General features: G+C 68.0%; 38 protein-coding genes and 1 pseudogene. 30 read left to right on the top strand and 9 right to left on the bottom strand.

From position 1 onward, the window contains the following. The 4 genes from AC1D1T_RS07715 to AC1D1T_RS07700 all read left to right on the top strand — a co-directional run. The coding region (locus AC1D1T_RS07715; RefSeq protein ID WP_477991715.1) for a hypothetical protein at positions 1-257 on the top strand (257 nt) is incomplete at its 5' end. 17 nt (positions 258-274) lie between these two features. Next, positions 275-4,051: an RHS repeat-associated core domain-containing protein gene (locus AC1D1T_RS07710; protein ID WP_477991714.1), complete on the top strand. Its 3,777-nt coding sequence runs from the start codon at positions 275-277 to the stop codon at positions 4,049-4,051. Positions 4,052-4,063: 12 nt separating this feature from the next. Then, positions 4,064-4,498: a barstar family protein gene (locus tag AC1D1T_RS07705; protein ID WP_477825717.1), complete on the top strand. Its 435-nt coding sequence runs from the start codon at positions 4,064-4,066 to the stop codon at positions 4,496-4,498. Beyond that, positions 4,495-4,854, top strand: a complete 360-nt coding sequence (locus AC1D1T_RS07700) for an immunity protein Imm33 domain-containing protein (protein WP_477825716.1) — start codon at positions 4,495-4,497, stop codon at positions 4,852-4,854. The genes AC1D1T_RS07705 and AC1D1T_RS07700 overlap by 4 nt, the downstream gene beginning before the upstream one ends. 188 nt (positions 4,855-5,042) lie before the next feature. Here AC1D1T_RS07700 and AC1D1T_RS07695 read toward each other — a convergent pair whose 3' ends face one another. After that, positions 5,043-5,666, bottom strand: a complete 624-nt coding sequence (locus AC1D1T_RS07695; RefSeq protein WP_477825715.1) for a hypothetical protein — start codon at positions 5,664-5,666, stop codon at positions 5,043-5,045. Between the two features lie 195 nt (positions 5,667-5,861). Between AC1D1T_RS07695 and xylF the strand changes: the two genes are divergently transcribed. The 15 genes from xylF (at position 5,862) to AC1D1T_RS07620 (ending at position 21,540) form a co-directional block, all read left to right on the top strand. Beyond that, a complete protein-coding gene (gene xylF, locus AC1D1T_RS07690) occupies positions 5,862-6,896 on the top strand; it encodes a D-xylose ABC transporter substrate-binding protein (RefSeq protein WP_047501154.1) in 1,035 nt (344 codons plus the stop codon). Positions 6,897-6,949: 53 nt separating this feature from the next. Then, positions 6,950-8,080 (top strand): sugar ABC transporter permease, encoded by a 1,131-nt coding sequence (locus tag AC1D1T_RS07685; protein ID WP_477825719.1) that lies wholly within the window; start codon positions 6,950-6,952, stop codon positions 8,078-8,080. Next, positions 8,080-8,844 carry an ATP-binding cassette domain-containing protein gene (locus AC1D1T_RS07680; protein WP_047501158.1) on the top strand — a complete coding sequence of 255 codons (765 nt, stop codon included), beginning with the start codon at positions 8,080-8,082 and terminating at the stop codon, positions 8,842-8,844. The genes AC1D1T_RS07685 and AC1D1T_RS07680 overlap by 1 nt, the downstream gene beginning before the upstream one ends. A 133-nt stretch (positions 8,845-8,977) precedes the next feature. Continuing rightward, the gene (locus AC1D1T_RS07675; RefSeq protein ID WP_477825712.1) at positions 8,978-9,565 is read left to right on the top strand and encodes a DUF2889 domain-containing protein; all 588 of its coding nucleotides are present in this window, start codon (positions 8,978-8,980) and stop codon (positions 9,563-9,565) included. A gap of 32 nt (positions 9,566-9,597) precedes the next feature. Beyond that, a complete protein-coding gene (sucC, locus tag AC1D1T_RS07670; protein ID WP_047501160.1) occupies positions 9,598-10,773 on the top strand; it encodes an ADP-forming succinate--CoA ligase subunit beta in 1,176 nt (391 codons plus the stop codon). Between the two features lie 32 nt (positions 10,774-10,805). Then, positions 10,806-11,699, top strand: coding sequence for a succinate--CoA ligase subunit alpha (gene sucD, locus AC1D1T_RS07665; RefSeq protein WP_047501162.1), 894 nt, complete (start codon positions 10,806-10,808; stop codon positions 11,697-11,699). 164 nt (positions 11,700-11,863) lie between these two features. Continuing rightward, entirely contained in the window at positions 11,864-12,571 is a 708-nt protein-coding gene (locus AC1D1T_RS07660; RefSeq protein WP_047501164.1) for a TerC family protein, read from the top strand. Positions 12,572-12,615: 44 nt separating this feature from the next. Further along, complete coding sequence (locus AC1D1T_RS07655) at positions 12,616-14,025, top strand: serine/threonine-protein kinase (RefSeq protein WP_477824684.1); 1,410 nt, start codon at positions 12,616-12,618, stop codon at positions 14,023-14,025. Positions 14,026-14,073: 48 nt separating this feature from the next. Next, positions 14,074-14,856: a Stp1/IreP family PP2C-type Ser/Thr phosphatase gene (locus tag AC1D1T_RS07650; protein WP_047501166.1), complete on the top strand. Its 783-nt coding sequence runs from the start codon at positions 14,074-14,076 to the stop codon at positions 14,854-14,856. A gap of 67 nt (positions 14,857-14,923) precedes the next feature. Next, the gene (locus tag AC1D1T_RS07645; protein ID WP_047501168.1) at positions 14,924-15,592 is read left to right on the top strand and encodes an FHA domain-containing protein; all 669 of its coding nucleotides are present in this window, start codon (positions 14,924-14,926) and stop codon (positions 15,590-15,592) included. Between the two features lie 196 nt (positions 15,593-15,788). Then, positions 15,789-16,565, top strand: a complete 777-nt coding sequence (locus tag AC1D1T_RS07640; protein WP_477824685.1) for an MBL fold metallo-hydrolase — start codon at positions 15,789-15,791, stop codon at positions 16,563-16,565. 215 nt (positions 16,566-16,780) lie between these two features. Continuing rightward, positions 16,781-17,251 carry a pilin gene (locus tag AC1D1T_RS07635; RefSeq protein ID WP_477824686.1) on the top strand — a complete coding sequence of 157 codons (471 nt, stop codon included), beginning with the start codon at positions 16,781-16,783 and terminating at the stop codon, positions 17,249-17,251. A gap of 81 nt (positions 17,252-17,332) precedes the next feature. Then, positions 17,333-18,991 carry a PglL family O-oligosaccharyltransferase gene (locus AC1D1T_RS07630; RefSeq protein ID WP_477824687.1) on the top strand — a complete coding sequence of 553 codons (1,659 nt, stop codon included), beginning with the start codon at positions 17,333-17,335 and terminating at the stop codon, positions 18,989-18,991. Positions 18,992-18,997: 6 nt separating this feature from the next. After that, positions 18,998-19,768, top strand: coding sequence for a TfpX/TfpZ family type IV pilin accessory protein (tfpZ, locus tag AC1D1T_RS07625; RefSeq protein ID WP_477824688.1), 771 nt, complete (start codon positions 18,998-19,000; stop codon positions 19,766-19,768). Beyond that, positions 19,768-21,540, top strand: a complete 1,773-nt coding sequence (locus AC1D1T_RS07620; protein WP_477824689.1) for a PglL family O-oligosaccharyltransferase — start codon at positions 19,768-19,770, stop codon at positions 21,538-21,540. The genes tfpZ and AC1D1T_RS07620 overlap by 1 nt, the downstream gene beginning before the upstream one ends. On the opposite strand, the gene AC1D1T_RS07615 is transcribed toward AC1D1T_RS07620, so the two are convergent. Next, positions 21,522-22,259: a glycosyltransferase gene (locus AC1D1T_RS07615; protein WP_477824690.1), complete on the bottom strand. Its 738-nt coding sequence runs from the start codon at positions 22,257-22,259 to the stop codon at positions 21,522-21,524. The genes AC1D1T_RS07620 and AC1D1T_RS07615 overlap by 19 nt on opposite strands. A gap of 92 nt (positions 22,260-22,351) precedes the next feature. Between AC1D1T_RS07615 and AC1D1T_RS07610 the strand changes: the two genes are divergently transcribed. Both AC1D1T_RS07610 and AC1D1T_RS07605 read left to right on the top strand, forming a co-directional pair. Beyond that, positions 22,352-23,269 (top strand): glycosyltransferase family protein, encoded by a 918-nt coding sequence (locus tag AC1D1T_RS07610; RefSeq protein WP_477824691.1) that lies wholly within the window; start codon positions 22,352-22,354, stop codon positions 23,267-23,269. Next, entirely contained in the window at positions 23,266-24,195 is a 930-nt protein-coding gene (locus tag AC1D1T_RS07605) for a glycosyltransferase family 2 protein (RefSeq protein WP_477824692.1), read from the top strand. Before AC1D1T_RS07610 ends, AC1D1T_RS07605 begins: the two co-directional genes overlap by 4 nt. 9 nt (positions 24,196-24,204) lie before the next feature. On the opposite strand, the gene AC1D1T_RS07600 is transcribed toward AC1D1T_RS07605, so the two are convergent. The 3 genes from AC1D1T_RS07600 to AC1D1T_RS07590 are packed head-to-tail and all read right to left on the bottom strand — an operon-like array spanning position 24,205 to position 28,110. Next, positions 24,205-24,975: a glycosyltransferase domain-containing protein gene (locus AC1D1T_RS07600; protein ID WP_477824693.1), complete on the bottom strand. Its 771-nt coding sequence runs from the start codon at positions 24,973-24,975 to the stop codon at positions 24,205-24,207. Beyond that, the gene (asnB, locus tag AC1D1T_RS07595) at positions 24,966-26,870 is read right to left on the bottom strand and encodes an asparagine synthase (glutamine-hydrolyzing) (protein ID WP_477824694.1); all 1,905 of its coding nucleotides are present in this window, start codon (positions 26,868-26,870) and stop codon (positions 24,966-24,968) included. Before asnB ends, AC1D1T_RS07600 begins: the two co-directional genes overlap by 10 nt. Before the next feature lies 1 nt (position 26,871). Next, the gene (locus tag AC1D1T_RS07590) at positions 26,872-28,110 is read right to left on the bottom strand and encodes a lipopolysaccharide biosynthesis protein (RefSeq protein WP_477841063.1); all 1,239 of its coding nucleotides are present in this window, start codon (positions 28,108-28,110) and stop codon (positions 26,872-26,874) included. Between the two features lie 110 nt (positions 28,111-28,220). Here AC1D1T_RS07590 and AC1D1T_RS07585 point away from each other — a divergent pair, with 110 nt between their 5' ends. Further along, a complete protein-coding gene (locus tag AC1D1T_RS07585; protein ID WP_477824696.1) occupies positions 28,221-29,348 on the top strand; it encodes an MraY family glycosyltransferase in 1,128 nt (375 codons plus the stop codon). A 7-nt stretch (positions 29,349-29,355) separates the two neighbouring features. Here the strand turns inward: AC1D1T_RS07585 and moaC are convergent, their stop codons facing one another. Continuing rightward, positions 29,356-29,871, bottom strand: coding sequence for a cyclic pyranopterin monophosphate synthase MoaC (moaC, locus tag AC1D1T_RS07580; protein WP_465111258.1), 516 nt, complete (start codon positions 29,869-29,871; stop codon positions 29,356-29,358). A gap of 73 nt (positions 29,872-29,944) precedes the next feature. Here moaC and AC1D1T_RS07575 point away from each other — a divergent pair, with 73 nt between their 5' ends. From AC1D1T_RS07575 to AC1D1T_RS07550, 6 genes are all read left to right on the top strand, one after another. Continuing rightward, a complete protein-coding gene (locus tag AC1D1T_RS07575) occupies positions 29,945-31,534 on the top strand; it encodes a M48 family metalloprotease (RefSeq protein ID WP_477824697.1) in 1,590 nt (529 codons plus the stop codon). A gap of 69 nt (positions 31,535-31,603) precedes the next feature. Continuing rightward, positions 31,604-37,480 (top strand): alpha-2-macroglobulin family protein, encoded by a 5,877-nt coding sequence (locus AC1D1T_RS07570; RefSeq protein WP_477824698.1) that lies wholly within the window; start codon positions 31,604-31,606, stop codon positions 37,478-37,480. After that, the gene (pbpC, locus tag AC1D1T_RS07565) at positions 37,477-39,618 is read left to right on the top strand and encodes a penicillin-binding protein 1C (protein ID WP_477824699.1); all 2,142 of its coding nucleotides are present in this window, start codon (positions 37,477-37,479) and stop codon (positions 39,616-39,618) included. Before AC1D1T_RS07570 ends, pbpC begins: the two co-directional genes overlap by 4 nt. A gap of 216 nt (positions 39,619-39,834) precedes the next feature. Next, positions 39,835-40,218, top strand: a complete 384-nt coding sequence (locus tag AC1D1T_RS07560; protein ID WP_477824700.1) for a hypothetical protein — start codon at positions 39,835-39,837, stop codon at positions 40,216-40,218. A 109-nt stretch (positions 40,219-40,327) separates the two neighbouring features. Then, a complete protein-coding gene (gene alaC / locus AC1D1T_RS07555) occupies positions 40,328-41,545 on the top strand; it encodes an alanine transaminase (protein ID WP_477824701.1) in 1,218 nt (405 codons plus the stop codon). Between the two features lie 139 nt (positions 41,546-41,684). Continuing rightward, positions 41,685-42,554 carry a hypothetical protein gene (locus AC1D1T_RS07550; protein ID WP_477824702.1) on the top strand — a complete coding sequence of 290 codons (870 nt, stop codon included), beginning with the start codon at positions 41,685-41,687 and terminating at the stop codon, positions 42,552-42,554. A 13-nt stretch (positions 42,555-42,567) separates the two neighbouring features. Here the strand turns inward: AC1D1T_RS07550 and AC1D1T_RS07545 are convergent, their stop codons facing one another. Beyond that, positions 42,568-42,927 (bottom strand): phage holin family protein, encoded by a 360-nt coding sequence (locus AC1D1T_RS07545; protein WP_477824703.1) that lies wholly within the window; start codon positions 42,925-42,927, stop codon positions 42,568-42,570. A gap of 256 nt (positions 42,928-43,183) precedes the next feature. On the opposite strand from AC1D1T_RS07545, the gene AC1D1T_RS07540 reads away from it, so the two are divergent. Then, a complete protein-coding gene (locus tag AC1D1T_RS07540) occupies positions 43,184-46,354 on the top strand; it encodes a S8 family peptidase (protein ID WP_477991713.1) in 3,171 nt (1,056 codons plus the stop codon). Positions 46,355-46,426: 72 nt separating this feature from the next. Here the strand turns inward: AC1D1T_RS07540 and AC1D1T_RS07535 are convergent, their stop codons facing one another. Together AC1D1T_RS07535 and AC1D1T_RS07530 are read right to left on the bottom strand one after the other, a co-directional pair. Further along, positions 46,427-46,735: a hypothetical protein gene (locus tag AC1D1T_RS07535; protein WP_477827739.1), complete on the bottom strand. Its 309-nt coding sequence runs from the start codon at positions 46,733-46,735 to the stop codon at positions 46,427-46,429. Further along, entirely contained in the window at positions 46,723-47,325 is a 603-nt protein-coding gene (locus AC1D1T_RS07530) for an RHS repeat-associated core domain-containing protein (RefSeq protein ID WP_477827740.1), read from the bottom strand. Before AC1D1T_RS07530 ends, AC1D1T_RS07535 begins: the two co-directional genes overlap by 13 nt. A 219-nt stretch (positions 47,326-47,544) precedes the next feature. Here AC1D1T_RS07530 and AC1D1T_RS07525 point away from each other — a divergent pair. Beyond that, positions 47,545-47,854: pseudogene (locus AC1D1T_RS07525) on the top strand (energy transducer TonB); the annotation flags it as partial.

Genomic DNA, 47,854 nt, shown 5'->3' with positions numbered 1-47,854 from the left:
CCTACACGACGATCACGCTGACGGTGGCGAACCCGTACAGCGCGGCGCAGACGATCACGGCGGTGACCCAGAGCGATGCGGCCTCGGGCGGCACGAGCACCTGCACCGTGGGCGGCAGCGTGGCCGCGTCACCGGGGAGTTGCACCTTCCAGTGGGTGTACGACCGATGCACGGCGCGCACGGTGAACTTCAGCGTGAAGAACCCGTTTGGCACCGCGACGACGAGCAAGGCGATCGTGAAGGGGACCTGCCTGTGAAGTACACAAAGCAAGCAATGAAGCGGCTGGCTCAACTGGTGATGCTCGCGAGCGCCGCTGCGGTGCAAGCGATCGCGCAAGCGCAGGTTCAGCCACCCATTGACCCATTCCACTACACGAAGACGGTGAGTACCACTTACCGCGCCGACGGCCTGGTGGACACCGAGAAGGTCGAGCCCGACGATCCCAAGCTGTGCGTGCTGACAACCTACGGCTACGACCCGGCGGGCAACCGCATCAGCACGCGGAAGGAGAACTGCCCGGGCGCAAGCGGTGAAGCGCTCTTCACAGCCCGTACGAGCACGACGACCTTTGCAACGCAGACAGTGACGATCGCCGGCCAGAGCATCAAGGTGCCTGCAGGCAGCCTGCCGAGTGAGCGCAGGAATGCGTTGCTGCACGGTGAGACGCAGACGGTGGACCCGCGCTTCGGCACGGTGCTGAGCAAGACCGGGCCGAACGGGCTGACCACGCGCTGGGAATATGACGACCTGGGTCGCGCGACGCGAGAGATTCGTGCCGACGGCACGCGAGCGATCACGGCCTACTGCTACATCGCGGGCCGCGTCGACACTGCCACGAACAGCCCGACGTGCCCGAGCCCCGGCGCGGCCGAGATCCCGGCCGATGCGGTGAAGTTCACGCACGCGGAGCCGCGCGATGCAAGCGGCTCGGAGGGCGTCAAGAACGGCCCGTTCACCCGCAAGTACATCGACCGCGCGGGCCGGGTGCTTCGCCAGATCACCGAGGCGTTCGACGGCGCCACGCAACCCGGCGGCACGAACCGCCTGATCGCGACCGACACCGAGTACGGCGAYCTGGGCCAGGTGCTGCTGCAGACGCAGYCGTACTTCCTGGACAGCGGCTCGTCGACCAGCGGCGGCRGCRCCGACGTGGGKYTSTCGCGCTCGGAGTACGACGCGCTGGGTCGGGTCGTTCGCACCTACACGGCCGACCCCCAGGGCAACCAGCCGAGCGTGGGCTTCGGCAACCGGGGCAGCCGCCGGGCGCGGTTGTCGGCCGTGGTCTACGGCGCGCTGCAAACGACTGCCATCGACGACCAGGGTCACACCCGGCTCGAAGAGCGCAACGTGGAGGGCCGCCCGATCCGCATCACCGAYGCRCAAGGYGCGCAACTCGTYCACCAGCACGACGCATTCGGCAACCTCGTCACGACGAAGGACGCGTTGCAGAACACCGTGCAGATCGCGTACGACATCCGGGGCCGCAAGCTCAGGCTGACGGACCCGGACGCCGGGATGCTCGAGTACCACTACGACGCCCTCGGCCAGGCGGTGTGGCAGCAGAACCCGCTGCAGAAGCAGCGCGGCAGCCAGACGACGATGGCGTACGACGCGCTGGGCCGGATGACGCTGCGCACCGAGCCGGAGTACGCGAGCACCTGGACCTACGACAACTGCGCGATGGGCATCGGCAAGCTGTGCGCGACAAGTGCCAACACGGACCTCAGCCGGCAGTGGGTGTACGACAGCCTGGGACGGCTGATCAACACCCGCACGAGCATTGCCAACGGGCCGAGCTTTGCGAGCGCGCTGAGCTATGACGCCAACGGCCGGCAATCGACACAGACCTGGCCGACCGGGCTGATGGTGAACTACGGCTACACGCCGAAGGGATTCCTCGGCACGGTGTCGCTCGCGACGGCGGTCACGGTGAACCCGTTGCCCGCCACCCCAGGTGGCACGCCGGGAGCGAGCGTCACGCTGCCGGCCGGCACCGTGCTGTGGCAGGGGCTGGCCTACAACGCGTGGGACGGCCTGGAGCAGCAGAAGTACAGCAACGCGGTCGTGAGCAGGTCCGGCTATGAGGCATCGACGGGCCGCACCAGCAGCCTGACGACCGGCAAGGGCAACGCGACCGACGTGCTGAACCACGGCTACGTGTGGGACAGCCTGGGGCGCCTGACGAACCGCAATGATGCGAACGGGGATGGCGCGACCGGCGCGGTGACGGAGAACTTCGAGCACGACGCGCTCGGGCGGCTGCAGCGCTACACGGTGGCCGCGCCTGCGATCAGCGGCCTGGTGCGCACGGTGAGCCTGCAATACAACGCGCTGGGCAGCATCCTCTACAAGAGCGATGTCGGCATCTACAACTACGGCGCGCAGGGGGCGACCTCGGTTCGACCRCACGCCGTTCAAAGCATCGAGGGAGCCGCAGCCAACAGCTATGGCTTCGATGCGAACGGGAACATCGCGAGCGCGACGGCGGGCAAGTACCGYGGGATCRCSTWCACSGGCTTCAACCTGCCGGACAGCCAGAGCGGCGTGCAAGGGCCGTCAGGCGGACCGAGCTACGTGTGGAACTACGACGAGGACCATGCGCGCATTCGCGAGGTGCGGACGATTCCGAGTGGCACGAACGCCGGTACTCGAACGACGTGGTACCTGCACCCGGACAACACGGGTGGCCTGGCCTTCGAGAGCGAAGTCAATACGCCGACAAGTCCGAGCGCAGCGAACCCTGCGGTCACGAGCAACCGCCACTACCTGAGCGCAGGCGGCCAGAGCCTCGGCGTGCTGGTCACCACCGGAGCGCTGCCGTCACTCGGATCCACGCAGACCGCACCACCCGTGCAGTCGAGCCTGAGCGCGGTGAAGCTGGAGTATTGGCACAAGGATCACCTGGGCAGCATCGCGGCGACGACGGACCACAACGGCGACGTGACGGCCCGCGACGCGTACGACCCGTTCGGCAAGCGGCGCTTCGCCAACGGCAACTACGACGCGACAGGCGCTCTCGTCGTCGATTGGAGTCCCGCCGTCAACAGCGGCACGGACCGCGGCTTCACCGGCCATGAGCAGCTCGACGACATCGGGCTCACGCACATGAACGGGCGGATGTACGACGCGACGATCGGGCGCTTCCTATCAGTGGACCGCGCGGTGACGCAACCCTATGAGCTACAGAGCTACAACCGCTACAGCTATGTCGAGAACAGGCCACTGAACAGCACGGACCTGAGCGGGTGGAATCCAAATGAGCTGACACCGAGCAAGGCGCCAGAAATCACTGTAAGCGACGCGCCGCCGATCTTGACGATGGCCACGGTGGAGGTAACGGCCGGTGCTACGACCCATACGGTGTCAAACGGCCCCGACAACAGCTGCACGTCATCGTGCGCCGGTAGCGTCTTTGGTGGACCACCGAAGGTCCAGATGCTCGGAACTCAGAGTGCGCTCGGTGGTGGGCTTCGCTGGAATACGGCGGAGAGGCGCCGTCAAATGATTGACCCGACGCTGGATCCGATGTGGCGTACCGCAGGCACGGGCTTGGCAAGTCTGGCTGCCGTGACGTGGGGAAGCATCACGGGCAATGAAGCATTGGTTGAGGCAGGCTTTGACGGTCCCAGAGATCTAGGAATCTCCAGCGGAGAAGGCGTCGCAATGGCCGTTTTCCTGGGCTTTGGAGGAAGGCAGGGGGGCGGCCCCAAAGGAGTTACCGCAAAGGGGGCTGCTGGCGAGACGCCCTTCATCAACGGCGTGAAGGTGACTGACCGTGCGACAGGAAACGTCCTCCAAGGCACGGTCGATCTGACACCGACACTCGATCGCATATCTGCCGGCAAGAGCTTTCCGAGCCGAAACGATGGTTCCGTGTTCGCGAACAAAGAGGGACTGCTACCGCAGCAGCCAAGCGGCTACTATAAGGAGTACGTGCATCCGACTCCTGGCGTAAACGGCCCGGGCCCCCAGCGGATCGTGAAGGGACAAGGCGGGGAAACCTTCTACACGCCGGACCACTACCGCACGTTCATTCGAGTGAATCCATAGGCGGAGCAAACGATGGCAGCTGTCAAAACGACATTCGAGTACTCCGACTCCCCGGACCCCATGTTCGAGCAGGACGACTTCGTGCTGAAGGTTCCTGCTGGGATTCGCTTCAAGGGCGAACTACTGGCAGCCTTGGCGCGCACTGGCAAATTTCCTGACTACTTCGGTGGAAATTGGGATGCATTGCAAGACTGCCTCCGTGATCTAAGTTGGATAAGTAATAGGAAGGTTGTGGTTCTACACAGCGACCTTCCGTTGCATAACAATCCGGCAGAGTGCCGCACCTATCTGGAGATACTTCAAACGACGCTTTCTGATTGGGCAAAGAGCTTCGAGTCGGATACTGTCGAGCCTCCGCTTGCGTGGTCATATGTCGACCACGAACTTCGAGTTGTCTTCCCTGCCCGATCCAAGGGAGTTGTTGCTCGTTTCATTGCTGGGGCATGAAGTGTGACGTGGCCCAAATGCTCGTCAAAGCACAGCAAGCGATTTGCAATCGGTACGGCGCACCTTATGTCGCCTGCGACTTGACCCTGAAGGTTGGGGTATCAAGGAATCTAAGAAGCGGTGCTATGCCAGTCAACGGACTGCGCGTAGCGCCGCAACACGATACGTGTGGGTGGTATATCTGGGCGGGCGAAGATTGGTCTGATGACAAGAATTTCTTTCTTCCCTTGCACGCCTTGCATCTGGAGGAGTGGGCGCCCATCGTTCTCCCATATCTGGGGCTCGCTCCAGGTTGGCGCTTCCTCGCTACGAGTACGCATGAGGACGTATGGCTAGATGAAAAGTTGGTCTTGTGATCGGTGCTTGGAAGCTGAAGAGCCTAGGTGTTAACCGAGTCCGAAGAGTTCGCCTCGGCCGCTGTATCCGACGCGCTGAGGCTCGATCGCTCATGGGCAAGTGACGGAACAAAGATGCAAGCATCGATCCAATCCCTTCTAAATCTTGGCCCTCTTCCGAGTTCATCCACTGCAACTGTCTCAGAGGTTCAAGCCATTGAGGCGCAATTATCGACAGTTAAAAAACCAATCTCGGACGAGGAGGCCCAGGCACTGCCCAAGCTCTTTGGGCCGGATGACTGCTTTGGGCTTGCTTGGACCTTGCTCCATTTAATTGAGAGCGCGCCGAACTGGCCGATCAACGATGCAATGAATGGCTTGGGTGGTGAGTGGATTGATCGACTTCGAGAAAGATCCGTGTAGTAGATGCCGATGTTTTCCGCCCATGGGGATGGTATATGGCCCTGATGATGTCCGAGCGGATTAAAGTTGCGGTCGAATCTATCGGCGCTTGCGGGACAGCGTTTCATCGAGTGAACTGACGGATTGCGCGCTGGAAGATCGTGGAACACAAGCCTGCCGATGCGGAACTCACGATCCGCATTCCCATGTCGGGAGTCAGCCGATATGTGGCGGAGCTGGCCGCTCGCCATCACGTGACGTACTCGCGATGCCGGGTTGACGAGTGGGCCCACGTCGTCACCCGACTTTCCGGTGACGAGGTCCGGTCTGACGAAACCTGTGACCTGCTGGTCGCGCTCAGGCGAGCACACAAGTTGACCGACCTCGAGATGGCGGCACTGCTCATCAGCCATCTGCGAGAGAGAAAGCACGTCCGAGTCTCCGAGGATTCCGAACCCCGTGCGGTCTCTGAGGACGCGACTCAGGGCTTGTCCCGATGACGCCGAAACGGATTGCAGCAACATTTCGTTCGTCACTCAAACTATGTCGGCGCGGCCCAACTTGCGCCCGCCGGCGGCCGAAGTGATGCTCCCACAAGACAGACCCCCACAAGACAGGAGAGAGACATGCAGTTCAAGCACACCCTGGGCGCCGTCGCGTTCGCGCTCGCTTTCGGATCCCTCAGCACCGCCGCCCAGGCGCAGCTCACCGTCGGCGTCAGCTGGTCGAACTTCCAGGAAGAACGCTGGAAGACCGACGAGGCGGCCATCAAGGCCCAGCTCGAGAAGCTGGGCGCCAAGTACGTGAGCGCCGATGCCGGCGGCTCGCCCGAGAAGCAGCTGGCCGACATCGAGGGCCTGATGTCCAAGGGCGCCAAGGTGCTGATCGTGCTCGCGATGGACAAGGACGCGATCCTGCCGGCCGTCAACAAGGCCGCGAAGCAGAAGGTGCCGGTGGTGGCCTACGACCGCCTGATCGAGGCGCCCGGCGTCTTCTACATCACCTTCGACAACAAGGAGGTCGGCCGCCTGCAGGCGCGCGCCGTCTTCAAGGCCCAGCCCAAGGGCAACTACGTGATGATCAAGGGCTCGCCGACCGACCCGAACGCGAACTTCCTGCGCGAAGGCCAGCAGGAGGTGATCGACGCCGCCGTCAAGAAGGGCGACATCAAGATCGTCGGCGAGGAGTACACCGACGGCTGGAAGCCCGAGGTCGCGCAGAAGAACATGGAGCAGATCATCACGAAGAACGGCGGCAAGATCGACGCGGTCGTCGCGTCGAACGACGGCACCGCCGGCGGCGTGGTGGCCGCGCTCACCAGCAAGGGCATCAAGGGCATCCCGGTGTCCGGCCAGGACGGCGACTTCGCCGCGTTGAACCGCGTGGCCGCCGGCTCGCAGACGGTGTCAGTCTGGAAGGATGCGCGCGACCTGGGCCGCGAGGCCGCCAGCGCGGCGGTGGCACTCGGCGGCGGCAAGTCGCCCGAGAAGGCCGTCAGCTGGAACGGCGGCGAGAAGAAGATCGCGCTGCAGTCGCGTTTCCTGGCGCCGGTGGCGATCACGCGTGACAACCTCGACCTCGTCGTCAAGGCCGGCTGGATCAAGAAGGACGAGCTGTGCAAGGGCGTGACGGGCGACAAGGTGCCCGCAGCCTGCAAGTGAGTCCATTGATCGAACAGTTGCGTCGCGCCGCCGTCGACTGGCGGCTGGTGCTGATGGGCCTGGTGCTCGCCGTGATGTCGCTGGTGTTCCACGCGATGTCCGGCGGCATCTTCCTGTCGCCGGAGAACCTCTACAACATCGCGCAGCAGACGGCGGTGGTCGGCATCGTCTCGACGGTGATGGTGCTGGTGATCGTCGCGCGCCACATCGACCTGTCGGTCGGCTCGACGATGGGCTTCGTCGGTGTGCTGATCGCCTACCTGCAGTACACCGCCGGCTGGTCGTGGCAGGCCGCTTGCCTGGCCGGCCTCGCGGTGGCGCTGCTGGTGTCGGTGTACCAGGGCGGGCTGACGGCGGTGCTCGGCGTGCCGTCGTTCGTCGTGACGCTGGGCGGGCTGATGTCGTTCCGCGGCGCGGCCTTCCTGGTCGCCGACGGCAAGACCCAGCCGGTCAGCGACGACTTCTTCGTCAACCTCGGCGGCGGCTACGACGGCGCGATCGGCGTCGGCCCGAGCTGGGTGCTGGGCGGGCTGCTCGGCGCGGCGCTGGTCGTGCGCATGCTGCTGCGCCGGCGCGCGAAGCAGCGCCACGGCATGGCGCTGGAGCCGCTGTGGGTCGATGCGCTGCTGACCGGGTTGACGATCGCGCTGCTGCTCGGCTTCGTCGCGTTGATGTCGGCCTACCGGATCTCGTCGAAGACCGAGGCGCAGGGCATCCCGGTGCCGGTGCTGATCTGGGGCGTGGTGGCCGGCGGGCTGTCGTTCATCGTGCACCGCACCCGCTTCGGCCGCTATGTGTTCGCGATGGGCGGCAACCCCGATGCCGCGGCGCTGGTCGGCATCCCGGTGCGGCGCGTCACGCTGATGCTGTTCGCGCTGCTGGGCGTGCTGATCACGGTGGCGGCGATCGTCTCGGTGGCGCGCCTGAACGCCGGCACCAACTCGCTGGGCAGCGGCATGGAGCTCTACGTGATCGCCGCCGCGGTGATCGGCGGCACCGCCTTGTCCGGCGGCAGCGGCTCGATCCTCGGCTCGGTGCTGGGCGCGCTGATCATGCAGTCGCTCGACAGCGGCATGCTGCTGCTCGACGTGCCGATCGGCAAGCGCATGGTGATCATCGGGCAGGTGCTGATCGTGGCCGTCGTGTTCGACGTGCTGTACCGCCGCTACGTGCAGGAAAGCTGATGGAACCCCTCGTCGAACTGGTCGACATCCACAAGGCCTTCGGCGGCGTGCGCGCCGTCGAGGGCGTGAACCTTACGCTGTACCCGGGCGAGGTGGTCGCGCTGCTCGGCCACAACGGCGCCGGCAAGTCGACGCTGATGAAGATGCTGGCCGGCGCCTACCCGATCGACAGCGGCGAGACCCGCATCGGCGGGCAGAAGGTGCACATCCGCACGCCGGCCGAAGCGCAGTCGCACGGCATCGAGACGATCTACCAGACGCTCGCGCTGGCCGACAACCTCGATTCGGTCGCCAACCTGTTCCTCGGCCGCGAGAAGCTGACGCCGTGGCGCACGCTGGACGACCACTTCATGGAGGTGCAGGCGCGGCAGGTCTTCCAGCGCCTGAACAAGAACTTCACCAACATCCGCACGCCGGTGCGCCGGCTGTCGGGCGGGCAGCGGCAGGTGGTCGCGATCTCGCGGGCCATCTACTTCAATGCGCGCATCCTGGTGATGGACGAGCCCTGCGCGGCGCTCGGCCCGGAGGAGACGCGCATGGTCGGCAACCTGGTGCGCCAGCTGAAGTCCGAAGGCGTCGGCATCTTCCTGATCAGCCACGACATGCCCGACGTGTTCGAGCTCAGCGACCGGCTCGCGGTGATGAAGAACGGCAAGCTCGTGGGCACCTACCGCACCGCTGACGTGACCGAGGACGAGGTGCTCGGCATGATCATCCTCGGCAAGCAGCCGGTGGGCAAAACGCAGGCATTTGCGCCGGCTTGACAGCCCGCCGCGGCGCTTGCTGCGGTGCGGGATGCTACATTTCGGGGGTTTGCCCTAGGGCCCGCGCGGGCCGATGCCTTCCGGCTCGTCCGCGGCTGTAACCACCCTGAAACCCATCCCGATCGCTGTCCTGATGGCCTTGCCCACCGCCGCGCCCGAGCGTCAGCTCAAGCATCGACGCAGCATCGACGTGCGCGTCTATGCGCGCGGCAACGGCTTGTGGGAAGTGGATGCCCACCTCAGCGACATCAAGACCCGTGACGCGACGCTGGCCGGCGAGACCCGCCATGCGGGCGACCCGATCCACGACATGCTGCTGCGCCTGGTGGTCGACGAGGCGTTCAACATCGTCGAGGCCGGCTCCGAAACCCGCTGGATGCCGTACCCCGGCCACTGCAACGACCTCGGCGATGCCTACGCTCGGCTGGTCGGCCTGAACCTGCTGCAGGGCTTCCGCGCCGCGGTGCGCCAGCGCCTCGGCGGCGTGCTGGGCTGCACCCATCTGACGGAAATGACCCAGGTGCTGCCGACCGCGGTCGTGCAGGCCTTCGCCGGCGAGGTGCTGGACACGCGGGAGGACAATGCGTCCGGCCGCCAGCCGTTCCAGCTCGACCGCTGCCATGCGCTGCGCACCGACGGTCCGGTGGTGCGCACCTTCTACCCCCGCTGGTACCGAGCGTTGCCTGTGCCAGGCACCCCCATCGACGGGCCTGCCCGTTGAACATTTTTAGAAACTGAGCGAGAGAGTCCGCGATGAAAATCCATGAGTACCAAGGCAAGGAAATCCTGCGCCAGGCCGGTGTCCCGGTCCCGAAGGGCTACCCGGCATTCAGCGTGCTGGAGGCCACCGAAGCGGCCCAGAAGCTGGGCGGCCCGGTCTGGGTCGTGAAGGCGCAGATCCATGCCGGCGGTCGCGGCAAGGGCGGCGGCGTCAAGCTCGCGCGCTCGCTCGACGACGTGAAGAAGCTGTCCGGCGAGATCCTCGGCATGCAGCTGAAGACGCACCAGACCGGCCCCGAAGGCCAGAAGGTGCGCCGCCTGCTGATCGAGGAAGGCGCCGACATCAAGAAGGAGTACTACGTCGCTGCCGTCACCGACCGCGCGACGCAGAAGGTCGCGATGATGGCCAGCAGCGAAGGCGGCATGGACATCGAGGAAGTCGCCCACAGCACCCCCGAGAAGATCCTGAAGGTCTTCATCGACCCGCTGACCGGCATGACCGACGCGCAAGGCTACGAGCTCGCCAAGGGCATCGGCGTGCCCGAGGCCTCGCAGGCGCAGGCGGTCGACGTCTTCAAGAAGCTGTACGGCTGCTACATGAGCACCGACGCGTCGCTCGCCGAGATCAACCCGCTGATCCTCGAAGGCAACGGCAGCATCAAGGCGCTCGACGCGAAGTTCAACTTCGACTCGAACGCGCTGTTCCGCCACCCCGAGATCACCGCCTACCGCGACCTCGACGAAGAGGATCCGGCCGAGATCGAGGCCAGCAAGTTCGACCTCGCGTACATCCAGCTCGACGGCAACATCGGCTGCCTGGTGAACGGCGCCGGCCTCGCGATGGCGACGATGGACACCATCAAGCTGTTCGGCGGCGAGCCGGCCAACTTCCTGGACGTGGGCGGCGGCGCCACCGCCGAGAAGGTCACCGAAGCCTTCAAGATCATGCTGAAGAACCCCAAGGTGAAGGCGATCCTCGTCAACATCTTCGGCGGCATCATGCGCTGCGACACCATCGCCGAAGGCGTGATCGCCGCGTGCAAGGCGGTCAACCTGTCGGTGCCGCTGGTCGTGCGCATGAAGGGCACGAACGAAGACCTGGGCAAGAAGATGCTGGCCGACAGCGGTCTGCCCATCATCAGCGCCGACTCGATGGCCGAAGCGGCCCAGAAGGTCATGGGCGCCCTGAAGGCCCCCCTGAAAGCCTGAGCCTCCGCGCGACGACCCCCCAAGGAAATTCCATGAGCATCCTGATCAACAAAGACACCAAGGTCATCACGCAGGGCATCACCGGCAAGACGGGCCAGTTCCACACCCGCATGTGCCGCGACTACGCGAACGGCAAGAACTGCTTCGTCGCCGGCGTGAACCCGAAGAAGGCCGGTGAAGACTTCGAAGGCATCCCGATCTTCGCGAACGTCAAGGACGCGGCTGCCAGCACCGGCGCCACCGTCAGCGTGATCTACGTGCCGCCGGCCGGTGCCGCGGCCGCCATCTGGGAGGCCGTCGAGGCCGACCTGGACCTCGCCATCTGCATCACCGAAGGCATTCCCGTGAAGGACATGCTGGAAGTGCGCAACCGCATGAAGCAGAAGGAAGCCAAGGGCGGCAAGCAGACGCTGCTGCTCGGCCCGAACTGCCCCGGCCTGATCACGCCGGACGAGATCAAGATCGGCATCATGCCGGGTCACATCCACCGCAAGGGCCGCATCGGCGTCGTGTCGCGCTCGGGCACGCTGACCTATGAAGCGGTCGCACAGCTCACCGAGATCGGCCTCGGCCAGTCGAGCGCGGTCGGCATCGGCGGCGACCCGATCAACGGGCTGAAGCACATCGATGTGATGCGCATGTTCAACGACGATCCCGAGACCGATGCCGTCATCATGATCGGCGAGATCGGCGGCCCGGACGAGGCGGATGCCGCCCGCTGGTGCAAGGACAACATGAAGAAGCCGATCGTCGGCTTCATCGCCGGCGTCACTGCGCCCCCCGGCAAGCGCATGGGCCACGCCGGCGCGCTGATCTCGGGCGGCGCCGACACGGCCGACGCCAAGCTGGAGATCATGGAAGCCTGCGGCTTCACCGTGACGCGCAACCCGTCGGAGATGGGCAAGCTGCTGAAGGGCCTGCTCTGAGCACGCTCGCCTAGTCGCCCGAAAAGGGGCCGCCTTCGCAGGCGGCCTTTTTTTTGAGGGGGGACTACCGGCCGCTGTGGAAACTACAGAAGCCGGGCGCCCGTCGGCTGAAAGACAATTCCGCCTTTCTCGGACACACACAACAACCAGGAGGATCCACACCCATGGACTTCACGTCAGGAGCCCTGTGGGGCGCCTTCGGCGCCATCATCGCCGCCAACATCCTGCTGTCGGGCGACAACGCCGTGGTCATCGCGATGGCCGCCCGTTCGCTGCCGCAGGAGCAGCAGAAGAAGGCCATCTTCTGGGGCAGCGCCGCCGCGATCGTGATGCGGATCGTGCTGACCATCGTCGCGGTGCAGTTGCTGCAGCTGCCCTACCTGAAGGTGATCGGCGGCGTGCTGCTGCTGTGGATCGGCGTGCAGCTGCTGGTCGACTCGGAAGACGACGGCGAGGTCAAGTCGCACGGCACGATGGGCGCGGCGATCCGCACCATCCTGGTCGCCGACCTGGTGATGAGCGTCGACAACGTGCTGGCCGTGGCCGGTGCCGCCGACCGGGCGCCCGAGAACGCGCGGCTGCCGCTGCTGATCGTCGGCCTGGCGCTGTCGATCCCGCTGATCATCGCCGGCAGCACGCTGCTGATGAAGATCATGGACCGCTTCCCGATCATCATCACGCTGGGCGCGGCGCTGCTGGGCTTCCTGGCGGGCGAGATGTTCGTCAGCGACCCGTCGACCCGCGACTGGTTCCATGCCAACGTGCCGGAAGCCGACTTCATCCTCGGCGGCGTGTGCGCGGTGCTCGTGGTGGTGGTCGGCCTGTGGCTGCAGAAGCGCGGTGCGGCGGCGCGGGCGCACGCGAAGGAATGAGCGTGTGGGGCRTGTGATATGGTGCCCGCTCCATCATTTCCACGGTGCGGGCCATCGCCTTGGGGCAAGCAAGGAGCGTCATTCACTGCTGGTTTCGACGGACCGCCGGCCTGAGCCTGGCAGGGCTTGCGGCCGCGCCTGCGCGGGCCCGTCCCGGCGCCGATGCGCTGCTCAGCGGCGGCCTCATTCCTCCTGATCCCTCGTTCAATGCCGCGGCGACGCTCGTCGTCGTCGCGCTGCTGCTGGCCGTCGGGCTGGCGCATGTGCTGCTGGTGTTGCCGCGCCTGGAGAGCGGTCGCGGCCGCCTCGTGAGCTGCGCGCTGGGTGCGGCACAGATCGTGGTCGCCTGGGGCCTGCTGCCTGCTGCCATCTGGGTGCCGTGGTTGCTGCCGCTGGCCGCGCTTGTCGCCGGACACCTGGGATTCGAGCGCGGGCTGGCCGGGCGCCGGATCGCGGCGCCCGCACCCTCCGGACTGCCCGCCCTCGATCTCGCGGCTGCGCTGCCGCGCGCCGGCGCCGAAGGCAGCATGCTCGGCCGCTACCGGGTCGAACGCGAGCTCGGCCGCGGCGCGATGGGCGCCGTCTACCTCGGCCGCGACAGCAAGATCGGCCGCCTGGTCGCGATCAAGACGATGGCGCTGAGCCAGGAGTTCGAGGGCGACGAACTGGACGAGGCGCGGCGCCGCTTCTTCCGCGAGGCCGAGACGGCAGGGCGCCTGCAGCACCCCGACATCGTGACCATCTTCGACGCGGGCGAGGACCAGGACCTCGCCTACATCGCGATGGAGTACCTGAAGGGCGAGGACCTGCAGCGCCACAGCCAGGCCGGCCGGCTGCTGCCGGTGCCGCAGGTGCTGCGCATCGTCGCGCGCGTCGCCGAGGCGCTGGCCTATGCGCACAGCCAGGGCGTGGTGCACCGCGACATCAAGCCGGCCAACGTGATGGTCGACCTGGCGCGCGACCTGGTGAAGGTCACCGATTTCGGCATCGCGCGCATCTCCGATTCGAGCCGCACCCGCACCGGCATGGTCCTCGGCACGCCGTCGTTCATGTCGCCCGAGCAGATGGCCGGCCTGCGCGTGGACGGGCGCAGCGACCTCTACTCGCTCGGCGTGATGCTGTTCCAGTTGCTCACCGGCCTGCTGCCGCACCGCTCGGAATCGATGGCCACGCTGATGCACCAGATCGCCAACGAGCCGGCGCCCGACGTGCGCACCTTGCGCCCCGAGCTGCCGGAAATGCTGGCCGACGTGGTCACGCTCGCGGTCGAGAAGCGGCCCGAGGTGCGCTATGCCGACGGCCGGCAGATGGCCTCCGACCTGCGGCAGATCGCCTCGCTGATGGACGCCGTGGCGCTGGCGCCGCCGCCTGTCGTAGGATCGCCACCCCCCGATTCCAGCGGATTCACGGCGACCGTGAAGTTCGATCGTGCCGATCCAAGGCACAATTCCTGACCCCCTCGGTTTGAAGGTTCGATGACTCTGCCCGTGTCCGCCACCGCCATGTCGCTTGAATTCTTCAGTGCCACGGACACCGGCCGAGCGCGCAACAACAACGAGGATTCGGTCGCCGTCCACGAGGCTTCGGCGCTGGTCGTGCTGGCCGACGGCATGGGCGGCTACAACGCCGGCGAGGTCGCCAGCGGCATGGCCACCTCGTTCATCAAGACCGAACTGGGCCGCTGGCTGCAGGAGGCCTCGGGGAACGCGTCCGACACCGATGTGCGCCGTGCGATGGACATCTGTGTCGACAACGCGAACCGGGCGATCTTCAACGCCGCCAATTCCAACCCGCAGTACGCCGGCATGGGCACCACGCTGGTGGTCGGTGCGTTCCGCGACGGCCGGCTGCTGATGGGCCATGTCGGCGATTCGCGCGGCTACCGCTTCCGTGCCGGCAGATTGCAACAGATCACGCACGACCATTCGCTGCTGCAGGAACAGATCGATTCCGGGCTGATCACGCCGGAACAGGCCGCCTTCTCCGCCAACAAGAACCTCGTGACGCGCGCGGTCGGCGTCGAGGACACCGTGCTGCTGGAGACCCACCTGCACGACCTGATGCCGGGAGACATCTACTTACTCTGCTCCGACGGGCTGTCTGACATGCTGGACGATGAAAGCATCGGCCAGGTGTTGCAGGCGCACGACTCGCTCGACGAGGCGGGTGCGGCGCTGATTGACGCAGCCAATGATGCGGGTGGAAAGGATAATATTGCGGTGGTCCTGGTTCGGGTACGGGGCCAGAGCATCGCGCCACGGTCCTGGTGGCCGTTCAGGCGTTGAGTCGCCAGCACATTGCACGGGGCCCGGGTTCGGTGCCCAGACATACAAGAGAGACTAGAGGTCAAGCATGGGCAAGTTGGTCGTATCGCTCGACGGGGTCGTGATCAAGGAAGTGCAGATCACCAAGGACAAGACGACCCTTGGCCGGCGGCCCTACAACGACATCGTGATCGACAACCTGGCCGTCAGCGGTGAGCACGCGGTGCTGCAGATGGTCGGCTCCGATGTGTTCATCGAAGACCTGAACAGCACCAACGGCACCTACATCAACGGCAAGGCCGTCAAGAAGCAGCTGCTGGCGCACAACGACACCGTCGAGATCGGCAAGTACAAGATCAAGTACCTGGTCGAGGACGGCACCGACTACGAGAAGACGATGATCATGAAGCCCGGCGCCGCGCCGGTGCCTTCGGCCCAGGGCTTCGCGCAGACGCTGGCGCCGGCCTCGGGCTTCGGCGGGCTCGCCGCGTCGTCGAATCCGGCCACCATCAAGGTGCTGAACGGGGCGGCGGCGGGGCGCGAGGTCGCGCTCACCAAGGTGGTCACCACCGTCGGCAAGCCCGGCGTGCAGGTCGCCTCGATCACGAAGCGCCCGGGCGGTTATGTGTTCGCCCACGTCGAGGGCGCCACGCGCCCGACGATCAACGGCAACCCGCTGGCCAGCGACACGCTGCCGCTGAAGAACGGCGACGTGATCGAACTCGCCGGCACGCAGATGCAGTTCGTGCAGGCCTGACGGGCTCGGCACCCGGCGAGATTTTCTGTAGCCCGGCCGGCGTGAAGCAATTCACGTCGATCCCGAATGCCGGGTGTCGAGGTGTTCAAGGCGGGCCGAATCGCGGCTTCGCACCTTGCATCACCGGGCGGTCGCGGTCAGCATTCAGCGTTCTGTCCTGCTGGCGTGCGTGTGCCGCGCGCCTCCTGCCACCGCCATGAAAATCCGCGTCCTCGGGTGCTCCGGGGCCATTGCCGCAGGCAGCCGGACCACCGCCTTCCTGGTTGATCACGATGTGCTCGTCGATGCGGGCACCGGCGTGGGTGACCTGTCGCTCGACGAGCTCGCGCAGATCGACCACATCCTGATCAGCCACTCGCACCTCGATCACATCCTGTCGATCGGGCTGCTGGCCGACAGCGTGATGCGCCGGCGCATGGCCGCCGGCCGGCCGCCGATCCAGGTGCATGCGCTGCCGCAGACGCTGGAGGCGCTGCGCCAGCACATCTTCAATGGCGTGATCTGGCCTGACTTCACGCGGCTGCCCAGCCGCGAACAGCCGGTGCTGCAGCTGCGCCCGTTCGAGGTCGGCCAGCAATTGATGCTCGGCGGCAAGACGTTCGAGGTGCTGAGTGCGGCCCACACGGTGCCGGCGGTCGGCTTCGGGCTGAAGGGCGTCGACGGCTGGTGGATCTACACCGGCGACACCGGGCCGAATCCGCTACTGTGGGAGCGGCTGTCTGAAATGACGGTGGCGCACCTGGTGATCGAAACCGCGTTCAGCGATGACGAGCGCCAGCTGGCGCGCATCAGCCGGCACCTGTGCCCGGCGGCGCTGGGCCACGAACTCGGGTCGCTGAAGGGCAGCGTCACTGTGCACATCACGCACATCAAGCCGGGCGAGGTCGACTCGGTGATGCAGGAAGTTGCCAACCTCGTCACGCCGCATCGCATCGCGGCACTGCAGGCGGGTCAGATGATCGAGTTGGCCTGAATCATCTGACAACGGATTTCGCGGGGCCGGTGACAACTTCGGAGTGACGCTTTTCGTCAATCCAGAACCGGGGCAGTAGGCGATTGGTGCGGGCGGTGACCGCCCGTGTCAGAACTGCGGGCGAAATTCACATCAAAACTAGGGATTGAGCTTGGCACGAGGACTGCATCTTGTCTGGCGTGTCCCACCCGTTCCCATCTCAGGAGCTCTACACCATGAAGCGCGTTCAACAAGGTTTCACCCTCATCGAACTGATGATCGTCGTTGCGATCATCGGTATCCTGGCTGCCGTCGCTCTGCCGGCTTACCAGGACTACACCATCCGTGCCAAGAACTCGGAAGTCATCCTGGCTGCGTCGGCTTGCCGCACCACGATCACTGAAGTGTTCCAGTCGGGCAGCTCCGTTCCCCAAGCTGCCAACAGCTGGGGCTGCGAGGCGAGCACCGCCACGTCGCAATACGTTGCCTCGATTTCGACGGCAGCCACCACCGGCGTGATCACCGTGACCAGCCAAGGCATCAAGAACATGGCCAACGGCGCCATGGGCGGCAAGGTCACCCTGATCCCCTACAAGGACGCTGCCACCACCGCTCCGACGGCTGGCGACTCCGTGTACCGCTGGGTTTGCGGCGGCACGGGCACCGACATCCTGGCGAAGTTCCTGCCGGGTTCGTGCCGCGGCTGATCCGCTTAGCTGATTTTTCAGCAGACAATGGCGGCCCTCGGGCCGCCATTTTCATTTTCTGAGCCCGCTCCAGCGCACCCGATGCTCGAACTGCTGTCCCTGCTGGCCCTGGTGGCCGCCTGGCTGGTCCCGGATCACTACCCGCCTTGGACTTCGTTCTACAACGAGGTCTGTGCGGTGATCGCATTGTTCGCCCTCGCGCTGGACGCCGGCCGCGGCTGGTTGCGTGAACGCCTGCCGATCGTGTTCTGGTTCGTCGGTGCGGTGGCGCTCATCCCACCCGTGCAGTGGCTGTGCGGCCGGCTGGTCTATGCCGGCGATGCCTGGGTCGCGGCCTTCTACGTGATGGCCTTTGCCTCGGCGATCGGCGTCGGGTACGTGCGCGTCGGCCACAAGCCGAGATTCGCCGAAATGCTGTCCGCCGTCTTGCTGGTGGGGGCTGCCGCGTCGAGCGTGCTCGCACTGGGACAGGCATTCGAATTCCAGATGGGCTTGTGGGCCAACCAGATCCCGTCCACCCTCCGTCCGTCGGCCAACCTGGGCCAGCCCAACAACCTGGCGACCCTGATCGGCATGGCCGGGGTCGGCCTGCTCTACCTGTACGAGCTGCGCCGCGTGGGCGGGCTGTCGGCCGCCGCGCTGCTGGCGTTGCTGCTGACAGCGATGGCCGTGACGCAGTCGCGCACAGCCCTCGCATTCGGTCCCGTCGTGCTGGTTGGCATGCTGTTGATGCGGCGACGCGTCGGGTTCCGCACGCCACTGTCCGCGGTGGCCGCCGTCACGGCCTGCCAGTTCCTGATGATGTGGATCTGGCCGCAAGTGCAGTCGGCGCTGCTTTTGACCAGCACGAACCCGCTCGGCGCACGGGCCTTGTCGTCGAATCGCTACGTCGTGTGGCCGCAGCTGGTGGAGGCCCTCAACCACTCGCCCTGGACCGGCTACGGCTGGCTTCAGGTCGGCGAGGCCCAGCTCAGCATGGCCGGACCGGGCGTGCAGTTCAACGAACTCTGGCTGCATGGCCACAACCTGTTCCTTGAGCTGCTGCTCTGGTGCGGCTATCCGCTGGGTGGCCTGCTCGCGCTGTGCATCGTGGCCTGGGCCGTGAAGCGGACTCTCTCCGTGCGCAGCCTGCCCGGTGCAGCCGGCGTGCTGACGCTGGCCGTGGTCGGCGCGCACAGCATGATCGAGCTGCCGTACCACTACCTCTACCTGCTGGTGCCGGTCGGATTGTGGATCGGGATCCTCGAGCGCGCCGATCCGGGCCATCGGAACACACCGGCGCGCTGGGGGGGCGCTGTCGTGGCCGTCGCCGCCGCACTGGGTCTCGGGTTGACCTGGGGCTACCGCGACGTCGAGGAAGACTTTCGCCTGATCCGCTTCGAGAAGTCGCGCATCGGCTTGTTGAGCGCCACCCAGCCGGCGCCTGACGCCCCGCTGCTGTCTTCGCTGACGGCGTTCCTGCGAGTGTCCCGGACGCCGCTCACGGCGTCTCTGACCGATGCCGAAGTGACCGAGCTTGGGCAACTCATGCGACGCTATCCCTATCCCGCGTCGATCATGCGCTACGCGGCAGCGCTCGCGCTGACAGGCCGGGCCGACGAAGGGCGACAGGTCTTCATGAGCATGCGATCGATCTATGGCGATAGGTCGATCACGAACCAGCGCAAGGTCCTGCGCGAACAGGCCGAACTGGAGCGTCAGCCCAAGCTGCTCGAGTTCGAGGCTTCACTCCCTGATTGAGATGCCATGGACATCTTCCACGCCCTTCCGCGCCGCATTCGCGCCACGTCCGTGCATGTTCTCGTCAGCGGCTGCATCGCAGCGCTGGCCAGCGTGCTCGTGTTCCTGGTCTGGTATCCGAGCCCCTACGGTGAACTCACCGGCGGGCTGAACCTGTTCGTCCTGCTGACCGCCGTCGACCTGGTGCTCGGCCCCGTGCTGACGGCCGTCGTGGCCGCGCCGGGCAAGCCGGTGCGCGAACTGGTGCGCGACATCGCCGTCATCGCCTGCGTGCAGGCCGCCGCATTCGGCTACGGCATCTACACGATCGCGCTGGCCCGGCCCGCGGTCATCGCCTTCGAGGTCGATCGACTGCGCGTCGTGACGGCCATCGAGATCGAAACCGAATCGCTGGCCGCCGCGCCGCCGGGCATGCGCCAGCTGTCGTGGACCGGCCCGGTCCTGCTGGCCGCACGCAAACCCATGGCGCCGGATGCCGCGTTCCGCGCCATGACCAAGGGCCTGGGCGGCGTGGATCTGTCGATGGACCCGGCCAACTGGTCGGACATCGCCGGCGCACGTGCCGACATGCTGAAGGTGGCCCGCCCGGTCGCGGCGCTCACAGCGCACTATCCCGAGACTGCCGCTGCGGTGCAGTCCATCGCCGCCAAGGCCGGCGTGGATGCCGCCCGGCTTCGCTTCCTGCCGCTGATGTCGCGCCGCGCGAGCTGGGTCGTGCTGCTCGACGAACCGCAGGCGAACATCGTCGGCTACCTCCCGCTGGACGGATTCTTCTGATGTCGCAAGCTTCGCGAGGCAGCCTCGAGGCGCTGCGCGTCACGGCCATCCTGGCCGTCGTCGTCCCCAGCGCGCTGGCATACAACGTCCCGCCCTCCGCGACCTTCCTCAACCAGGCTGCGGCATTGGTGGGATGGGGCGTGTTCCTCTTCCTGATGGTGCTGGCCGGGTGGTCGAATCCACGGCCGCGCCTCAACGCGGGCACCGGCGCCAACAGCCTGCTGGCCGCCTTCGGCCTCATGCTGGCTGGTGTGCTCGCATCGGCCTTGCTGGCTGGTCTGCCCGGGCCGCTGGCGCTCTCGTCGGCCGGCCTGCTGGTGGCCGCCGCGCTCGTCATCTGCGTCGCGGTTGCGGGCGCGCGCACCGAGATCGGGGCGCACGCCTTTCGCGCGTTCTGCGAAGCCCTGGTGTGGGCCGGTGTCGTGAGCGCCGGCATCGCGCTGGTCCAGACCTTCATGCCGGGATGGACCGACGGCACCTGGATCGCGAATGTCTCGTCGCCTGGCCGGGTCGGCGCGAACCTGCGCCAGCCGAACCACCTGGCCAGCCTGCTCGTGCTCTCGGCGATTGCGCTGGTGTGGACCCGGGAGCGCGCATCGGACGCCCCTGGGAGCGCATCCGTCGTGCGCTGGGCCAGCGGCCTGTTGCTGCCGCTGTTCATCTTCGGCATCGTGTTGACCGCGTCCCGCACCGGGGCGATCTGTGTCGCGCTGCTGGCGGTCTGGGCGGCGGTGGATCGCCGCATGTCCCGCACGACGCGACTGCTGCTGTGGGCGGCACCGGTGGTCTTCGTGCTCGGCTGGGTGGGCATGGACGCCTGGGCGCGCGCCGGCGCGCACGCGTTCAGCGGCGATTCGCAGCTGCACCGGTCCGACCTGTCCAGCTCGCGCTTCGCCATCTGGGGCAACACGCTGTCCATGATCGCTGCCCAGCCCTGGACCGGCGTCGGCTGGGGCGAGTTCAACCTGGCCTGGACCCTGTCGGTCTTCCCGGGCCGTCCGACGGCCTTCTTCGACCACACCCACAACCTTCCGCTGCAATTGCTGGTCGAGCTGGGCCTGCCGCTCGGCCTGCTGATCCTGGGCTTGCTGCTTTGCGCGCTGTGGTGCGCATGCCGCGCGGCCGTGCGCGCCCCGGCCGGACCGGACGGCACCCGCATGCGTGCGGCCACGATGATGGTCCTGACCATGGCCGTGCACAGCCAGCTTGAGTACCCGCTCTGGTATGCGTACTTCCTGCTGCCCACCGCCTTCGCCTTCGGCATGGCGCTGTCACGGGACGCTGCCGCGAGCGACCCCCCGCACGGCCGCCGCAGCCTGCCGCCGCTCATGCTGGCGGTGGCCTGCTGCGGGCTCGCCGCCGGAGGCATCGCCGCGGTGGTCGACTACGCACGCGTCGTCGCGATCTTCTCGCCGCCCGCCGGGGCGGCCAGCCTGCAGGACCGCATCGCCGACGGCCAGCGCAGCTGGTTCTTCGCGCACCACGCGGACTACGCAGCGGTGACGACGATCGAGCACCCTTCGGAAGCGATGCCGTCGTTCCGCAGCGCACCGCACTACCTGCTCGATGCGCGCCTGCTGATCGCGTGGGCACGTGCCCTCGACGAGGCCGGCGATGTGCAGCGTGCGCGCTACGTGGCGCAGCGTCTGAGAGAGTTCCACAACGACCAGGCCGAAGCCTTCTTCGCGCCCTGCGACGATGCGGCCGTGAAGGACAAGCCCTTCCAGTGCCTGGCTCCCACGTCTGCGCTCGGCTATCGCGACTTCCGGTAGCGCCAGAACGCGCGCGATGTCCACAGCCGCACGAAGCTCATCAGATGCCATCGCAAATGCCGCCAGCTGCCGCCGCCCGAGGAGCGCCTCGCGTCGTGCACGACCACCGTGTGCGGCAGCACCTCGATGCGCCAGTCCGCGAGCTGCAGGCGCAGGCACAGGTCGACGTCCTCGCAGTACAACCGGTAGCCCGCATCGAAACCGGCCAGCTCGCGGAACACCTCGCTTCGCACGGCCATGAACGAGCCGGCGACCCATTCCATGTCCGCCGTCTCGGTGAGCCGCCGGTCTCGGGAGGCAGCCCGGCGAACCAGCGACAGCGGCGTCGGGATCCGGCGCCGGAAGTCTTCGACCTGGCCGCGCGCGTCCACCTGCCACGGCACCGCGAGGGCACATCGCGGATGCGCCAGCGCTTGCGCGAGCGCGGCGAACGGATCCTCGTGCAGGCGCACGTCGGGGTTGGCGATCACGAACAGCGAGGTTTCGCAGTGACGGAACGCTTCGTTGTGGTTCGCGGCGAAGCCTGCCTGCCTCGCATTGCGGATCGTCAGCACCGGTGCACCGCCGATCGAGGTGGGTGGGGACCACGGCTCGTCGATGTTCAGCGTCACGATGATCCGCCTGACGAGATCGCAGCGGATGCGGTCGAGATCCGAGAGCAGCAGGCTGGCCAACTCGCGCTGCCCGTGGCTGACGATCGATACGGTGATGTCGTTCATCGGGCGCAAGTCTATGCGTTGCCATGCGGCACGCCGGGCGCGCAGCCATGACAGTGACCCCATCGACCGTCGCGCCGCCCGATGCGGGCGAGATGGCTGCCGTGCTGGTGCTGTTCGACCTGCGGTCGGGTACCGCCGCCTCGATCGCTTCGCTGGCGGGTGCCGTGAAGCGGCTCTTCATCGTCGACAACTCGACGTCGGGCCATCCCGCCGTCTCCGACGCTGCCGCGTTGCCGCCGAATGCCAGCGTGCTGGTCAACGGCAATGCCGGTGGCCTGGCGGGTGCCTACAACGCCGCGTTGCGAGCGCTCGGGGATGTCGCCGGTGCCGATGCGGTTCGTCACGTCGTCTTCGTCGACGACGATTCCGATACGGCCAGCCTGTCGGCGTTCCTTGCCCATCCATCGACGCGAAGTGCCTTCTCGCGCCCCGACACCGCGGCAGTGGCTCCAGCTCATCGAGATCGGGCGACCGGGCTGCGAGCCCGCCACCTCGAGCTGTCGCGCTGGCGCTTCCATCACCTGCCGCGTGAGTTCACCGGCACGCGCCCGGTCGCCTTCGTCATCAACTCGATGTCGGTGTGGAGCTTGGCGGCCCTGCGCCGCGTCGGACCCTACAACGAGGGTCTCGCGGTCGACCACGTCGACACCGAATACTGCATGCGGGCGCGGCGCACCGGCCTGCACGTGCTCGTCAACGGTGACTGCGAGTTCGCGCACTCGGTGGGCGAGCGAAAGTCGTACCGGGTGCTCGGCATGACGCTCCAATCGGGAGGCCACAGTGCGCGACGGCGCGGCATGATCGGGCGCAACACCATGTGGCTCGCGACCCGTTATGCGCTGGTCGAGCCGGCATTCTCGGCACTCTGCCTGCTTCGTCTCGCGTACGAAGCGACCGGCATCGCACTGGTCGAGGACCGACGGCTTGCAAAGCTCGCCCACCTGTCGAGCGGGGCGCTCGCGGGGATCTGCTGCCTCGCTCATCCGCCGCGAGCAGGGATTCGCCGATGAATGCAGCCGTGCGCACGGCCGCACAGCGCGTCTGCGCGGTCATCGTCACCTTCGAGCCCGATCTCGCACGCCTGCGGGTGCTGCTCGAGGCGCTGCAGGGCCAGGTCGCGCATGCCTTGGTCGTCGACAACGCGAGCGGCGGTGTGTCCGGCGGCTTCGAATCGCCGCCGGCAGGCGTCGAGTTCGTGCGGCTTCTAGAGAACCGCGGTGTCGCCGCAGCGCAGAACGTAGGCATCCGGCGTGCGCTGGAGCGCGGCAGCGACTTTGTCCTGCTGCTGGACCAGGACAGCGTCCCGGCGCCGGACATGGTGTCCGAACTGGTCGGCGCAGCCGATGCCATGCACCGCGCGGGCCACCGTGTCGCCGCCGTTGGCCCGGCACTGCAGGGCAGCGGCGTGACGGCCGATTTCGTCCGTTTCGGGTGGTTCGGCTACCGCAGGCTGGCGGTGTCGACGGCACGGCCCTGGGTCGCCTGCGACATGCTGATCGCATCCGGCTGCCTTGCCACGCGGGCGGCGCTCGAAACGGTCGGGGACATGGATGAAAGTCTGTTCATCGACAAGGTCGATACCGAGTGGTGCCTGCGCGCGCGCGCGTGCGGCTTCATGCTGGCCGGCGTGTCGTCGGCGGTACTGCAGCACCGGTTGGGCGAGTACACGCTGCGCGTGTGGTGGATGCGCTGGCGCCAGGTGCCGGCGCATCGGCCCTTCCGCTACTACTACATCGTGCGCAACAGCGTTCTGGTGTGGCGCCGGCCGTACGCCGGATGGCGCTGGCGCACCGCCGACATCAAGCAGTGCCTCCACATCGTGCTCTTCTTCGGCTTCTTGAGCGAGGCTCGATCGCAGAACCTGCCACCGATGCTGCGCGGACTGCGTGACGGCCTGCTGTCGCGCGCCGGACCCCGGTCGAGCGCGCGCGACTGAGGAAGCTCGTCAGTTCGAGTCGGCCGGTGGGCCGATCCGCAGCCCGCTTGCCAACCGGTCCCACAGCCGGTTGAGCCGGCCCCGCATCAGGATGCGCGACGGCACGGGTCGGCGGTGACCCTCGCGCAACCGGAAATACCGCTGAGTGAAACGAGGATCGCTCGGGCCGAGGTTTCCGATGGGCACGCCCAGCTTCCACGCCAGGAACGGAAGGCTGATCTGGTCACGCCGGACGCCGCTGCGGTAAGCCGCCCACCATGCGGCCATCAGGCGCTGGACGCCGGGCGACGCGTGGCGGCGCACGATCACGCCGGCCTCGTGGAGACCGTGTCCGCGCGGAAAGCCCTCGGCCGCATAGCCGCGCATCTGGCGCCGGATGGTCCCCGACCACGCGTACCCGATCGCGGCGCATTCCTCGGATTCCTGGTAGGCGCAGTCGCGGAACGGATGCGCATAGAGCGACAGGTCGCGCGTGGTGAGCGCGCTCGCGACCATCGGACGAGGATCCGCGATGACCTGGATGTTTCCATCGACGTAGAGGCTGACCTCGTGCTGCGGGAAAAGCAGGTGCGGGTGCATCTTGGCGTAACGGTTCAACTCCGGAGCGCTCAGCGGCATGGCCGGCAGGCGTTGCAGGATCCAGGGCGACGGAACGGACACGGCCGCGTCCGACAGGCAGACAAAGTCGATGTCCGCGCTCTCGAACAGCGGCGCCGGCAGCTCGTCGTAGTTGCCGGCGATGCAGGTGTAGATCAGCAGGCGTCCGGTGCTCACAGCCATGCGTCCGCCCAGGCCAGGAAGCTCAGCACGCACCACAGCACGCCGGAGTGGTCTGCCTTGGCCGCGCGGTGCTCGGCCAGCAGGCGGGTGCAGAACGGGCGGTTCAACGAGGGCGATCCCTTGCTGCCGTGGATCAGGTCGGCCGCCCAACCGTGCAGGTCCGAACGCAGCCAATCGGCCAGTGGCGCCGAGAAGCCTTGCTTCGGGCGCTCGACCAACGCGCGCGGCACGTAGCGGTAGAGCAGTTCGCGCAGCACGCGTTTCGATTGGCCCGCACCGACCAGGTAGTCGGTGGGCAGCGACGCCGCCAGCTCGGCGACGCGGTGGTCGAGCAACGGGGCGCGGCTCTCCAGGCTGTTGGCCATGGTGGCACGGTCCACCTTGGCGAGGATGTCACCCGGCAGATACGTGCGCTGGTCGAGCAGCATGGCCGCCCGCACGTAGTCGGCCTGCTGCCCCTGGGCGAGGGGGGCTGGTGCGGAGAAGACGGTTTCCGGGCGGCGTGCGCCCGGCACGATGTCCAGGTCATCCTGAGAGACCCGGGCCAGCACCTCGGCAATGTCCGTCGGGCCGCGCGCCGACAGCAAGGCGTGGCGAAGGCGAAGTCGTTGCGCGACCAGGCGCGAAGCGATCGGCCTCGGCAACGGGGCCGACAGCGCCTGGGCAGCGCGCCACGGAACGGCGGCCAGCAACGCGGCGAATGCGTGCCGCCCCGGCAGCCCGGCGTAGCGCCTGCCGACCAGGTACTTCGGGTAGCCGCCGAACACCTCGTCGCCGCCGTCGCCGGACAGCGCCACGGTGACATCCCGGCGAACCAGGCCGGCCAGCAGGAAGGTCGGAATCTGGGACGAGTCGCCGAGCGGTTCGTCGTACAGCGTTGGCAACTGCGGAATCACAGCGCGCGCGTGGGAACTGCTGACGTAGAGCTCGGTGTGCAGGGTCTGCAGGTGCTGCGCGACCGCACGTGCGTGCGGCGCTTCGTCGGTGGCGGCCTGGTCGAACCCGATGCAGTACGTCCGGATCGGCGTGGTGGACTGCGCCTGCATCAGCGCCACGATGGTCGAGGAATCGATGCCGCCGGACAGCATCGCGCCGAGCGGGACGTCGGCCTGCATCTGCCCCTTCACGGCATCGCGGAGCAAGGTGTCCAGTGAGTCGACCGCGTCCGCGAAGCTGCCCTCGAAGGGATGTGCCAGGCCTTGCGCGAAAGCGTCTTCGGCACGCCAGTAGTGCCGTGCGACCGAGGACCCGTCGATGTCCAGCTCCAGGAGGGTGCCCGGTTCCAGCTTGTGCACGTTCTCATAGATGCTGTGCGGCGCGGCGATGTAGCCGAAGCGCATCAGCTGGGCCACCGCATCCAGGTTCAAGCGCCGCTCGAACGATGGATGGGCGGCCAGAGCCTTCAGCTCGGACGCAAACAGGAACGCGTTGCGCTGACGGGTGTAGTAGATCGGCTTCTCGCCGAACCGGTCACGTGCCAGCGCCAGGCGCCGCTGCTGACGGTCCCACAGGGCGATCGCGAACATGCCGACACAACGTGTCAGTGCAGCCGCGAGCCCCCGTTCCTCGATGAGCGCCAGCAGGACCTCGGTGTCGGAGTGGCCCTTGAACACCGCGCCGCGCGCGACGAGTTCTTTGCGCAGGCTGGCGTGGTTGTAGATCTCGCCGTTGAAGGCCAGCACGTAGCGCCCGCTGGTGCTGAGCATCGGCTGGTGGCCGGAGGGTGAGGTGTCGACGATCGCCAGTCTCAGGTGCCCGATCGCGACGCCTTCGTGCAGCCAGGTTCCGCTGTCGTCGGGGCCGCGATGCGCGATGCGGGCCAGCATCTCGCGCAAGGTGCCTTCGGCAGCCTCCTTGCCCCGCGTGAGGTCGATGAATCCGGCGATGCCGCACATGTCAGGTCTCCTGCGCTTCGTCGCGCGACCGCCAGTAGTGGATTCCAGCCAACAGCACGATGAACTGCGAGCAGACCAGGGTGGCCATCCAGCCCGTCGGTCCGAATGCCGCGATGGCGGGAATGCCGACCAGGACACAGAGACCGAGAATGGCGAGGTTCAGCGACATCACCTTCGGCTTGCGATGGCTCAAGGTGAGGTATCCGGTCAGTGCGGGGCCGAATATGCCGACCACCAGCCACCCGAGGCCCCAGGCCAGCAAGGACCGCGTGTCCTCGGTTGTCGTACCGAAGATGAACGCCGACAACGGCTCGCGGCAAGCCCACAGGGTGCCGGCCAGCAGCGCTGTCGCCGCGAGATGGGCGGCGATGAGCTGGCCGAGCAGGCGCCAGTAGGCGCGCCGATCGTTGACGTAGCTGCTCGCCAGGCGCGGATAGGCGGCGACGTAGGTCAGTTGGCAGGCTGCCGACAGCGCGTTGACCACACGCTCGACGGCGCTGTAGCTGCCGGCCGACGAGGCACCGGCCACCTGGTTGATCAGGATCGGGCCCGCCACGGTGTACAGCGCGGAGGCCAGTTGAGAAGCGAACAGCGGCCAATCCTCTCGCAGCAGCGGCAACGGGCGGCTGTTGCGTGCGGTGTCGGGCCGCAGGCCGGCGAGCCGCCAGGCCGAGCACAGGGTGACCAAGCCGACGAACACACCCCCGAATGACAACGACACGGCGGCGGCCACCACCGATCCGGTGCTGCTGCCGGAGACCCCCCACCACCCGAGCGCCAGCGCCCCGCACGAGCCGGCGATGGCGGCGAGCGCAACCCGTAGAAATCGTCCCTGGAACTGCAGAAACCAGCTTGCGTTGGCCGCCGCGCCGATCGGGACCAGCAGCAGCACGAACCAGCTCCCGGTGCCGGCGGCGCCGGCAGGGGCCTGCGTGGCGGCCACGAGCACCATCAGCGGCAGCACGACGGCCAGCAGAGCGGCCTTGCCGACCACGACATCGGCCAGGATGGCACCCGTCGCGGACGGGTTGCCGGCCAGGCGTTGTGGGCCCGTCAGCTGGAATGCGTACTGCGTGACGAGTCCTCCGAAGCCTGCCCATGCGAGGGCCACTGCCAGGTGGCCATAGTTCGCCAGACCGATCGAGCGCACGATGTGGGGCACGAGCAGCAGCGGCACCAGCGCCCCCGCCGCGTACTGGAACAGCAGGATCGCATTGGCCTTCGCGATGTGGCGGATCATGCCGGGATCGTCATTCGCCGGATCGGTGCGGCATGCGCGGCCCGGGCCCATGAGCTTCTGCTACCGTAGCGCGTGCGCTCGCCGCCCTGCCGCGCCTTCCCGCAAAATCCATGACCAGCTTCGTCGTTGCGCTGTTGATTTCATTCGTCATATCCGGGCTCATTATCCGGGTCTCGCGTCGGCATGGATCCTTGCCTTGGGACGACACCCGGACCGGCGTGCAGAAGTTCCACGCGGTGTCGACGCCGCGTGTCGGTGGCTTGGCCCTGCTGGCGGCGCTGCTGGGGCTGGCACTGTTGATGACGGTCACTTCTCCGGCGTTGGCGGGCAGTTTCTCGCTGCTGCTGCTGGCCGGCGCGCCGGCGCTGCTGACCGGCCTGGCCGAAGACATGACCAAGCGCGTCGGCGTGCTGCCGCGCCTGCTCGCGACCATGCTGAGTGGTGCCATCGCGTTCTTCTGGCTCGGCGCGGAGATACGGCGCGTCGATGTCGGATTTCTCGATGCCCTGCTGCTCTATCACGCCGTGAGCCTGCTGCTGAGCACGATGGCCGTCGGCGGACTGGCCAACGCCATCAACATCATCGATGGGTACAACGGACTGGCGGCCGTGGTGGCCAGCGCGATGTTCCTGTCGCTGGCTTACGTGGGTTTGCAGGTGGGGGACCCGCTGATCGTCGCCACCGCGCTGGCCGCCACCGGCGCCCTGGTGGGATTTCTCGTCTGGAACTGGCCGCGCGGGCTGATCTTCCTGGGCGACGGCGGGGCCTATTTTGTCGGCTATCTGCTGGCGGTGCTGGTCATCCTGCTGGTGGCGCGGCACCCGCAGGTGTCGGCCTGGTACGCGCTGGTGCTGTTCGTGTACCCGGTCTTCGAGACGGTGTTCTCGATGTGGCGCCGACGTTTCCTGCGCGGCACGAGCCCCGGCTTGCCGGATGGCCTGCACCTGCATACGCTGATCTTTCGCCGGCTGGTGCGCTGGGCCGTCGGACGCCAGGAGGCTGCCAGCCTCACATTGCGCAACAGCCTGACTGCGCCGTATCTGTGGGCGTTGTCGAGCTTCGCCGTCCTGCCGGCATCGCTGCTGTGGCGCCACACTCTCGGGCTGCAGATCGTCGCTGCGATCTTCTGCGTGTTGTACGTGTGGCTGTATGCCCGATTGGTGAGGTTTCGCGCACCTCGCGCACTGATGATTCGTTCGAAGAAGGGCGGGCTGATCAGCCGCTGGCGCGACTTCTGACTCCGGCTCAGGTAGCCGCCACCCAATCCCCCGACTTCCCCCCGTGCTTCTCCAGCACCCGGATCTCCCCCATCACCATCCCGCGGTCGACCGCCTTGCACATGTCGTAGACGGTCAGCAGCCCGACCTGCACCGCTGTCAGCGCCTCCATCTCGACACCGGTGCGCCCGAGCGTCTCGACCTGCGCGGTGCAGCGCACGAGGTTCTCGCCCGCATCGATCTCGAAATCCACCGCCACCTTGGTGATCGGCAGCGGATGGCACAGCGGAATGAGCTCGGCGGTGCGCTTGCAGGCCTGGATCGCCGCGATGCGCGCGATGCCGATCACGTCGCCCTTCTTCGCGGTGCCGCCCTGGATCAGCGCGAGCGTGGCCGGCTGCATGCGGATCACGCCGGCGGCGCGCGCGATGCGGTGCGTCTCGGCCTTGCCCGACACGTCGACCATGTGCGCCTGCCCCTGCGCGTCGAAGTGGGTCAGGCCGCTCGCGGGCGGGGACTGTGCTGGGGGAAGGGGCTTGGACATGAAGGGAAACATCCGGGCAACGTGGCGCTGGCATCATAGCGACCGGCCGCTCCTCGCCTTCGTGCCCCACCGGATGACACGTTCACGCTCCACCCGCCTCACCGCATCGCTGTGCGCGCTGGCCCTGCTCGCCGGCAGCGCCGGCGTGCGTGCGCAGGGCACCACCCCGCTGGCCACGCAGAACGCGCTGCCCGCGCTCGGCGACTCGATCTCCGACGACCTGAGCGTCGGCACCGAACGCCGCCTGGGCGACCAGATCATGCGGGCGATCCGACAGGATCCCGACTACCTCGACGATCCCGTCCTGGTCGAGTACCTGCAGTCGATCTGGCAGCCGCTGGTGGCGGCCTCGCGCGCCCAGGGCAACATCGATGCCGAGTCCGACCAGCGCTTCGCCTGGGAGCCGTTCCTGGTGCGCGACAAGACCGTCAACGCGTTCGCGCTGCCCGGCGGCTACGTCGGCGTGCACCTGGGCCTGATCGCGATGACCGCCACGCGCGACGAGCTCGCCTCGGTGCTCGCGCACGAGATGTCGCACGTGACGCAGCGCCACATCGCGCGCGGCATGGTCAACAGCCGGCGCCAGTCGCTGATCGGCCTGGCCGGCATGATCCTCGGCGTGATCGCCGCGACGCGCAGCAACCGCGTCGACGGCGCCAACGCGATCTTCACCGGCTCGCAGGCCGCGTCGGTGCAGGGCCAGCTGAACTTCTCTCGCGACATGGAGCGCGAGGCCGACCGCGTCGGCTTCAAGGTGCTCACCGGCGCCGGCTTCGCGCCCGGCGGCATGGCGGCGATGTTCGAGAAGCTCGACCAGGCTTCGCACCTGAACGACAGCGGCGGCTTCCCGTACCTGCGCACCCACCCGATCACCACCGAGCGCATCGGCGACGCCCGCCAGCGCCTGGGCACCGCCGCGCCGGTGGCACCGGTCAGCGTGCTCGCCCACGTGGCCGCGCAGGCGCGCTCCCGCGTGCTGATGGACACCCGCATCGACGCGCTGCGCCGCTGGCAGTCGCAGGACAAGGTGGCGCCCGATGCCAGCGTGGGAGATCGCCTGAACGCCGCCTATGCGAGCGCGCTCGCGTCGACGCTGCTGCACGACTGGAGCCGCGCCGATGCGGCATTGCAGGTGGCACTCGGCGTCGTGCGCGGCAGCCCGCGCAGCGATGCCGTCGCCGAGCGCGAGGTCGTGCTGCTGCAGGCGCAGTCGCTGGCCGAGCGCGGCGACGGCGTGCGCGCCGGCCAGGTGCTCAAGCCTTATGCCGAGGCGGGCGCCACGCCGTCGCGCGCGGTGCTGCTGATGCAGGCCCAGGCAGCGCTCGCGGCGCCGAAGACCGACCCGGCCGTCAAGCGCAGCGCCGACGACCTGCAGACCTGGACCACGCTGCACCCGAGCGACGCGCTCGCCTGGCAGCAGCTCAGCCGCACCTGGGAGCAGCTCGGCCAGCAGCTGCGGTCACTGCGGGCCGAGGCCGAATCGCATTACGCCGTCGGCGACCTGACCGGCGCCGTCGACCGCCTGCGCGCCGGCCAGCGCCTGGCCCGCACGCCGGGCGGCAAGGTCGACTTCATCGACGCATCGATCATCGACGCGCGGCTGCGCGAGCTCGAAGGCCAGCGCCGCCGCCAGATGGAAGAAGAACGCCGCCAGGAAGGCTGACCTCCACCGGACCCCACCGGAATCGGCCACGGCGTGGCTTATCCTCCCGGCACTTCTGGAGGAGACGGCATGCCACGATCCATCGCCCGGGCCATCGGCGCCGCCACGTTCGCGCTGCTTGCCGTGCTGGCTGCAGCGCCCGGCCCGGCCCGCGCTGCCACGATCACGTCGGTCAGCCCGCAGGGCGAGGTCGCGCAGGTGCGCCAGGTCACGGTGAAGTTTTCCGAGGCGGTGGTGCCGTTCGGCGACCTGCGGCTGCCCGATCCGCTCGGCGTGGCCTGCGAAGGCCCGGCGCGCGCCGGCTCGGGCCGCTGGGCCAACGACCGCGTCTGGCTATACGACTTCCGCGAGGCGTTGCCGCCCGGCACGCGCTGCACGTTGAAGGCGAAGTCCGACTGGAAGCCGTTGAACGGCGCGCTGACCGGCGGCACCGAGTTCACGTTCAGCACCGGCGGCCCGGCCATCGAGTCGACACAACCCTACGCCGGCAACCAGGTCGAGGAAGACCAGCACTTCGTGCTGCGGCTGACCGGTGCGGCGGTCGAGTCCACCGTGGCCGCCCATGCGGCCTGCGAGGTCGACGGCATCGGCGAACGCATGCCGGTGCGGGTGGTGACCGGCGCGGTCCGCGACGAGATCCTGAAGGCGCGCCAGCTCGAGAAGCAGGCCGAGCGCATCGTCGTGCTGACCTGCCAGCGCCCGCTGCCGCCCGACGCCGCGTTGCGCCTGGTCTGGGGTGCCGGCATCGCGGCCCAGGTCAACCCGAAGATCGTCACGCGCACCGAGCAGCGCCTGAACTTCCGCGTGCGCAAGGCCTTCACCGCCGAGTTCAGCTGCGAGCGCGAGCGTGCCGAGGCGCCGTGCCTGCCGATCCGCCCGCTGACGCTGCGCTTCTCGTCGCAGCTGCCGCGCGAGCTGGCGGCGGCGATCCGGCTGCAGCCGGCCTCGGGCAAGGCGATCGCGCCTGAGTTCGATGCCGACGACAAGGCGGCCGAGGTCGACAGCCTCCGCTTCCCGATGCCGCTGCCCGAGCGCAGCACCTTCACGATCGAGCTGCCGCGCAACCTGAAGGACAGCTCGGGCCGCGCGCTCGCGAATGCCGCGAGCTTCCCGCTGAAGGTCGCGACCGGCGACGCGCCGCCGATCGCGAAGTTCGCCGCCGCGCCGTTCGGCGTCATCGAGCTGAACGCCGATGCGATGCTGCCGGTCACGCTGCGCCATGTGCAGGGCGACCTGCGGCCGGCCGCGGGCGGCGGCGCGGTGCGCATCAAGACGCTGCGCACCGATGCCGACATCCTGCAGTGGTATGCCCGCGTGGCCCGCTACCACGAGAGCCGCATCACCGCGAAGGAGGCCGGGCTGCCGGCCGCGCAGCACTACGAGACCGAGCGCGTCGTCGACGGCAAGGGCCGCAGCAAGGAGATCCGCCGCGAGCGCGTCGTCGAGACCCGCGAGCTGTCGCTGCTGAACGGCGGCGCCGACGTGAAGCGCATGGACCTGCCGCAGCTCGCCGGCGGCGACCCGCGGCCGTTCGAGGTGGTCGGCATCCCGATCGCCGACCCCGGCTACCACGTGGTCGAGATCGAATCGCGCCGCCTCGGCGAGGCCCTGCTCGACAAGAAGGCGCCGATGTACGTGCGCGCCGGCGTGCTGGTCACCAACCTGGGCGTGCACTTCAAGCTCGGCCGCGAGAACAGCGTGGTCTGGGTCACGACGCTCGATCGCGGCAAGCCGGTGGCCGATGCCGACATCGCGGTCAACGATTGCCGCGGCCAGCGGCTGTGGGCCGGCCGCACCGATGCCAACGGCCTGGCGCGCATCGAGCAGGCGCTGGAGCGGGCCGGCGAATGCCCGGCCGACGGCGGCTTCTTCGTCACCGCGCGCAAGCCGACGCCGAAGGGCCTGACCGACACCGCCTTCGTGTTCAGCAGTTGGCAGAAAGGCATCGAGACCTGGCGCTTCAGCTTCCCGACCAGCAACGATGCGCAGCCCGACGTGCAGGCGCACACGGTGTTCGACCGCACGCTGCTGCGTGCCGGCGAGACGGTGTCGATGAAGCACTTCATGCGCCGCGAGACCAGCAGCGGCCTGGCCGCGGTGCCGGCCGAGAAGCTGCCGACGCGGCTGAAGATCGTGCACCAGGGCAGCGGACAGGAAGTGACGCTGCCGTTGAGCTGGAACGGCACGCGCAGCGCGGCCTCGAGCTGGAACATCCCGCCGGCTGCCAAACTCGGCGTGTACGACGTGACGCTGGAGCGCGAGGGTGGCGGCGACCGGGAGCGCAGCAGCTGGTCGGCCGGCAGTTTCCGCGTCGAGGAGTTCCGCCTGCCGCTGGTCGATGCGCGCGTCAGCGGGCCGAAGGAGGTGCCGGTCGCGCCGAAGGAGCTGCCGATCGGCGTGCAGCTGAACTATTTCGCCGGCGGCGGGATGGCGCAGGCGCCGGCCCGGCTGACGGCCTTGCTGCGCAGCCGCGCGAGCGGCTTCGCGGGCTACGACGAATTCAGCTTCGAGCCGCCGCGTGATCCGAAGCAGGCCGCGCGCAGCGATGACGGCGACGAGGGCGCGCCCGAGTCGAGCGGCAAGGTGGTGGCCGACAAGCTGCCGCTGACGACCGACCGCGACGGTGCCGCGAGCCTTACCGTGAAGGACCTGCCGGCCATCAAGCGGCCGAGCGAGCTGGTCACCGAGGTGACCTTCAACGACCCGAACGGCGAGGTGCAGACCGCGTCGACCACCGTCGCGCTGTGGCCGAGCGCCGTCGTGCTGGGCGTGAAGACCGGTTCGTGGGCGAGCGCGCGCGGCCAGGTGAAGCTGCAGGTGCTGGCGCTGGACACCGCCGGCAAGGCGATCAAGGGCCAAGCGGTCGAGGTGCGCGGCCGGCTGTCGCAGGTGATCAGCACGCGCAAGCGCATGGTCGGCGGCTTCTACGCGTACGACAACCGCACCGAGGTCAAGGAGCTCGGCACGGTGTGCAGCGGCAGCACCGACGACCGCGGCCTGCTGCTGTGCGATGCGGCGCTCGAGAACGCCGGCCAGGTCGAGCTGATCGCGAAGGCGAGCGACAAGGCCGGCCACGTCGCCGAATCGGCCGCCAGCGTGTGGGTCACGAAGCAGGGCGAGCTGTGGTTCGCGCAGGACAACGACGATCGCATCGACGTGCTGCCCGAGAAGAAGAGCTACGAGCCCGGCGAGACCGCGCGGCTGCAGGTGCGCATGCCGTTCCGCGAGGCGACCGCGCTGGTCAGCGTCGAGCGCGAGGGCGTGATCGCGACGCGCGTGCTGACGCTGCGCGGCGACGACCCGACGGTCGAACTGAAGATCGAGAAGTCGTGGGGCCCGAACGTCTACGTCGACGTGCTGGTGCTGCGCGGGCGCATCCGCGAGGTGCCGTGGTACTCGTTCTTCAGCTGGGGCTGGAAGGAGCCGCTGAACTGGGTGCGCTCGTTCTGGTACGAGGGCCGCGAGTACCAGGCGCCGACCGCGATGGTCGACCTGTCGAAGCCGGCCTTCAAGCTCGGCATCGCGGCGCTGAAGGTGGGCGTGCAGGAACACCGGCTGGACGTCAGCGTGACGGCCGACAAGCCGCAGTACGCGGTGCGCCAGACCGCGAAGGCGCGCATCAAGGTGCTGCACGATGGCAAACCGCTCGCGAACGCCGAGGTGGCGTTCGCCGCCGTCGACGAGGGCCTGCTGGCGCTGCGCCCGAACGATTCGTGGGACCTGCTCGGCGCGATGCTGAAGCCGCGCGCGCTCGGCGTGGAGACCGCCACCGGGCAGAGCGAGATCATCGGCAGGCGCCACTACGGCCGCAAGGCGGTGGCGGCCGGCGGCGGCGGCGGCAAGAACGCGACGCGCGAGCTGTTCGACACGCTGCTGCTGTGGAAGGCCCAGGTGGCGCTGGACGCCAACGGCGAGGCGGTGGTCGAGGTGCCGCTGAACGATTCGCTGACCAGCTTCCGGCTGGTCGCGGTGGCCGATGCCGGCGTGCAGCAGTTCGGCAGCGGCAGCACCAGCATCCGCGTGACGCAGGACCTGCAGGTGCTGTCGGGCCTGCCGCCGCTGGTGCGCGACGGCGACCGTTTCAGCGCGATGCTGACGCTGCGCAACACCACCACACACGAGATGAAGGTGCGGGCCACGCTCGCCGGCAGCGCGAACAGTGGCGGCGAACGGGGTGCCGACATCGTGCGCACGCCGATCGAGCTGCCGCCGCAGGAGGCAGTGCTGCCGGCCGGCGGCGCGAAGGAGCTGACCTGGCCGGTCGACGTGCCGGCCGAGGTGTTCAGCATCGCGTGGGAAGCGGGCGCCGAGGAACTCGCCGGCAGCGACAAGGCGAAGGACCAGGCGAAGGACAGGCTGAAGCTCACGCAGCTCGTCAGCGCCGCAGTGCCGGTGCGCGTGCTGCAGGCGACGCTGTCGCAGCTCGACGGCCCGTTCACGCTGCCGGTGGCCGCGCCGGCCGATGCGCTGCCGGCGAGCGGCCCCAAGCGCGGCGGCCTGAACATCGGCGTGCAGCCGAAGCTGACCGGCGCGCTGCCCGGCATCCGCCGCTACTTCGAGACCTACCCGTTCATCTGCCTGGAGCAGAAGACCTCGAAGTCGGTCGGGCTGAAGGACGCGAAGCTGTGGGCCGGCGTCGCGAACGCACTGCCGACCTACCTCGACAGCGACGGGCTCGCGAGCTATTTCCCGCCGCGTGCCGAAGATGGCGCACGCGGCAGCGACCGGCTCACCGCCTACGTGCTCGCCGCGACGAACGAGGCCGGCTTCGAGCTGCCGCCGGCCGCGCGCGACAGCATGCTGGACGGGCTGACCGCGTTCGTCGAGGGCCGCATCGAACGCAAGTTCTGGTCGCCGCGGGCCGACCTGGACGTGCGCAAGCTCGCGGCCATCGAGGCGCTGTCGCGCTACGGCCGGGCGCAGCCGAAGATGCTGGGCTCGGTGAACATCACGCCGAACCAGTGGCCGACCGCCGCGGTGATCGACTGGCTCGGCATCCTGCGCCGCGTGCAGGGCGTGCCCGAGCAGGCCAAGCGGCTGGACGAAGTGCAGCAGATCCTGCGCAGCCGGCTCACCTATGCCGGAACGACGCTGCGCTTCAGCAACGAGAGCGACGACTTCTGGTGGTGGCTGATGGACAGCGCCGATGCGAACGCGGCGCGGCTGATCCTGGCGGTGCTCGACGACCCGGCCTGGCGCGACGACCTGCCGCGCATGGTGGTCGGCAGCCTTGGCCGCCAGCGCGGCGGCGCCTGGCTCACGACGACAGCCAACCTGTGGGGATCGCTCGCGCTCGACAAGTTCTCGGCGAAGTTCGAGTCGGCGAAGGTTGCGGGCCGCACGGTAGCCGGCACCGGCGGTGCGCCGGTCGCGATCGACTGGGGCAAGTCGGCCGACGGCGGCGTCGTGAAGCTGCCATGGCCCGATTCGGCCGGCACGCTGAGCGTGTCGCAGGAGGGCTCCGGCAAACCGTGGCTGACGGTGCAGAGCCTCGCGGCGATCCCGCTGAAGGAGCCGATCCGCGCCGGCTACAGCCTCGCGCGCACGGTCACTGCGGTCGAGCAGAAGGACAAATCGAAGTGGTCGCGCGGCGACGTGCTGCGGGTGCGGGTCGAGGTGGATGCGCAGTCGGACATGACCTGGGTGGTGGTCAGCGATCCAGTGCCGGGCGGCGCGACGCTGCTCGGCTCGGGCCTCGGCCGCGACAGTGCGATCGCGACGCAGGGCGAGAAGCGCAGCGGCACCTGGCCGGTGTACGAGGAGCGCAGTTTCGAGGCCTTCCGCAGCTACTACGACTATTTGCCGCGCGGCAAGCACGTGATCGAGTACACCGTGCGGCTGAACAACCCCGGCCGCTTCGCGCTGCCGCCCACGCGCGTCGAGGCGATGTATGCGCCGGAGAGCTTCGGGGAACTGCCGAACGCGGCGGTCGAGGTCGCGCCGTGAAGCTTGCAGTCTGTGCCGCATCGCTGCTGTTCGCAGCGGCCGCGGCGCAGGCGCTGCCGAGCTTCAGCGAGGTGAAGACTGCGTGGAAGCCGTCCGACGTGACGCTGCTCGCCCGCGATGGCACGCCGCTGCAGACGGTGCGCGTCGACAGGAGCGCGCGCCGGCTGGCCTGGGTGCCGCTGCAGGAGGTCTCGCCGGCGCTGCTCCAGGCGATCGTCCTCAGCGAAGACCGGCGCTTCTACGAGCACAGCGGCGTCGACTGGAGCGCGGTCGCGAAGAGCGCGTGGGCCAATGTGTGGAACACCCGCACGCGCGGTGCATCGACGCTGACGATGCAGCTGGCCGGCCTGCTCGACGACGACCTGGCGCGGCCGGTCGGCGGGCGCAGCGTCGCGCAGAAGCTCGGCCAGGCCGTCACCGCGACGCGGCTCGATGCGCGCTGGAAGAAGAGCGAGATCCTCGAGGCCTACCTGAACCGGGTCGCGTTCCGCGGCGAGGTGGTCGGCATCGATGCGCTGTCGCAGACGCTGTTCGGCAAGCACCCGGGCGGGCTGGATGTCGACGAGTCGGCGATCGCGGCGGCGCTGCTGCGCGGGCCGAACGCGACGCCGGCGGTCGTCGCGCAGCGCGCCTGCGGCGTATTGCAGCTGCAGAAGCTCGATTGCAAGGGCGTCACCGCGCTCGCGCAGACCGCGCTGCTGCGCCAGGGCGGCATGCCGCTGGGCGAGCAGCTGGCGCCGCATTTCGCGCGGCAGGTGGTGGGGGAGGGGGCGATGCAGGGGTCGACGCAAGCGACGGTGCAACGCACGACGCTCGATGCGCGGCTGCAGCGCTTCGCCGTCAACACGCTGCGGCGGCAGCTGGCCGAGCTGTCGGGCCGCAACGTCGAGGATGGTGCGATCGTCGTGCTCGACAACGCGAGCGGCGAGGTGCGGGCCTGGGTCGGCTCGAGCGGCAGCTTCTCGGACGCGGCGCAGGTCGACGGCGTGCTGGCGCGCCGCCAGCCGGGCTCGACGCTGAAGCCCTTCGTCTACGAGCTGGCCTTCGAGCGCCGGCTGATCACGCCGGCCAGCCTGCTCGACGATTCGCCCGCGCAACTGGCCACCACCAACGGCCTGTACCTGCCGCAGAACTACGACCACGCGTTCAAGGGCTGGGTCAGCGCGCGCACCGCGCTCGGTGCGAGCCTGAACGTGCCGGCGGTGCGGGTGGGCGCGATGCTCGGGCCCGATGCGCTGGTCGAGCGGCTGAACGCGCTGGGCCTGGCGCTGCCCGAGACCGGCGGCTTCTACGGGCATTCGCTGGCACTCGGCAGTGCCGACGTGAGCCTGCTGGCACTGACGAATGCGTACCGCACGCTGGCAAACGGCGGGCTGTTCTCGCCGCCGGTGCTGCGCGGTGCGGCCGCGACGCCGAAGCGGGTGGCGAGCGCGGCGGCGAGTTGGCTCGTCACCGACATCCTGGCCGACAACGCGGCGCGCGCGCGCACCTTCGGGCTGGACAGCAGCCTGGTCACGAAGGGTTTTGCCGCGGTGAAGACCGGCACCAGCAAGGACATGCGCGACAACTGGTGCATCGGCTTCACCGACCGCTACACGGTGGGCGTGTGGGTCGGCAACGCGAGCGGCGAGGCGATGCACGACGTGAGCGGCGTCAGCGGCGCCGCGCCGGTGTGGCAGGTGCTGGTGCGCGCGCTGCATGACGGCGCACCATCGAAGCAGCCGGCGGTGCCGGCGGGTGTGGTGCCGATGGCGATCCGCTTCGACGACCGGCGCGAGGCGGCGCGCGACGAGGTGTTCGTCGCCGGCACCGAGCAGGCGCTGTGGAGCGCGGGCACGCAGGTGCGCGGCGCGCAGCGCTTCGGCATCGCCAGCCCGCGCGACGGCAGCATCTTCGCGATCGACCCCGACATGCCGCCCGCCGCGCAGCGCATCGTGCTGGAAGGCGAGGCCGGCACCTGGTGGATGGACGGCAAGGCGCTGGGGCAGGGCGAGCGGCTGCACTGGGCGCCGTGGCCGGGGCGGCATGAGCTGAAGCTGACGGGGCGCGATGGGGCGCTGCTGCAGGTGGTGAGGTTCGAGGTGCGGGGGGCGGATGTGCGGACTGCCAATGCCGGCGTGAAGCCGCGCCGGCGCTGAAGGCCGGGCTGCGGTCAGGGAACTCGGGGGAGGGTTGCTGTTACTCAGGGACGCGACGGACGTGGGTCCGTGCGGGTGGCCTGAGGAGTAAGCATGCTGCGGAAAGTGTTCAGGAGGACCTCGAAACGAGACGGGTCGTCGACGGGGACGGGGTATCGCGATGACACGGCCGGGAAGGTGAGGAAATCCCGAGAGAACGCGCGAACTTGCTGCGGAGTGAAGTCCTACGCAGGGCTGCACCCGTACAACATCACCCGGAAAACCCGGAGAGACTTCGCCAACCGGCCTGCGACCGCGTTGCTGATTCACGGTCTCGATTGCGCCGAAAGACTGATGGATGAAGAAGGCAAGGGTCCGAAAAGTGCGCTCAAGGCCCTTCTCGCTTACATCGAATCAATTGGAGAGAGCCAAGCAATCAGAAAGTCCATCAAGCCTTTCCGCGAAGCGTTGAATGAGATGGGCGGGGCGGCAGCGAACCGGCGTGAGATTGACAGGACACGACTCGAGACCGTATTGCAGAACATGCGCATTGAAGTCGTTGATTTGCAGGAGAGGCGGGAGGCGGCGATTGCAACCCTGAGCGGCCGCGGCATCTACTAGGGGCCGTCGCGCGATGTCGCGCTCAGCCCGGTTACCATCCCCGCCGGGCCGCCTCACGCGGCTCACGTCGCTCGGACGGTTCCGGGCGCTCACGTGAAAGTCCTCTTCAATGTCCTCGTCTGCAGGCCAGCGCCGCTTCGCGCGCATCGACCGCCTTCCCCCCTACGTCTTCAACATCACTGCCGAGCTGCGCGCCGCTGCGCGACGGCGCGGTGAAGACATCATCGACATGAGCATGGGCAACCCCGACGGGCCCACGCCGCCGCACATCGTCGCCAAGCTCGCCGAGGTGGCGCAGCGGCCCGACACGCACGGCTACTCCACGTCGAAGGGCATTCCGCGCCTGCGCCGCGCGATCTCGCACTGGTACCAGGATCGCTACGGCGTCGCGATCGATCCCGACAGCGAGGCCATCGTGACGATCGGCTCGAAGGAGGGCCTGTCGCACCTGATGCTCGCGACGCTGGACCGCGGCGACACCGTGCTGGTGCCCGACCCGAGCTACCCGATCCACATCTACGGCGCGGTGATCGCTGGTGCCGACATCCGCTCGGTGCCGCTGGTGCCGGGCGTCGACTTCTTCGCCGAACTGGAGCGCGCGATCCGCGGCAGCTACCCGAAGCCGAAGATGATGGTGCTGGGCTTTCCGAGCAACCCGACGGCGCAGTGCGTCGAGCTCGACTTCTTCGAGCGCGTGGTGGCGCTCGCGCGCAAGCACGACATCTTCGTCGTGCACGACCTGGCCTATGCCGACATCGTGTTCGACGGCTGGAAGGCGCCGTCGATCATGCAGGTGCCGGGCGCGAAGGAGATCGCGGTCGAGTTCTTCACGCTCTCGAAGAGCTACAACATGGCCGGCTGGCGCGTGGGCTTCATGGTCGGCAACCGCGACCTGGTGGCGGCGCTCGCGCGCATCAAGGCATACCACGACTACGGCACCTTCACGCCGCTGCAGGTGGCGGCGATCGCCGCGCTCGAGGGCGACCAGCAATGCGTGAAGGACATCGCCGCGCAGTACCAGCGCCGCCGCGACGTGCTGGTGAAGGGCCTGCACGAGGCCGGCTGGATGGTCGAGACGCCGAAGGCCTCGATGTACATCTGGGCGCGCATCCCCGAGCCGTACCGCGCGCTCGGCTCGCTGGAGTTCGCCAAGCAGATGCTCGCGAAGGCGAAGGTCTCGGTGTCGCCCGGCATCGGCTTCGGCGACCACGGCGACGACCACGTGCGCTTCGCGCTGATCGAGAACGAGGCACGCATCCGGCAGGCGGTGCGTGGCATCAAGGCGATGTTCAAGGCGGATGGGGTGGAGGCGGCGCGGGCGGCCTGACAAACGGCAGCAGGAGCGCGGGAACCGATGGGCAGCCTCCTGTTACTCACGGCACGCAGAGATGAGACGTGTCGTACGTAATTTCCACGGTGCATCGCCCGGATCTCTGCAAGGAACAACCCAACTGCAAGGTCCAGTCATGCCGTCAACCATCAGTACGACACTTTGCTCAGTTCTCCATGTCGCCAGCAGAACCCTGGATGGGTTGAAGAACAGCAACACGGCTCAGCGGGTATGTGCGGGCGTGGCACATGCCAGAAGTTGTGCGCGGGAGGCGGTGAAACTTGTCCAGAAACCGGGCCGTGACCTGGTGCGACACGCGAAGAGGATCACCTACGACGCTGCGCTCCAGATGGTCAAGGCAGGCAGCATCACTGCGCAGGGGTTGGGGGGCGCAACAGGCATCCTGGACAAAGCGCGTCGTGACTCTGTACGCCATGCGAAAAGGCTCAGCCATGGAGCCGCGCTCCAGATGATCGAAGCGGGCAACATCACCGCGCAAGGAGCTGGCATTGCAGCAGACGCCGCGGGTAGCGCGATGAAGAAAGTCGCCTCACAAGTTGGACGGGTCGCCCGCAACCTGGAGTCAGCATGCCGTACTGCATTGAGCCAACTGGCGACGAAGATCAAGAGTCGGCAGTACGAGCCCGAGAACTATCGGTACGTCGAGCCTGAAGGCTTCTACCGCGAAGCGTCGAGTTTCCGATCAGATTGCGTGCGGGCTTTTGATGACATGGGGCAGCAGTGCAAGGTCGACGGAGATGCGAAGGCCGCGTACGCGACCTTCTATCGTCACGCCGACTACCTGTCTCAAGAGACTCAACAGGTGTTTCTGGTCGATCACCAGGAATTGCTGTCCATGGTGCAGCTCTATCTGGAAAACCTTTCAATACTGAGCGCGCATCAAGTCAACCAGAATACGGCCGCTTTCACGACGGCGATTTTCAGCATGCGCGACCAGGTTCTCCGCTGGAATCCTGAGCAGGAGTGCCGGGTGGCACTCGACTGAGCACGGCCGACCGTCACCCAGCCCGTGACGAGAACACCGCCTCCAGCGCGGCATCGATCACCACCCCGCACAAGCTGTAGATCAACGACCCGATCAACGCCGCGAAGAAGCCGGCGACCGCCAGGCCGCTGAGCAGTTGCGCCGCGAAATAGAACATCAGCGCGTTGATCACGAACAGGAACAGCCCGAGCGTCAGCACGGTGACCGGCAGCGTCAGCAGCACCAGGATCGGCCGCAGCAGCGCGTTCAGCAGGCCCAGCACCAGCGCGGCCAGCATCGCCGAGCCGAAACTGGTCACCGTGACGCCGGGGTAGAGGTGGGCCACCAGCAGCAGCGCTGCGGCGAGCAGGAGCCAGCGAAGGAGGGTCTTCATCCGCGCGAGCATACCTGCCGCCTCGCGCCGTGGGGTTCCTCCGCTGTGGTCCGATGACCCAGGGTTTTCCGCTCCCCCCAGGGTTAGGGGGAAGGAAATGTCACGCCTTGACACACCGAAGCTGCGCCACCGAGCATCCAGCTTCCCATCAACCCCACGCACAGCGCAGTCGCACGCACCCGTGTACTGCGCTGTCCCGGTCCTGCTTGCAGGCAGTCGGACGGATCGGGTGGACGTGCCCCACAAGGAGTGTCTCGTGTCTATCCGAATTTCCTGGAAGTCCGGGCTGGCCGTCGTTGCCGCGCTCGTCCTGGCCGCCTGCGGCGGCGGAGGCAGCGGCAGCAGCAGTGACGGCGCGCCCGATGCCGCCGCCGGCGCGGATGCGCCGCTCGCCGACGCCCCGGTGCGCACCATTCAGCAGACCGCGCTGCCCGGCGGCCGTGTCGACGTGCTCGACACGCGGCTGTCGAAGGCGACCGGCGCGGTCGACGTGTGGGTGACGCTCACCGACGCGCCGGTGGCCGCCGCCGCCGCGCAGCTCGCCGTTGCCGCATCGACCACCGAACGCACGCTCAGCATGAAGACGCTGCGCGAAGCGCCGCAGGCCACGCGCGAGGCGCTGGCCGCGCACCGCAAGACGGTGCTGTCGCACCAGGATGCGCTGCAGGCCAGCCTCTCCACGTTCGGCGCCCAGGAACTCGGCCGCGTCCACATGGCCCACAACGCCATCGCCGTGCGCGTCGACGCCTCGAAGCTGAAGGCCATCGCCGCGCTGCCGGGCGTCGCCAAGGTGCGCCGCGTCAACCACTACGAGATGAGCCTCGCCGAGACGGTGCCGTACATCGGCGCCACCGCGGCGCAGCAGGCCGGTGCCGACGGTACCGGCGTGCGCGTGGCGGTGCTCGATTCGGGCATCGACTACACGCACCGCAACCTGGGCGGTGCCGGCACGCCCGAGGCCTACCTGAAGGCCTACGGCACCGACCCGAGCGATCCGCGCAACACCACCATCGACCCGAGCGTCTTCCCGACCAGCAAGGTGGTCGGCGGCTTCGACTTCGTCGGTGACGTGTGGCCGAACGGCCCGCGCACCGAAGACCCGAACCCGATCGACTTCCAGGGCCACGGCACGCACGTCGCCGACATCATCGGCGGCAAGAGCCTGGACGGCACCCACAAGGGCGTCGCCCCCGGCGCCAAGCTGCTGGCACTGCGCGTGTGCAGCGCCGTCGCGACCAGCTGCAACGGCGTCGCGATCCTGAAGGCGATCGACTGGTCGATCGACCCGAACGGCGACGGCGATCCGTCCGACGCGGTCGACGTGATGAACCTGTCGCTCGGTTCCGACTACGGCCAGAACATCGACGACTCCACCGAGGCCATCTCGACGGCGGTCGATGCCGGCATCGTCGCGGTCGTGGCCGCGGGCAATGCCGCGAACAAGCCGTACATCGTCAGCTCGCCGTCGATCGCCCCCGGGGCCATCAGCGTCGCGCAGACGCAGGTGCCGAGCGCCGTCGCCTTCGGCCTGAAGATCAACTCGCCGGCCTCAATCGCCGGCACCTACGGCAACACCGCGACGGTCGACTGGGCGCCGATCGCCGGCGGCTTCAGCGGCGACGTGGTGTTCGTCGGCACCGCCTGCCCGGGCACGCCGCTGCTGGCCGACCCGGCCGGCAAGGTGGCGCTGATCGACCGCGGCACCTGCTCGGTCAGCCTGAAGGTGGATGCGGCCGGCGCGGCCGGTGCCACCGGCGTGCTGATCGGCCTGGTCGCCCCCGGCGACGCGGTGTCGTTCAGCAACGGCGGCGGCACGCACTTCGTGCCGACGCTGGTGATCACGCAGTCGACGTCGAACAAGATCAAGGCCAACATCGCGGCACCGGTCAACGTGACGGTCAGCGACGGCACCAAGACGCCGCTGGTCGGCAGCATGGCCAGCACTTCGGCGCGCGGCCCGAGCATCAGCTACCAGACCATCAAGCCCGAGATCGGCGCGCCCGGCGCCTCGGTGTCGGCGGTGGCCGGTGGCGGGACCGAGGAGGAAGCCTTCGGCGGCACCTCGGGCGCGACGCCGATGATCGCGGGCTCTGCGGCGATCCTGATCGGCAAGTACCCGGCGCGCACGCCGCTGCAGATCAAGGCGATGCTGATGAACAGCGCGATGAACCAGATCTACACCAACCCGGCGCTGCTGCCCGGCGTGCTGGCGCCGATCACGCGCATCGGCGCGGGCGAGGTGCGGGTCGACAAGGCGCTGGCGCTGAAGGCCATCGCCTATGAGCCGACCTCGCTGTCGGCGGCGCTGTCGTTCGGCGCGCAGGAGGTGTCGGCCCCGGCCGAGTACGAGAAGAAGCTGGTGGTCGAGAACTTCGGCACCACGGCCAAGACCTTCGCGATCAAGAGCGCGTTCCGTTTCGCCGACGACCAGGCCAGCGGCGCGGTGACGATCTCGGCACCGGGTTCGGTGAAGGTTGCGGCGGGAGGCCGCGCGGTGGTCACCGTGAAGCTGCGCGTCAACCCCGCCAAGCTGCCCGACTGGACGCTGGAGGCCGGCGCGCAAGGCGGCAGCGGCGACCTGTTCGACGCACCGGAGTACGACGGCTACCTGACGCTCACCGCCGGCACCGAGCTGCTGAGCGTGCCGTGGCACATCCTGCCGCGCAAGGCGGCGCAGAACCTCGCGGTGGCAGCGGTGCGCCCGAACTGGCCGGGCGGCATCATCCTGATGGGCAACGTCGGCGCGGCCGACAGCGAGTTCGACATCTTCGCGCTCACCGGCACCAGCAAGAAGGCCGACCCGGCCGAGCTGCCGAAGCCGGGCGACAACTTCGCGTTCGTCGACATGCGCGCGATCGGCGTGCGCTACGTGGCCGATGCGGGGGCGCTGCAGTTCGCGCTGAGCACCTTCGGGCGGCGCGCGACGCCGAACTACCCGGCGGGCTTCGAGGTCGACATCGACGTCGACCGCGACGGCGTGCCGGACTTCGCGGTCTACAACGCGGAGCAGGGCGGGTTCGGTGCGACCGGCATCAACCTGATCAATGTCGTGAACCTGGCGACCGGCGCGGGAGGCGCCTTCTACTACGCGGATGCGGACTTCAACTCGGCGAACATGATCATGACGGTGCCGCTCGCGGCGCTGGGCCTGACGCCGGACCAGCAGTTCGATTTCACCGCGATCGGCTACGACAACTACTACAGCGGCGACGTGACCGATGCGTTCGCCACGATGACCTTCACGCCGTCCAAGCCGCGCTACGCGGTCAACGGCGACAGCAGCGGCATCGTGCGCAGCCTGCGCATCCAGCGCGTGGACACGCTGACGCCGGTGGGCGGCGCGGCGGCGTCGCCGTCGCAGACCGGGTTCCTGGTGATGCTGCGGCGCGAGGCCGGGACTGAGGCTCAGGTGATCGTCGCGAAGTGACGTGAGGGCTTGAACCGACGGGCCGCGTTCGCGCGGCCCGTTTTCATTGGCGCGGCGATTCCACTGGCAGATTCACTGGCAGAAGCGGAGATGGCCGCCATCGACCACATGCAGGTAGACCGACTCGGCCTTGACCGACACGAACTCGACGGCCGATGCGGCGGAGCGAGCGCTGCAGGCTTCCAGCCGGGTGCTGTGCCGAATCTTGTCGAGCATCAACTCGCGCTCGTGGAGGCGACCATCGTTGAAGCCCACTGCGCGATAGGCTTCGCGCGTGTGCACGTAGACCCACGCGGACACGCTGGTGAGCGCGACGCAGGTCAGAACGAGTGTCACGATGGCCCCACGCGGCCAGAGCCGAAGGCCGTTCATCTTGGACATGTGCAGCGGCGAATGACGGGAGTCTGTCCCGAGCGGAATCCCCAGTCATTCTCTGTCACCCCTTTTGGTGAAGCGGAAATGGACCGGCCGTTGGTCGATGCGATGCCGACGTGCCCTTGCCATGCGAGCAGGTCGCCGGGTTGCGCCGGCCCCGTGACGACTGGCCAGCCGGGAACGGTGTAGTCCGACGTTGACAGGCTCTGCGCGCCGGGCGGGTACATCTCCAGTGCACGTGCGAGGACGCCGCCACCGATGTTCGGCAAGTGGTACCCGGCAGTCTCGAATTGCTCGTCGGCAAACAGGTTGCACTTGTAGGTTCCTGGCCCGAATGCCCTGTTGACGTCCGACCGATCGGCGGCCTTGCTCCAGTCGCGCCGGTCCGAGCGCGCCAACTGGAGGACATCGAGCGATTCCCCGCAAGGGCACAGCCCGTTCGGATCGACGTAGCGCAGCGGGTCGTTGTCGGCGTACGTGTAGGTGTTGGTGCCCGCGGCGAGTCCGACGGGATCGGACTGGACATAGCGGGCCAGTGAGGGCTGCGTGATCGCCCAACTGAAGGCGATCAACAGACAGCCGCGTGCGTGTTTCATGAGACACCCCTGATCTTCGAGTTGATAGGAGCGGCGGAGTCTAGGAAGCCGGGTTCGGCGGCTCAACCCGGCCGGATGTCTCACTCGAAAACCCTCACGCAATGAACTGCATCCCCCTCGGTTGACCGCGTTCAAGGTCACACAATGAGAATCATTCTTGTTTATGTTAAAGTTTTTGAAGTTGTTTGAAGTTGTCCCTCGCCGCACCCCACCCCCACCATGGCCGCCGTTCCCGTCTCCGCGACGCCTCCGCCGTTGCCGCCGCTCAGCCGCCGGCCGGTGCGCACCGACGGGCTGTCGCCGGGGCAGTTGCGTGCCGTCGTCGCCGGCATTGCCGCGTTGCACCTGGGTGCCGGCTGGGCGATCCTGCAAGTGCCTGCGGTGCGCGAGGCCGTCGTGCAAGCGGCGCCGATCTTCGTGAACCTGATCGCGCCACCGGCGCCGCCCACGCCGCCGGCGCCACCGCCTCCACCGGTCAAGCCGGTGACGCGCACCCCGCCGCCGCCGACCCCGCTGGTCACCGCTGCGC

The sequence above is a fragment of the Rhizobacter sp. P2_H3 genome (genome assembly GCF_056403355.1).
The sequence above is the reverse complement of the archived record's forward strand: the minus strand, read 5'-3'. Positions and strand labels throughout refer to the sequence as shown.

What these genes read in the sequence shown, in the direction of transcription:
- AC1D1T_RS07705 (WP_477825717.1), top strand. Translation starts at nt 4,064, where the DNA reads ATGGCAGCTGTCAAAACGACATTCGAGTACTCCGACTCCCCGGACCCC.
- AC1D1T_RS07700 (WP_477825716.1), top strand. Translation starts at nt 4,495, where the DNA reads ATGAAGTGTGACGTGGCCCAAATGCTCGTCAAAGCACAGCAAGCGATT.
- xylF (WP_047501154.1), top strand. Translation starts at nt 5,862, where the DNA reads ATGCAGTTCAAGCACACCCTGGGCGCCGTCGCGTTCGCGCTCGCTTTC.
- AC1D1T_RS07685 (WP_477825719.1), top strand. Translation starts at nt 6,950, where the DNA reads ATGGGCCTGGTGCTCGCCGTGATGTCGCTGGTGTTCCACGCGATGTCC.
- AC1D1T_RS07680 (WP_047501158.1), top strand. Translation starts at nt 8,080, where the DNA reads ATGGAACCCCTCGTCGAACTGGTCGACATCCACAAGGCCTTCGGCGGC.
- AC1D1T_RS07675 (WP_477825712.1), top strand. Translation starts at nt 8,978, where the DNA reads ATGGCCTTGCCCACCGCCGCGCCCGAGCGTCAGCTCAAGCATCGACGC.
- sucC (WP_047501160.1), top strand. Translation starts at nt 9,598, where the DNA reads ATGAAAATCCATGAGTACCAAGGCAAGGAAATCCTGCGCCAGGCCGGT.
- sucD (WP_047501162.1), top strand. Translation starts at nt 10,806, where the DNA reads ATGAGCATCCTGATCAACAAAGACACCAAGGTCATCACGCAGGGCATC.
- AC1D1T_RS07660 (WP_047501164.1), top strand. Translation starts at nt 11,864, where the DNA reads ATGGACTTCACGTCAGGAGCCCTGTGGGGCGCCTTCGGCGCCATCATC.
- AC1D1T_RS07650 (WP_047501166.1), top strand. Translation starts at nt 14,074, where the DNA reads ATGTCGCTTGAATTCTTCAGTGCCACGGACACCGGCCGAGCGCGCAAC.
- AC1D1T_RS07645 (WP_047501168.1), top strand. Translation starts at nt 14,924, where the DNA reads ATGGGCAAGTTGGTCGTATCGCTCGACGGGGTCGTGATCAAGGAAGTG.
- AC1D1T_RS07640 (WP_477824685.1), top strand. Translation starts at nt 15,789, where the DNA reads ATGAAAATCCGCGTCCTCGGGTGCTCCGGGGCCATTGCCGCAGGCAGC.
- AC1D1T_RS07635 (WP_477824686.1), top strand. Translation starts at nt 16,781, where the DNA reads ATGAAGCGCGTTCAACAAGGTTTCACCCTCATCGAACTGATGATCGTC.
- AC1D1T_RS07630 (WP_477824687.1), top strand. Translation starts at nt 17,333, where the DNA reads ATGCTCGAACTGCTGTCCCTGCTGGCCCTGGTGGCCGCCTGGCTGGTC.
- tfpZ (WP_477824688.1), top strand. Translation starts at nt 18,998, where the DNA reads ATGGACATCTTCCACGCCCTTCCGCGCCGCATTCGCGCCACGTCCGTG.
- AC1D1T_RS07620 (WP_477824689.1), top strand. Translation starts at nt 19,768, where the DNA reads ATGTCGCAAGCTTCGCGAGGCAGCCTCGAGGCGCTGCGCGTCACGGCC.
- AC1D1T_RS07615 (WP_477824690.1), bottom strand. Translation starts at nt 22,259, where the DNA reads ATGAACGACATCACCGTATCGATCGTCAGCCACGGGCAGCGCGAGTTG.
- AC1D1T_RS07610 (WP_477824691.1), top strand. Translation starts at nt 22,352, where the DNA reads ATGGCTGCCGTGCTGGTGCTGTTCGACCTGCGGTCGGGTACCGCCGCC.
- AC1D1T_RS07605 (WP_477824692.1), top strand. Translation starts at nt 23,266, where the DNA reads ATGAATGCAGCCGTGCGCACGGCCGCACAGCGCGTCTGCGCGGTCATC.
- AC1D1T_RS07600 (WP_477824693.1), bottom strand. Translation starts at nt 24,975, where the DNA reads ATGGCTGTGAGCACCGGACGCCTGCTGATCTACACCTGCATCGCCGGC.
- asnB (WP_477824694.1), bottom strand. Translation starts at nt 26,870, where the DNA reads ATGTGCGGCATCGCCGGATTCATCGACCTCACGCGGGGCAAGGAGGCT.
- AC1D1T_RS07590 (WP_477841063.1), bottom strand. Translation starts at nt 28,110, where the DNA reads ATGATCCGCCACATCGCGAAGGCCAATGCGATCCTGCTGTTCCAGTAC.
- AC1D1T_RS07585 (WP_477824696.1), top strand. Translation starts at nt 28,221, where the DNA reads ATGACCAGCTTCGTCGTTGCGCTGTTGATTTCATTCGTCATATCCGGG.
- moaC (WP_465111258.1), bottom strand. Translation starts at nt 29,871, where the DNA reads ATGTCCAAGCCCCTTCCCCCAGCACAGTCCCCGCCCGCGAGCGGCCTG.
- AC1D1T_RS07575 (WP_477824697.1), top strand. Translation starts at nt 29,945, where the DNA reads ATGACACGTTCACGCTCCACCCGCCTCACCGCATCGCTGTGCGCGCTG.
- AC1D1T_RS07570 (WP_477824698.1), top strand. Translation starts at nt 31,604, where the DNA reads ATGCCACGATCCATCGCCCGGGCCATCGGCGCCGCCACGTTCGCGCTG.
- alaC (WP_477824701.1), top strand. Translation starts at nt 40,328, where the DNA reads ATGTCCTCGTCTGCAGGCCAGCGCCGCTTCGCGCGCATCGACCGCCTT.
- AC1D1T_RS07550 (WP_477824702.1), top strand. Translation starts at nt 41,685, where the DNA reads ATGCCGTCAACCATCAGTACGACACTTTGCTCAGTTCTCCATGTCGCC.
- AC1D1T_RS07545 (WP_477824703.1), bottom strand. Translation starts at nt 42,927, where the DNA reads ATGAAGACCCTCCTTCGCTGGCTCCTGCTCGCCGCAGCGCTGCTGCTG.
- AC1D1T_RS07535 (WP_477827739.1), bottom strand. Translation starts at nt 46,735, where the DNA reads ATGTCCAAGATGAACGGCCTTCGGCTCTGGCCGCGTGGGGCCATCGTG.
- AC1D1T_RS07530 (WP_477827740.1), bottom strand. Translation starts at nt 47,325, where the DNA reads ATGAAACACGCACGCGGCTGTCTGTTGATCGCCTTCAGTTGGGCGATC.